The following is a 57,671-nucleotide window of genomic DNA, read 5'->3' as shown; positions in this document are numbered from 1 at the left end:
ATTCCCACTGCTCTAACTGCTCAGGGGTGGCATGGATGATGGCGTCGCAGGAGCGGCGCATGTCCTCTACGGGCACCTGTGCCCCACCGATTTTTTGGCTGTCGAAATATTCCAGTCCCAGGGCGTGGGCGGTAACCGCAGTGATAGTGCCAGCCAGTCCCACCAGGGAGTGGGCAGCGCTGAAATCTACCTGCTCGGCAGCCGTATCCAGCATGGAACGCACAAACTCACGGGCGGCTGCTTCAGAGGCAGGGGTGACGCCTTCACTTAGGAAACGCTCGGTGACGCGCCCCGAACCCATGTTGGTAGAGATATAGGCGTCAGGGTATTGGGTGCCAAGGCTGAACTCGGTGGAACCGCCACCCAAATCCACTACCAGGCGCGGGTGGGTCATATCCACATTGCTGCCCACCTTAGAGCCCAGGAAGGCCAGGGCAGCTTCTTCTTCACCGCTGATTACTTCAGGTTCAAAACCCAAAATTGCCCAAACACCATTGACGAAAACGTCACGGTTGGCAGCGTCACGCGAGGCGGAGGTGGCCACAAACCGGGCCTGTTGCACCCCGTAATGCTCAAAACGCTCAGCGCAGGCACGGGTGAAGTCTAAGGTGCGCTCAATGGCCTCCTCATTTAGGCGCCCAGTGCGGTCTACCCCCACGCCTAGGCGCACAATCTCACCTGAGCGCTCCAGCTCGTTGATGATAATGCCCTGATCGGTAAGCTCATAGTCGCCGATCAGCAAACGGATAGTGTTGGTACCGCAGTCAATAGCAGCCAGGCGCATTATTTACCGTCCTTACAGTTGCAAACCTGCTTATCCCACAGGCCGCGTTCACGCATGGTTTCAATGGCAATGTCGCCGATGGGGTTTACCCCCGCACCGGCGGCTAGTGAGTGGCCCACTAGGGCGTGTAGGCATTTAACGCGGGTGGGCATACCACCTGCGGAAATACCGGCAATTTCGTCCACGTGACCAAGCTTTTCGCGCTCTGCCAGGTAGGCCTGGTGAGCTTGGGCGTAGGCGGCGGCCAGTTGCTCATCTTCAGCTAGACGCTGGTTTAGCTCATCCATGTAGTGGGTGGCTTCCAGGGCTGAGCAGCCATATACCGCCCCTGGCAGGGTCAGGTAGAAGGTGGTGGGGAAGGGAGAGCCATCGTCTAGACGCGGAGCGGTTTGCACCACCGCCGGGCGACCACACACGCAGCGCGCGGCAATGGCTACCACCCCGCGCGGGACGCGCCCCAGCTGTTGGCCTAGGGCTTCAATATCGGCCTGGGTAACTTCTGAACTCATTTGCTCTCGCTTTATGGGGTGGTGGTTACGGTAGGCGTGGGGCTAGTGGTTGGATCTAGCCAGCCGCGTTGGGAGGGTTCACGTTTCGCAGCCTTGGGGACTTTACCGGCTTCACGAGTGCTCTGGCGCAGGCGGTCATACCAGGGCTGGCTATTTTGGGGGGTGGAGCTGGTGGCGGTAGTTTCGCTAACTGAATCGGCGCCCACCACAATGTAGGTGGTCTCCCCCGGCATTACGTAGCCAAGGCGCCCACGTGCCTGGCTTTTTAGATAGTTGTTGTCTCGCCAGGCCTGCAGTTTGGCCTCCAGCTGGGCGTTTTCTTGCTTGGTGGCGCGCAGTTGGGAGCTAACTTCCTGATAGCGCTGATGCTGCACAAAGTAGGTGTGCAGGCTTTCAGCAATAAAGAATGTAGGCACTAGCAGGGCCATTAGCACTAATAGCATCCGCAGCGAAACTGGGGTGCGCCCGTCGTCGCGTTGCTGGGGTACCTGCGGGATTTCGCCAGTGCGGGGCGTTTGTAAACGGACCCTGGGCAGGCCTTCAGGGTGGGTGCGTGGGGCTGCCTCGCTGCCGGTAGCGTTTGACGTTCGCCTCTGGCGACGACGACGTGGGTCAGCTTGGGTAGGGCGACGGGGCTTCACACCTTTGATACTACCTGAGGGCTAGATACAAAGCGGGCGGGGTGCTTAAATGCACCCCGCCCGCTTAAGTCAGAGCTAGTTTAGCTCAGGACCTGCTTTATCAGGCCTTGAAGCGCGGGAAGGCGCTGGCGCCGGCGTATACGGCGTCCTCACCCAGGGACTCCTCGATACGCAGCAGCTGGTTGTACTTGTTGACACGCTCGCCACGGGCGGGAGCACCGGTCTTGATCTGGCCGGAGTTGGTGGCAACAGCCAGGTCGGCGATGGTGGTGTCCTCGGTCTCGCCGGAACGGTGAGAGGTCATGGTCTTGTAACCGTTGCGGTGGGCCATCTCCACGGCCTCCAGGGTCTCGGTTAGAGAACCGATCTGGTTTACCTTAACCAGCAGGGCGTTGGCGGCCTTGAGCTCGATGCCCTTGGCTAGACGCTCGGGGTTGGTTACGAAGAAGTCGTCACCAACGATCTGTACCTTGTCACCGATCTCGGCGGTCAGGGCCTTCCAGTCTTCCCACTCGTCTTCGCTTAGCGGGTCCTCGATGGAGACGATCGGGAAGTCCTTGATGAGCTGCTCGTAGTACTTGACCATGTAGTCGTTGTCGCGCTGCTCGCCCTCGAACTTGTAGGTCTTGGTCTCGTTGTCGAAGAACTCGGAGGAGGCAACGTCCATAGCCAGGGCAACGTCGGCGCCGGGCTTGTAGCCAGCCTTCTCGATGGCCTCAACGATCAGCTCTAGAGCCTCACGGTTGGAGTCTAGGTTGGGGGCGAAACCACCCTCGTCGCCTAGACCGGTGGACAGGCCACGCTCCTTGACGACCTTCTTCAGGGAGTGGTAGACCTCGGCACCCCAGCGCAGAGCCTCACGGAAGGAGGGAGCGCCGATGGGGGCAATCATGAACTCCTGGATGTCAACGTTGGAGTCAGCGTGAGAGCCACCGTTGAGGATGTTCATCATGGGGACGGGTAGGACGTGAGCGTTGGGGCCACCAATGTACTGGAACAGCTCCAGGCCAGCAGACTCGGCGGAGGCCTGAGCGGCAGCCAGGGACACACCCAGGATGGCGTTGGCGCCCAGCTTGCCCTTGTTGCGGGTGCCGTCTAGCTCAATCATTAGACGGTCTAGGCCGCGCTGGTCAGCGGCGTCGAAGCCGATAACCTCGGGGGCGATGATGTCGTTTACGTTAGCAACGGCCTTCTCTACACCCTTACCCTCGTAACGGCTCTTGTCGCCGTCGCGCAGTTCCACAGCCTCAAAAGCACCAGTGGAAGCGCCGGAGGGGACAGCCGCGCGGGCGAAGGAACCATCCTCAAGTAGGATTTCAACCTCTAGAGTGGGGTTGCCGCGGGAGTCTAGAATCTCGCGTGCATGTACGTTCTCGATGAGGGCCACGTGGTGCTCCTAAGTAATCGAAACAGGAATATTACGTGACCAAGTCTAGCTTGCCTAAGCTACCTGCGCGAGGGTATTAGTCCTGCAAAATGACCTTTAGGCTAGCCTCGCGAACAGTTCAAGCCAGTTATCGGTTACCGCAGCGGTACTAAAACGCTGCGCATAGGTCTGCGCCCGCAGCCCCACCGCCTCACGTTCGTCGTCGCACATAGCTTGACGCAAAGCCTGCGCAATGTCGTCTACCGTAAAGCCGCCAGCCAAGTAACCACCGTGCTCAGCCAACTCAATCGCGCCAGGTGAGCAGGGGGTAACTACTGAGGGCACCCCAGCCATGGCCGCCTCAACCACATTCAACCCCTGACCTTCATTGCCAGAAACTAAAGCGGATAGGCTAGCGCCACTAAAAGCTTTAGTTAAGTCATAGCAACTGCCAGGTAGGCTAACGCTGTCACTAAGGTGCAGATCAGCAACCAGAGCTTCGAGACTTTCGCGCGATGGACCTTCACCGTAAATAACCAGCTGCCAGCTTTCCTTTACCTGCCCCTGTACCTGCGCAAAAGCCTGAATTAACCGATCTAGGTGTTTAGCCTCATCCAGCCTGGACAAAACCACGATTTTATTGGTTTTTGGCGCCGTAGGCAGTTCAAAAGACCTAATCGAGTTAGGCATTGTCACCACCTGGCGCCCCAGGATCTGGGCGGTTTCACGCGTGTAAGGGTCAGCTAAACAGGTGAAAACATCTGCCGGCGCGGCCACCTGCGGATAGTCGGGAAAATGACGCATCCACTGCATTGAGGCATGGTTTTGATAAACCAGCAGCGGCCGCTTGGCGCCATTGGCTGCCCACACACCCCGACCAATAGCCTCAGTTAAGCATTTTTGGGTGTTGTACTTTAACGCGATTATGGCGGTATCCGGGCCGATTTTAGCCAGGTGGCGATCTAAACGCTTTAAACAGTATTTACGCCACGCCGGCGTGTATAGGCTCAGGGCTTTTAGCTTTATGCCCCCCGGCCCCGGAAAACGCTTCACCAGAGGGTTGTCGGTGGTGTACGCCTGGCCCGGGAACACCCGAAACACCTCGCCGGGCACGGGTAGCTGGCCCACCTCACGCCCTAAGGTCATATAGCTAACTGAAAGGCCGCGCCCGTTAAAGCCACGTGCCATTTCGTTTAGCGCAGAGGTAGTACCCCCTAGACCGCCCAGGTCAGAGGTAAATAAAACGACTTTATCAAGGCTCATGGTTAACTCCAGGAGCACTGCTCTAGTTAACGGCTGCGTCGGCGGCAATCTGATCTAGCCGCGAGCGCCAATCTAGATGTTCACGTGCCCAGGTGCGAATAGCGGTGAACTTTTCTTCGTCATACTGGGTTAGGGCGGCTTTGAGCTGCTCTAGGCCCTGCGCCACATCAGTGTCGCTGAGCTGCACTAATGCGAAAGATGGCAGAATTTCGCGGGCGGTAGGGGTGTCGGGAACCTGGCCGGCTACTAGGCAACCGTAGGCCAGTGAGTCAGTCCAGCGCGCAGTTACGTAATCCTTGGTGGGGTGGTTGTATTTGGCACGGGCGGTGCGGGTGCCGAAAGCTAGTACCGCTTTGGCTTGGCGGTAGGCGGTTTCCACAAAAGCCTGGTTGGCTTCATCGGTGTCGCCAAATGGGGGGCGACCAGCAAAGCTAACCCCAGCGTTGGCGGCGGCGCCGGCTACGGCGTCGTCGTCATCCCACACCTGGGGCTGACGGCCTACACGCTGCAATTCCACCTGCTTATCAGCCCAGCTCGCCTGGGCTCCGGCAACATCAGCACCCCAGGGAAGTACCCCGACCGGGCAGGGCACTGCCGCCGCCCACATGTCTAGATCCTGCTGGTCAGTGACGTAGAGGTGGTCGTACCAGCCACGTGAGCGGGCCACGCGGGGGATGCGCGCCTCCCAGAAGCTGTCGATCACCCAGCCGGCCACATAGCTGTAGTGGCGGCGCACTCCGGAGCGTAAAACTGCGTTGAGGTGATCACCAATAGAGGCGATAACCAGCAGTTTTTGTTCTCCACGTGGGCGTGGCGGCGGCAGCAGGGTGGCTAGTTTGCCTAACCGCCCAGCGGGCAGGGATTCGGCTGGGATTTTGATTAGGCGGCCGCCAAGGTGCTCGGCAGCGATCTCAGCGAGTTTTAAAACCGGGCCCCAGCCACGTCCGCCAGGCAGAATTACCGCAACATCCATAACCTGTAATTTACCTGCAAACTTCCTGGGTGTACACGCAAGAGCGCGGCCGTTTTGCATCCGCGCAGTGCGGGCGGGTCAGCTGCGTGGGTGCGGGCAAGGCGCCGGCGCGTTTGGCGCGCGATGGGCGCTGGCGCACTTAGCGGCTGCGGTATTTGGTGGCTTCGGTTTCGTATTCAGCCTCGCCGGCTACAACCGCATGCAAGAACACCTGCGCCCAGCGCAGCAGCTCGGTGGCACTTAAAGTTTCACGGCGCAAACCGCGCGTGCCCGGGGCGGGCACCACCAGGGTGCGAGTGGCTGGCTTAATGACTGTGCCCGGGTAGAGGCGCTTGACGCGCATCGCCCCCGACTCAGGCAGGGCCACCGGCGCGAAACGGATAGATTTACCCTGCGCCACAATCTCATACACCCCCAAGCTGGCTGCATATACGCGCAGGCGGGCCAGCTGCGCCAGGTTTTGGGTGGGCTCAGGCACCGGGCCGTAACGGTCAGCTAGTTCCGCCAGGACGTCGTCGACGTCGCTATCAGACTTAGCCGCCGCCATCTTTGCGTAAGCCTCCAAACGCAAGCGCTCATGGGGCAGGTAGTCCTCAGGAATATTGGCGTCAATGGGCAGCTCCACCTTCAAGTCAGGCTCAGCTGCCTCCTCATCTTCACCTAGGCCCACGCCGCGCTTATAGGCTTCCACCGCGTCACCCACCATGCGCAGATACAGGTCAAAGCCAACCCCGGCGATATGCCCGGACTGCTCCCCGCCCAGCAGGTTACCGGCGCCGCGAATTTCTAGATCCTTCATGGCCACCTGCATACCCGCACCCAAATCAGTGTTGTTAGCAATGGTGCGCAGACGCTGGTGGGCAGTTTCGGTAAGGGGCTTGTCACCCGGGTATAGGAAGTAGGCGTAAGCCCGTTCCCGGCCACGCCCCACCCGGCCACGCAGCTGATGCAGCTGGCTTAGCCCCATACGGTCGGCGCGGTCCACAATCAAAGTGTTGGCGTTAGACACGTCCAGGCCGGTTTCCACAATGGTGGTGCACACCAGCACATCAATTTCACGCTTCCAGAAGGCGTCAATTACCTTCTCTAGGCGGTGCTCACTCATCTGCCCGTGGGCGGTGGCGATATTGGCTTCAGGTACCAGTTCAGTTAGACGCGCAGCCACCGCATCAATGTCTTCAACCTTGTTGTGCACATAGAACACCTGCCCCTCACGCAGCAGCTCACGCCTGATGGCGGCGCCCACCTGCTTAGTCTCATAGGGGCCCACATAGGTCAAAATCGGGTGGCGATCCTCCGGCGGGGTGGCCAGGGTGGACATTTCCCGCAGCCCGCTAACCGCCATTTCCAGCGTGCGCGGGATGGGGGTGGCGGACATGGACAGCACATCCACATCTGTGCGCATAGCTTTGAGGGCTTCTTTATGCTCCACCCCGAAGCGCTGCTCCTCATCGATAATTACCAGCCCCAGGTCTTTAAATTTAACTGAGCCGGTCAGTAAGCGGTGGGTGCCTACGACGACGTCGATACGCCCCTGCTCAAGGTCACGCAGCACCTGCTGGCTTTCTTTAGCGCTTTGGAAACGCGACAGCTGCGCCACGGTCACCGGGAAACCAGCAAAACGCTCCGTGAAAGTTTCTGCGTGCTGAGACACCAGCAGCGTGGTGGGCACCAGCACCGCCACCTGCTTACCATCCTGGACAGCTTTAAAGGCTGCCCGCACCGCGATCTCAGTTTTGCCGTAACCCACATCCCCACAGATCAGGCGATCCATAGGGGCGCTCTTTTCCATATCAGCTTTAACCTCATCAATGGTGACCAGCTGATCAGGGGTTTCAGTGTAGGCAAAAGACTGCTCTAGCTCCGCCTGCCAAGGGGTGTCAGGGCTAAAAGCGTGGCCCTTAGCGGCCTGGCGGGCCGCATACAGGCGCACCAGCTCCCCGGCGATTTCACGCACCGCCTTGCGAGCTTTAGCCTTAGTTTTTTGCCAGTCGGCGCCACCCATCTTGCTCAGCGCCGGGGCGTCACCACCCACATATTTACTAACCGCATCAAGCGAGTCAGTAGGCACCATGAGCCGGTCAGCAGGCTGGCCACGCTTAGAAGGCGCATACTCAATCACCAAATATTCGCGGCTAGAGTTACGGTTTCCGGGCACCGGGCGGCGCGTTAGCTCTACAAAACGCCCCACCCCATGGTGCGAGTGCACCACCAAATCACCCGGATGCAGCGATAGGGGGTCAACGCTACGCTTTGAACGCCGCGCCGGCACCGCCTTAGGTGCGCGCGGAGAAGCACTAGCTCGCCCCGTGATCTGCGACTGGCCAATAAAAGCAAATTTTTGGGAAGGAATCAGGAAAGACTGATAGGCCGAAGCAGGCAAAATCCGCACCACGCCGTCGCCACTACCGTCACTAGCACCCAGATCCGCAGCCTCATCCAAATCAGCCACAATGCGGGCAGGAATATCTCCCTCACCCAAAACCTCAGCCAAACGGCGCGCCGGGCCCGGACCATCAGCGCTAATAACTACCCGCCAACCAGCCTTAGCCTGCTGACCCACCTGCCGGGCAGCCGCCTCAAAACCGCCGCCATAGCCGGGCACCTCAGTAATAGGCAAACTAGGCATATCCGGGGCGCTAGCAAAGGCATTAAACGACCACCATCCCAGGCCATTAGCCAAGCTCAACTGGCGCACATCCGCCAAATGCGCAAAAGCCGCCGCCGACAAATCCACCGGCACCTGCCCACCCGAAGCCGCACTAGTCCAGGCCGCCGCTAAAAACTCCTGGGTGGTAGCCACCAAATCCTCAGCGCGACGACGCACCCGCTCAGGCTCACTAATCACAGTCAGGCGCTGGCCAGTCAACTCCAGCAGCGGCACCATCTTGTCCACCAGCACCGGCGCCAGGGACTCCATACCCTCAACGTAAATACCCTCAGCTAGTTTTTCCAGCAAATCTGCCGCACCCGGGATCTTAGTGACCAGGGCGGCGGCGCGCTCGCGGACGACGTCGTTAAGCAGCAGCTCCCGGCAGGCGGTAACCACCACGGGGGCTTTTAAAACCTCAATTGAGCGCTGATCTGAAACCGCGAAGGAGGAAATTTCATCAATCTCATCCCCGAAATAGTCCACACGCACCGGGCGCGGGCAGGTGGGTGGGAAAACATCCAAAATACCGCCGCGCACCGCAAACTCGCCGCGATTTTCCACCATATCCACGCGGGTGTAAGCCATTTTCACCAGGCGCTCGGTGGCCGCCTCCAAGGGTAGCTCCGCGCCAGCGCTCAAGGTGAGCGGCTCAATTTCACCCAGCCCCGCGATTACCGGCGCCAGCAGCGCCCGCACCGGCACCACCAGCACGCCGATAGCGCCCTCTTCACTGTGGGCTAGGCGGCGTAGCACGGCCAGGCGCGCGGCCACAGTGTCAGCCCTGGGCGACAAGCGCTCATGGGGCAGGGTTTCCCAAGCCGGCAGCATCTCTACTGCCTCATCGGGCAGGTAGCAGCGTAGCGCCGCCACCATTTCTTCAGCTTCACGGGTGGTTGCGCACACCACCAGCAGCGGGTGATTTACTTGCGGCCTGACGGCGTCTAAACCCGCCTTACCCATAGCCATTGCAGCCAGTAGGGCCGGGCGCACCCCGGGCACAACCGCCGCCGTGTAGTCGGTACGTACACGTGAACTGGCCAGGTCAATGACCTGTGAAACCGCAGAATTTTGAGCTAAAACATCGAGCAGGGCCTTCAGACGCACGCTCAGGATTCTAGTCGACCCGGATAGTTTTGCCAGCCGCCGTCAATTTCATGAATAAAGTTCCAGCGCGGATCACGCCACAGCTCACTAGCGGTGGGCACGTCCCCCTGGTGGAAGGCGGGGGCCACAATGTTTTCCAGCTGCGCGCCCAGCACCTGAGCAATAAAGGCGCCCCAGTAGGAGAAAGTGGAGTTAGCCAGGATCAGCCGCTTAGCGCAGGCCAGCACCGCCAGGTCATCAAACATGTCGCGGCGGTTCTCATTAACCACAAACTCTAGCTGCGGGGCCAGGTGGGTAAGGTTGTCAACACACCAGGGCACATTGTCACTAACTAGCACCACGCGCCCCACCGGCCCTAAAGCTAATTGTTTAGCTAGTGCCTGGCGCACATATTCCACAATGTTAATGCCAAATTCTGGTTCAAAACGACTGTTGTAATAGTCGCCGCGACGCACGTTAATAACTAAGTCATCATCACGCACAAAAGCCTGGGCGCGCTCTAGGCTCTGTTTAAAACCGTCAGAGGTTAGCAGCACGTCTTTAATAAAGCGGGCGCGCTCTTGCGGAGTGTAGTCCACCCCCTGAGCTGCCCCCATATAGGTGGCGCGGCGGTCAGTAAAGCGTATCTGGTCTGAGGTGATTGACAGCTTACGCAACCCCGGGAACATCTCCAACCAAGCGTCCTGGTTAGGGAAATAAAGCACCTTAGAAATTAAACCCTTATCTAAAGTACGCGAATATGCCAGCTGCCACTTGAACAGGTTATTGCCACCATTAAAACCGATGGCAGTTAATATGACTTCGCGCTTGCCGCGTCGCACCAAAGACAAAGCCTTAGCTTTAAATGTCATAATCTTTTAGCTCCTAAACCGCGCTTTATTAATGCAGCTCACAGCGACACACTGCACACCATATATTTAACTTACCTAGCAACCATCATATATATCCCACAGGCTTACAAGCTAGACTGGGGTAACCAACGAGTAAAAGGACCCAGCCATGCCCGCTTGCGCGCTCAGTGTGGTAATCCCCTTCTACGGGGACCCAGCTGCCACCCTTCCCTTGCTAGAGCAGCTAAAAGCACAAGTAGACGCCCCTGATTTCGAGGTAATCGTTAGTGACGATTGCTCTCCCGAGCCTTTCCCGGATGCGCCCGGGGTTAAAGTAATTCGTCGTCAGACAAATGGCGGCTTCGGTAGCGCCGTGAGCACCGGTATTGCCGCCGCCACCGGCACTTACGTGCTAATCCTTAACTCCGACGTCGAGCTAGAACCCAACTTCTTAGGCAACTATTACCGCGCCGCCCTGCCCTGGATGCCGGCCATCGTGACCCCTGCCGTGATTAATGAGGTAGGTGCCACGCACTGGAATGGCCGCCACTTCCCCAATGCCCTACACCAGGGTATTGAATGGCTCACTCCCCTGGCCCGGGTGCGTCACCTGCCAGTGCTCCATGAGCTGGTAGGACACGACACTCTGGCCGACAATACCCACACTGAAGTGGCCGATTGGGTGGTGGGCGCAGCCATGCTGCTGCCGCGTCAGGCCTTTGCAGCAGTAGGCGGTTTTGACTCACGCTTCCACATGAATAGTGAAGAAGTTGACCTGCAGTTGCGCCTGCGTCAGCTAGGGTTACCTTCGGTAGTGCTCAGCCAGCCCACCTTGGTGCATGCTGGCGGCGGTTCCTCAGCTTCCGATAAGCGCCGGCAGTGGCTGGTTGACTCGCGTTTCATTTACGCCGACAAGTGGCATGGCCCCAGCGGTGTAAAGCGCCTGCGCGCCACCCTAAAAACTGCCTCGTATATCAATTTTGCTTGGAACCTGACCCGTCAGATGCGCGGCGTAGATGTGGCTGCCCGCGAGCGCCTAGCTACCGAATTGGCGTTTTTGCCAGCCTAAAACCACCCCAAACTCCCTTACAAGCTAGTAACTTAACTAGTACCCAAATGAATTACCCAACGCATGCCGATCGGTCCCAAGCATGAGTAAAAAACTGTTATTGGTTAGCCCTGTGTTCCACGGCTACTGGCAGGGCATAGCCCAGGCTTTTAAGCAGCGCGGTTACACCGTGTTGCCCTACTGCTATGACCGTTTAGAGAATGCGGTGCACCGCGTGGAGCATAAGCTCAAAATTGAATTGGCTGACCGGCGCGATCCACATGGTTTGCCCGGTTCGCGTTTGCACGCCCAGCAGGTTACTGCCCGCTGTGCACAGTTGGTGCGTTCGTCTCGCCCTGACGTGGTGGTCACCATTAAGGGCGACATTTTGCAGGCTGATTACTGGCAGTCTATTGAGGAAGTTGGGGCCAAGCGCATTACTTGGTTCTACGATGAGCTGCGACGCATGAATGTGGATGAAGCGGGTTTGCAGATGCGTGGTCCGATCGCCACGTATTCTGCGATCGACGCCGCCGCTATGGCTGAGCGCGGTTTGGATGCGTTCTATTTGCCACTGGCTTTTGATTCCAGCTTGCCCTTTAGCCCGGTAGCTAGCGACGCCGTCGTTTTTGTGGGGGCCCGTTACGGCCAGCGTGAGCCGATGCTGCGGGCTTTATACCAGGCGGGCGTGGACGTTAAGGCTTATGGACGAGCTTGGTCTAAGCACTGGTGGGATCGGGCCCGCACCTGGTCTTGGCACCGCCCGGCGATCCCTAGCGGGCGCGACTTGGACCGTTCGCATGCCTATGGGGTGATGGCCGGGGCGCGCGCCTCGCTAAACCTGCATGGGGATCAAGACGGTTTCACTATGCGCACGTTTGAGGCTTGCGGTGTGGGCGGTTTGCAGATCATTGATCGCGACGACGTCGACAGCCTCTATGATCCGGGCAGTGAGCTGCTGGTTTTCCACTCCACCCAAGAGCTGGTGGAACTGGCTGAGCGCGCCGGGGCTGAGCCGCAGTGGGCGCAGGCCATTGCCCAGGCGGGCCGTAAACGTACTTTGGCTGAGCATACTTTTGCTCACCGCGTGCAGGCTTTGGAGGCGCGCTGGCAATGATTATTCCTGAAGATGGCCTAGTTTTCGCCACTGATCTGGAGGCTTGGCAGGCTTGGTTGGCTAGCCGCAACCGGGTGCGGCAGCTGAAAACTGCTGTGCGCGAGCGGGTTTCAACGCCGGCGCCGGTGGATATTGTGGTGGCTTTGCGCAGCCAGCCGCGTGCCCTGGCGGTGTTGGAGGCGGCTTCTCCTTCTCACCTAGATGCCTATGAGCGCCCGGCGCTGATGCTAGACGAGGTGGCGATTGCTTTTCCGCGCGCCTTGTCCGAGCGCTATGAGGGCGGTAACTGGCAGCTGGTGGATTGGGCGCAGGCTGCTGATTCACAGCTGCTAGCTAAGGTGGAGCGGGTACTGGCTCCCGGGCATTATTTGGGGGTTAGTGCCGAGGTTTATGCTTGGGCCCGCGCACGCGACATTGAGTTTTTGGTTGAGCAGCACGGCCTGCTTACTCCGTTTATGGCGCCGCTAGCTGCGGGGGCGCGGGCTTTGGTGTGGTCCCAGGCCGACGGCGAATTTTGGGCTAGTTCTCGCGCTGACGTCAGCTGGCAGGTGGTGGGCAGCCAGCTGCTATTTAACGCCGCTTTGCAGCCGCGCATTAAGGTTTGCGCCACGGAGCGGCCACTGTTTTTAGGCCAGCTGCATGGGGCTGAGATTGGCCGCAGCTATATGGCTCAGGTAAGCGAGCGTTTTTGCCGCGACACCGGGGCAATTTACCGGCCGCACCCTTCTGAAAAAGATAAAGCTTCACGTTTAATTCACGCCTATTGGCGTAGGCGCGGAATTGAATTTGATCCGGGCACTAGCCCACTGTTTGAAACCAACCGTCCGGTAGTTTCGGTGTTTTCCACCGGCACCTTGGAGGCGGCCGCGCGCGGCATTCCTGCCTGGGTGTATGCACCTAACGCCCCCAGCTGGGTGCACGCTTTCCATAGCCGCTATGGCCTGTCGCGTTGGTCTGATATTCCTACGGTTGCTCCCCAGGCGCCAGCCCTTGAACCGGCCACGGCAATCGCCCAGATTCTGGCGGCTTAAGCCAGTACGTGAATCCTCGCACGCCCGGTGACTGGCTGGCGTGCCCCAAGCTACAATTGTTAGCAAATGTCATGCTTTTTGCGTGGCTACGTTCCCGTTATTACACATTGAATAGGACTAATTCAGTCACATGAGCACCCTGTGTGTTATTCCCGTGCGCGGCGGCTCTAAAGGAATCCCGCGTAAGAACCTGCGTGATGTAGGTGGCAAGCCCCTGGTGGTATGGACCATCGAGCAGGCCCTGGAAGCCAAAGACGTCCGCGTAGTGGTTTCCACTGAAGATGAAGAAATCGCGAGCGTAGCGCGCGCAGCCGGCGCCGAGGTGATTGACCGCCCCGCCGAGTTAGCCCAGGACACCACCGCCACCGAGCCGGTGATTGTGCACGCCATGGACTATCTGCGTGACAAGGAAGGCTATGAGCCCGAGTTTGTGATGCTGCTGCAGGCCACCAGCCCGGTGCGCCGCCCGGGCACCATTGACCGCGCTATCGCCCAGGCCCGCGAAACCGGTGTGGACTCGCTAGTTGGCACCGTGCCGCAGACCCCCTTCCTGTGGTGGACTGCCCGCGATGGTCACGGCCCCACCGCCGACTTTGAGGTGGACCACCGTCCGCGCCGTCAGGAACTAACCCCCGACCAGTTCCGCTACCGCGAGACTGGCTCCCTTTATGTAACCAAGCCGTGGGTTTACCGCGAACGCAATAACCGTATCGGCGGCAACATTGGTCTATTTGTCATGGATGAGGTTGAAGGCATCGACATTGACGGTCCCCTTGACCTAGCCCTAGCCGGCAAAACCCTTATCGAAATGCGTCAGCAGGAAGGTCTAGCATGAGCATCGAGCGTTCCATTACCCCTTATGTAGCTTTCGCTGACGACTCTTTGCTCAGCGCCCTAGCTAAGATCAACGCCAACAAGGCCCGCACTATCTTCCTGGTAGATGAGCACGGCGTGCTGCAGGGTTCGCTTACCGACGGCGACGTGCGTCGCTGGCTTACCGCCGGTAACTCCAACATGGAGACCAGCGCTATTAAGGTAGCTAACCGCTCCCCGCGTACCGTCACCGAGGGCACCTTGGTTGACGAGCTGGACTGGAAATTCCGCGACGGCGTCAGCCTAGTGCCGGTGCTAGACGCCCGTGGACGCATGGTAGCTATTGCCTCCCCCACCAATGACTCCTTCACCGTTGGTAGCCACCGCGTTGGTAAAGACCAGCCCACCTTCGTAATTGCTGAAATTGGTAACAACCACCAGGGCAATGTTGATCTAGCCAAGCAGCTGGTAGACCTGGCTGTGGAAGCCAAGGCTGACTGCGTTAAGTTCCAGCTGCGCGACATGGACGCCCTCTACCGTGGCGCTTCAGGCAAGATCACCGCCGGTGAAGACCTGGGCGCCCAGTACACCCTGGACCTACTCACCCGCTTCTCCCTGCCGGCCCCCAAGATGATCGAAGTTTTCGATCACTGCCGTGACAAGGGCATTGACATCATGTGCACCCCTTGGGATCTGCCCTCGCTAGAGGTGCTGCTCGAGTATGGCATTGATGGTCTAAAGATCGCCTCGGCTGACCTAACCAACCACGCGCTGCTAACTGCTGCCGCTAAAGAAAACCTACCCATGATCGTCTCCACCGGTATGAGCACCGAGGATGAGATCAAGGAGTCGGTGGCCCTGCTGCGTCGCTACGGCGCCCCCTACGCCCTACTCCAGGTGCAGTCCACCTACCCGGCCCCCTTCAAGGACCTAAACCTGCGCTACATGCAGCGTCTAGCTGAGATCGGTGACTGCCCGGTGGGCTACTCCGGTCACGAGCGCGGCTACCACATCCCCATGGCTGCGGTAGCCCTGGGCGCGTCGGTGATCGAAAAGCACTTCACCATTGACCGCAACCTTGAAGGTAACGACCACAAGGTTTCGCTGCTACCTGACGAGTTTGCCGCCATGGTGCGTCAGATCCGTGACGTGGAGGCCGCCCTGGGTACCGCCGAGGCCCGCGTAGTGGCCCCCGGTGAGTTCATGAACCGCGCCAACCTGGCTAAGTCTTTGGTGGCCGCCCGCGACATCAAGTCCGGTGAGCGCATCACCGCCGACGCCGTCGACATTAAGAGCCCCGGCCGTGGCCTGCAGCCCAACTCGCTAGACAAGCTGGTGGGCCGTATTGCTCGCCGTGACGTGGCCGCCGGTGACTTCTTCTACGAGGGCGACATCTCCGACAACCCCGCCCGCCCGCGCGACTACCACTTCCGTCGTCCGTGGGGTGTGCCGGTGCGCTACCACGACTTCCAGGCCATTTTGGACGCCGGCGCCAAGCCCGACTTCCTGGAGTTCCACTACTCCTACAAGGACCTGGACATGGACGTGGACGAGGTGTTCGCGGCCTACAAGGACAACCCGCTGCCCATGGGTTACACCTGCCACCTGCCTGACCTGTTCAGCGGGGACTTCATTTTGGACCTGGCCTCGTTCGACGACGCCGTGTGGGAGCGCTCCATCCGCGAGCTACAGCGCACTATCGACATCACCAAGTCGCTGCGCCCCTACTTCACTCAGGAACAGGACCCGGTCTTTATTGCCACCCTGGGTGGTTTCACCAAGGAAGGCCCGGTTGAGCCTGAGCGTATCCCGGCCATGTACGACCGCATCATTGAGGGTCTAAAGCATGTGGACTACTCCGGCGTGCGCCTAGCCCCCCAGACCCTGCCGCCTTACCCGTGGCTACTGGGTGGTCAGCAGTACCACAACCTGTTTATGAGCCCTGAGGCGCTGCGTGACTTTGCCCAGCGTAGCGGCCTACAGATCACCTACGACATCTCCCACTCGATGCTGTCGGCTAACCACGAGCACCGCCCGCTGCGTGAATACACCGAGATTCTCGCCCCGCTAGCCGCCCACCTGCACATTGTTGACGGTAAGGGCGTTGACGGCGAGGGTGTGCAGATCGACGAGGGTGACGTTAACTGGCCTGAGCTAGCTGAGCAGCTTGACCGCCTGGCCCCCGGCGTGTCCTTCATTCCGGAAATCTGGATGGGTCACGTTAACAACGGTGAGGGCTTCTGGACCGGTCTAGACCGCCTGGAGAAGTACCTGTGACAGTGGCTTATAAGGGCGTAGCGGGTAACGCACCAATCGCGCTATGGGTAGTTCCGGTTGCTGAGATCGGTGGGGTGGCACGTCACGTTCTCGACGTCGCCCGCACCGGCCTGCCCCGTACCCGCATGGTGGTGCTGTGCCCACCGGGAGCGCTAGCCGAGGAGCTAACCCAGCTGGGGGTACCAGTACTGGCTGAAAGCTTTGGCCCTAACTATGGGCTGGCCTCTTCAGTGCGGGTACTGCGCCACGCGGTAGCCAAGCTACGCCCGGCCATTGTGCACACGCACCTAGCCTATGCAGATATTGTGGGCGCCTTGGCAGTGCCGTTAACCGGCCCCACCAAGCTGGTGTCAACTGAGCACGGTATCGCCTACGATGACAGCGTCTACCACGGCAGTAGCTTCAAATCGGCTCTAATGAGCCGCGCCCACCAGGCGCGCTGTGAGCGTTTCGATGCGCTTATGGCCTGCTCGGTGGCCACCGCTGACGCCATGGAAGCCAAGTGGCACCCGCGCCGGGTGATTGACGTGCTACACAACGGCGTCGACGCCCCCACCGCGCCCAGCCAGCGTAAGGAGGGCCTGCGGATTTTATCCCTGGCCCGCCTGGCGCCAGAAAAGCGCATTTTGGAGCTACTTAAGGGGTTCTCACTGCTTAAGCGCGATTACCCCCAGGCCACACTGACTATTGCTGGTACCGGTGAGGAAGAGGCAGCCCTGCGCGGCGCGGTTGAGTCGCTGGGGCTAACTGACTGCGTTGACTTCCCTGGCTTTGTTGACGCCTGCCAGGCGCTAGCTAGCCACGACGTGCTCGCGCAGCTGTCGGTGTGGGAAAACTGCTCTTACTCGCTGCTAGATGCAGTAGTTAGCGGCATGGGCGTGGTGGCCACGCCGGTTGGCGGTAACCCCGAGATTCTGCCTAGCCAGTGTCTAGTGGACGCCTATGACGTCACCGCCATCGCCCAGGCACTAGCCAGCCAGGGTCTAGAGCTGGAGCAGCGCCCGCAGCTTAACCCCTACTGGCCTAGCGTGTCTGACATGTGCCACTCCATCGTCAAGGTCTATCAGGGATGTTTCAAGTGACTCGCTTTACCCTAGCTGCTAATAACGGCGAAATTGGTGGCGGCGAGGTCATGCTGCTGCGCACCGCTAAGGTGCTGCGTCAGCTTGGCCATGAGGTCACCGTGGTAGCCCCGGCCATTGCCGACGGCGTAGGTGCGGCGGCCGCTAAAGCTGGTTTCGCTACCGTGGCCATTAAAGGCCAGGGGCGCAAAGCCTATATGCGTAACCTGCGCGCCTGGGATGCCAGCCAGCGTCAAGGCGTGCTGTGGTGCCACGGGCATGTGCCCGCACTGGCTACCGTGGGCCACCCCCAGCGCATTGTGCACCTACACCAGGCCCCCAGCTTTAAGCATGTGGTTTCTGGCAGGTTAGCGGCGTGTGGCGCCCTAGCTTTGGCTGTGCCCAGCGCCTCCATGGCTAAGCACTTCCCCACCGCCCAGATTGTTTACAACTGGTGTGAGGAGGTTAAAACCGAGCCTAAAGGTGACCTTAAGGCCCCCATCACGGTGGGTTTCCTCGGGCGCCCCAGCCCCGATAAGGGCATTGAGGTTTTAGCTGAGGCTATGGCCCAGCTAAACGCCACTCGCGGGAATGCTTTCGAGCTGGTGGTTGCGGGTGAACCGCATTTTGTCGACGCCGCCGAGCGCAAGCGGGTAACCGCCGCCCTGGCCCCTATCGCCAGCTTCACCAAGCAGCTGGGGTGGACCAAGCGTGAAGACTTCTTCAACCTGGTTGATGTGGCAGTCTTCCCCTCGATTTGCCCCGAGTCCTTTGGGCTTATGGTCGCTGAGGCGATGAGCGCCAAGGTCCCCTTCGTGACTTCTATCGCGGGGGCGCTACCTGAGGTTGCCGGCCGGGACTACTCCTACCAGATAGTCCCCGATGACGTCGACGAGCTAGCCGACGCCGTCGCCGCCATAGTGGACACCACCCCCGCCAAACGTGCCAAGCAAGTCGACAAAGAATGGCACCGTTGGCAGCGTAAGTTCTCCCCTGAAGCCGCCACCAAGCGCATCGCCGCTTTCCTTACCGACGTGCTACCCCAGGAGGTTAAATGAGCCGCGCGGTTAAGCCCGGCGCTATCGACTGGGATGTGTTTTTCCGTAAGGATGACTCTTCGCTGCAGGCATTGCTGCGTAAGTCCCCATCCTTGCTGGAAATGATCCTGTTCATCCCACTGTGTTTGCGCCTGGAAGGCTTTGTTCCGGGCGTACCGGTAGCCGATATCAGCGCCATACTGCTGTCCATCATGGCCTTTGGGCGCAAACCCAAGGTGGGTTGGCAGCCAGCCTTTGGCTACCGCATGCTGCTGTTCGCCATCCCCGCCTGGATGGCAGTTTCGGGTGTCTATAACGACCAGTTGCCCTTTACCCGTATGGGACACATTGTGGCTTGGGCGTTGGTAATTGCCGCCTCCACCTCGGGGCGTCTAAACATGCGTGCCCTAGTGGGGTCCATTGGGGTTTCGCAGGTTATCGCCACCGCTTACGGCATTATCACCCTGCCTCAATCAACCTACCCCGGCCGTATGATCGGTATGTTTGGTGACCCCAACACCGCCGGTTTGCACCTGCTGGCACTGGGCTTGGTTTACGCCGGTATTGCCCAGCGTAACCGCAAGTACTTCATTGTGCTGGCTATCTCCCTAGTGGGTATTTTCCTAACCTTCTCGCGCACCACCTGGCTGGGTCTGGGCCTAGCCTTGGCCTGGGTGTTCATCCCTAAAAACTTTAATGTTTGGATTAAAGCCACGCTGCTGTTTGGCGTATACAAGTCGGTAATTGGCTACGCCAACGACGTTAAGAACGAGGGTTCATTCTCTGACCGTGCCGGTTCTGACCACCTGCGTTCACTGATCGTGCCACTGGAAGAAAAACTGGTAGCCGAAAACCCCTTCACCGGTCACGGCCCTGGTACCCTTACCGTCAAACTGGGTGAAAACGAGTTCTTCTTCCACTCCAGTTACCTGCTGCTGCGCGCTGAGGGTGGCTGGATCATGTTCTACCTGATGTTGACGCTACTAGTGCTCACCATCATTAAGGTCAGCCACCCGCTATCTGGTCTACCTAACCGCTATCTGGAGGCCACCCCGATCGCAATTTTGGTGTGTGCGGCCAACCTGGGCAACGTGTTCTTGTCTTACCCCGCCTGTTTGGCTCTGGCTGCCTGTACCTGGTGGGCGCACGCCCCCGGCGCTGACGAAGACCAGCTAGCCAAGCTTGATACACCGGTTGAAGAGGATCTACGCGCCAGCCAAAACAAGCTGGTTAACTACCTGGCTGGGCACGAAAATGTCATGGCCAAATACGACAAGTTGGAAAAGATGGAAGAAGAGGCCAGTAAGGCATGAACCAACCGCGCACTTCCATCATCATCCCCTCCTATCGGGGAGAGGCCAAGCTACCCACCCTGCTTAACGCCTTAAGCCAGCAAAGTGACACCAACTTTGAGGCGGTAGTGGTAATCGATGGCTTGCTTGATAACAGCCTAGAGATTATCGACTCCTTCGCTAGCCAAGGTGTGCCGGTACGAGCTGTGGTACTGGAGCAAAATCAAGGCCGCGTAGCCGCTCTAAACGCTGGTTTTAGCGCCGCTAAAGGCCAGGTTTTAGTGCGTTGCGACGACGATCTTGAGCCTGGTGCAGACTTTGTGGCTGGGCACTGGGCGCGCCACCAGGGCCAGCCCTGCGGCGTCGTCGGGCTAACCATAGACATCCTGCCGCCCTCAAAGTACACCCGCGTATACGGCGCCACCCGCACCCGTGCGGCCCTGGCCGCCTCCTACCGGGGCGCTATCCCGGCTTGGCGTCACTGGGCTGCTAACTGCTCTATTACCCGTGAAACCTGGGAAAAAATCGGCCCCTATGACACCGCCTACCAGCACTACGGCTGGGAGGATGTGGACTACGGCTACCGTCTACATGAGGCTGGTATCCCGGTAATTTTGGCCCCAGAGCTGGAAACTTTGCACCACGGCGCGGCCACAGACACCGTCAAGCGAGCTATGCGTGCCTACCATTCAGGCGCGGCACGGCGCACTTTTGACCAGCTACACCCCGGCGCTATCGCCCCGGTGGCAGCCGGCGGCGGCTGGTGGGGCAAACTAGTTGGGGCGGTAGCTAGCCGCACCAACGAAGAGCGCACCGCGCAACTGGCCAATTTCACAGATAACACTATTGGCATGTTGCCCGGACCATTTGCTACTAAATTAGTGGCATTAAATGTTGAGGCCGCCTCCCTTAGCGGCTACTGCCACAGTGAGGTCACCACCCACTTCTAGGGCACAAAATTTCATAAACACCACTTCCTCGCCTTACTTCCCTTACATTCTTGCCATAGGCAGAAGAGAGACTTTGATGAGTGAGCACTTTAAAGTTGCCATCGCCCACGATTACTTAACTCAGCGTGGCGGTGCGGAACGAGTGGCCTTAGCCATGCACCAGGCTTTTCCCCAGGCCCCCATTTTCACCACCCTGTACGATCCAGAAGGCACCTTCCCTGAGTTCAAGGACGCCGATATTCGCGTAACCGGCCTAAACCGGGTAGCCGCCTTCCGCCACGATCACCGCATCGCCCTGCCGCTGCTGGCCCCGGCGACGTCGAAAATCAAGATCAATGCGGGCGTAACCCTAGTGTCTTCCACTGGCTTTGCCCACGGGGTTAAAACTACCGGCGCCAAGCTGGTCTACTGCCACTCCCCAGCCCGTTTCCTGTACCTGCGCGAGCAGTACCTGGGCCAGTCCTCACGCTTCTCCCCCAAGGTGCTGGGATTAAACGCGGTGTATGCGCCGCTGCTGCGTTGGGATAAGCGCGCTGCTCACAGCGCCACCCGTTACCTGGCCAACTCCTCCATCGTTAAAGAACGCATTGAGCGTGTCTACGGTATTGAGGCTGAGCTGCTATTCCCGCCTGGTGGGATTGACGCCAGTGCCAGCCAGGAAACTGTGGACGAGATTGCTAGCTGGGCTGGCCAGTTCTACCTGGTGGTTTCGCGCCTGATGCCCTATAAGAATGTTGATCGCGCCATAGCGGCTTTTGCTGACATGCCCCAGCGCAAGCTGGCAATTGTGGGCAAGGGCCCTGAATCTGAGCGTCTAGCAGCTATGTGCCCAGACAATGTGCGCATGTTCCAGGGTCTAAGCGACGGCCAAATGCGCTGGCTATACGCCAACTGCCAGGCCCTGATTGCGCCTTCCTTCGAAGACTTTGGGCTCACCCCGCTGGAGGCTTACAGCTTCGGCAAACCGGTGCTGGCCCTGCGTGGAGGTGGCTACCTCGACACTGTTGTAGAAGGCCAAACTGGTCTATTCTTTTCTAAGCCCACCAGCGCTGATATCGCAGCCACAGTGGAAAAGAACGAGCAAATCACCTGGGATCACCCCGCGATTCGCGCCCACGGTGACAAGTTCTCCCTGGATCGTTTCATCCAAGCCCTGCACCAGCAGGTAGAAGCACTGTCTTAAGTTCCCGACTGCTCCAAGTAGGTTTCGTCTTGAAGATGAGTAAACGTACCTTCAATCACCTAGTGCGTCTAGGCGCTATTGTGATTGACTTCCTCGCTATCTGGGTGTCGTTCACCATTGCGTGGCATTTGCGCGAGCAGTCAGGTCTGTTCTCTAATGACGTCTCAGCCCTCACTAAGGCCCTTATGCACTGGAAGCCGCTGGCTTCAGCGGCCTGGCTGGTGGTAATCGCTTGCTTTGGCGGCTATGCGGTGCGTGAATTCGGCTCGGGCACGGTCAGTATCCGCCGCGCCCTTAACGCTGGTCTGTTTAATATCGGCTTTTTCTCGCTGGTGTTGTACCTGACCAACACGGAGTTCTCACGCTCTTACTTCCTGCTGCTGTTCATCATTGCGATGCCGCTAATCACCTTGGGGCGTCTGTTTGGTCGCCGCATCTTGCACTGGCTGCACTGGCATGGCTACGGCATTTCGCGCGTGATTATTGTGGGCCGCCCCCAGCAGGCTGAGCAGTTCTCCCGGATGCTTAAGCGTTCGGCTTGGGTGGGACTAGAGCCCTACCTGGTTTTTGACCCTGATGAGGCGTTAGAAACCTATAAGGGTGACCACCGTTCTATCAGCGACAACCTGCTTAAGCTGGCTGAATCCAACCAGGCTGAGCTGGTGCTTTTCGCCCCCGGTTCGGTGCCTGACTCGGTTGATTTCCGCCGCTATGTGTGGCGTTTTGAGGGGCACCGCACCCAGCTGGCTGTAGTGCCTTCTTTGGTCGACGTCGCCGCTGACCGTATTCGTACCCGCCCAGTAGGTGGTCTGCCACTGGTCTACGTAGAAGACCCCAACTCTGCTGGCGCGCTGTCACACTCCAAGCGAATTTTCGATATTGTCATGGCTTCCCTGGCGCTGATTATGGTCAGCCCGGTCATGATTATTACCGCCCTGGCGGTGTACTTTACCGACCGTGGCCCAGTGTTCTTCCGGCAAGAGCGGGTGGGGCGCGATGGTAAGACCTTTAAGATGATCAAGTTCCGCTCTATGGTGGTTGATGCCGAGGCGCGCCTGGCTCAGCTGCAGGGCGGCAACAAGACCAATGAGGTCATGTTTAAACTCAAGAAGGATCCGCGTATCACCCCGGTGGGTGGCTTTATTCGTCGCTTCTCTATCGATGAGCTACCCCAGCTGTTTAACGTGATCCAGGGCGATATGAGCCTGATTGGCCCGCGCCCGCCGCTGCCGCGTGAGGTAGCTAAATACACTCCCGATGAGATGCGCCGTCTACGTGTGCGTCCGGGTATTACCGGCCTATGGCAGATTTCAGGGCGCTCAGACCTGTCCTGGGATGAAACCATTCGCCTGGACCTGTACTACATTGACAACTGGTCTCCGTTACAAGACCTATCGATCCTGACCAAAACGGTGCAGGCGGTGCTTTCTTCACGCGGGGCCTATTAAAAGAAGTAATTAACCATTTGAAACGTTTCCTCCCCGCTTCCCTCGCACTACTTACCTTCCTGGCCACCTGGGCTTACCGCAACCTTTTTGAGGCCACCCAGCAGGGTGCCTACCTGGCTGGTTTGGGCCTGCATACGTTTGTGGGTCCCCTTCAGCCCTATGTGCAGGTATTTACCAAGCTGGGCACGGCCCCGGTGGCCGGGGCCAGCTTGGCTCTGGCCGTGGTGGTATCCCTGTGCGCCAAGCGCTGGTTGTTGCCAGTGCAGCTAGTGGCTTTTGCGGCCGGCCTGCTAGGCACTATCCAAGTGCTTAAAACTCGCTTGCCTTACCTGCCTCAAGGCGGCATCAATGGCACCGGCTATTTCCCGCATTACAACACCATGCCCTCAGGACACGCCGGCATGATTTTGGTGGCCACCGTGCCGCTTATGGCTGCGCTTAGCGCCACTAAACTGCCGCGTATTTTCAAGCGAATCGCCTTTGTTGGGGCACTGAGCGCCTTTATTTTGGGCACCACTGCGGTGCTGGTCAGCTCCGCGCACTTGTGGACTGACGTGTTTGCTTCCACAGATTTGGCACTGTTTTGGGCTTATTTATTACTACCTTTACAACAAGTGCAATACAACAAATTATCACAGCCCTATTTGCGGCTAACGCTGATTACCTTTGCAATTGCTTGGGTTTTGCTGCACGTGGACCAAGCTTTGCAAACAAACAATAAATTTGGGTTGGCATTTTGTGCGTTTAGTCTATGCGCCGGCGCTTTTATTGCACTATTATCGCAAGTGAGCCCAGGAAACTCCCAGGAAACTATAAACTAGTTACCAGACAGTGACTAGTACCTGACTGCTCATGCCCCTAGTCCCCGATTCTCAGGTACGCCATGACCCCCCAACCGCAAGCCTCGGTTATCATCCCGACTCTAAACAGTGCCCCAGCTTTGGCTATCCAACTGGATTCACTGCTGCGTCAAGACTATGAGGGTGCTTTTGAGATTCTGGTAATCGACAACGGCTCCACCGATGAGACGCGCGAGCTGCTTGAGGACTACTATCCTCGCTTTGCTTTCCGCCAGGTCAACCTACGTTACTTCATCTCTGACCGGGAGCGTAACGTCTGCTATGCCCGCAACGTGGGTATCCGCTATGCAAACAGTGAAAAGCTACTGTTTTGTGACGCCGACGATATGCTTTCCAACAACTGGGTCAGCCAGGGCATTGAATCCCTAAAGGAACGTCAAGTAGTTTCCGGTTCAGGCATCTACTTCCTAGAAGGTACCTTCAAAAACTTCTGGGCCCTGGGCAAGGCTTATGAAACTATCCACCCGGCCACAGAAACTGAAACCTACACCCCGGTTAATGCAGACCGGGCTATCCCAATCCTGATGGGTTGCTCCTTTGCCGCCCGCCGCTCAGCGCTGATCTCGCGTGGCTTTGATGTTAACGCCCCCTGGGGTTCAGAAGACAATGAGTTAGCCCTGTACCTGCGTGAGCACGGCATTGAAACTGAAAACTTCTCAGGCATGCGTATCGCTTACCGGGGACGCGACCCCAAGACTAAGTCGCGGCACAAAGCAGAGTTTAAGAGTGCCCGCGCTCATGTCTGGCTGGCCCGCAAATACCACCTGACCTCCCAGGTGCCGGCCACTCGCCGGGGCGCCTGGCTGCTTAACCCGCTGCGTTTACCGCTGGTGGCCGCCAAGATGGCACTGGTACCCTCCAGCCGTGACTGGAACTCACTGCGTTCGCGTTTTAACGCCACTGCTGGGGCTTTTGTGGGCGTGCTTAGCTTCTACCACCCAGCCCCTAATCGTGAGGGCCTAATTGGTACGGGTAAAGAGATCAACTTGGATACAGGCAAGCCTTTGCGCCTGGAAACCACTGGTAACACCCACAGCCCCAGCCGCGACATGATTACGCCCGCCTCAGGTCTAAGCCCGGTGCTGGTGCGTGAGCCTGAGCTGCAAACCACCGCCGGTTAGATCTTTTTCTCGACGACGACGCTCTAGCTGCGCCGCTCTGGCCGCCGCCGCCGCCGCGCCGCTCTGGCCGCCGCCCTAGCTACGTCACGCTAGCCACACCGGCCCAGTTACGGCGCTTTGGAACGCTTGGCTTATAGCTGTGGCTTGACCAGCTCGTTAAAGCCTATAAAAACAGGTGGGGGGCCAGTTCGTAAGAACTGGCCCCCCACTTAGCTATGCGTCTTATTAGCTATGTGCCTTAGTGGTCGCCCGCGTCAAACAGGTCAGCCACTGAGCCGTCGTCGAAAACAGCCTTAATAGCGGCTGCCAGCAGCGGCGCGATAGAGAGGATAGTCAGCTGCTCAAAGCGCTTTTCCTCGCTAATGGGCAGGGTGTCAGTGACGATAACCTCCTTGGCGCCACAGGTGCTTAGACGCTCAGCGGCGGGGCCGGAGAGCACACCGTGGGTGGCGGCAATGATGACATCCTCAGCGCCGGCGTCGAGCAGTACCTTAACCGCCTTAGCGATAGTGCCACCGGTGTCGATCATGTCATCAACCAGCACGCAGGTGCGGCCCTTAACGTCACCAACCACGCGGTTAGCCACGGACTGGTTGGGGCGAGTAACGTCACGGGTCTTGTGAACGAATGCCAGCGGGGTGCCACCAAGCTTGTCCGCCCAACGCTCGGCCACACGAATACGGCCAGCGTCAGGAGAAACCACCGTGGTGTTAGCCGGGTCAATGTGCTTAGAGACGTAGTCAACCAGCACCGGCTGGGCCCACAGGTGGTCCCAGGGGCCGTCAAAGAAGCCCTGCTCCTGGGCAGAGTGCAGGTCCACGCTCATGAGGCGCTCAGCGCCAGCAGTGGCATACAGATCTGCAATCAAGCGGGCAGAGATAGGCTCGCGCCCCAGGTGCTTCTTGTCCTGGCGGGCGTAGGGGAAGAAGGGAGCCACCACAGAGATGCGCTTGGCAGAGGCACGCTTAAGCGCATCCACCATAATTAGCTGCTCCATAACCCAGTCGTTAACGCGGTCGCCGTGAGACTGGATGCAGAACACGTCACAGCCACGCACCGACTCGTTGAAACGTACATAGGTCTCGCCATTAGCAAAGTCGTAAGCGCTAGAGGACAGCACCTCGGTGCCCAGCTCCTTGGCCACGGCCTGCGCAAGCTCAGGGTGAGCCCGGCCTGATACGATCACCAGGCGCTTAGAGCCCTCACTGATAATGCCAGTCATGGATTATTTGCCTCCTTGTAGCCGTTTGGCCATGTGGGTGGGTAGGTAGGAGATCATGCTGGTTGCTTTAGGCTTCCAGCAGGCTTAGTGGGGCGACGACGGCGCCGTCGGGAACTTCCACATTGTCTAGGACGCTGTGGGCCCCAACATAGGCCTCGTCACCAATCACGGTGGCACCGTGAACAATAACCCCGGGCTCTAGGTAGGCATCCTGGCCGATCTTGGCATCCACATCGACCCAGGTGGAGGAGGGGTCCACGATGGTTACGCCAGTGCGCATCCAGTGCTCGAGAATACGACGGTTAAGCTCAGCCCCTAGCTGGGCCAGCTGTACGCGGTCGTTGCAGCCCTCAACTAGCCAGGTGTCGGTGACCACCAGCGCGCTGGTGGACTTACCGGCCTGGTAGGCGGCGGCTACGACGTCGGTCAGGTAAACCTCGCCCTGATCGTTGTCAGTGCCCAGGCCACCTAGTGCCTCACGCAGGTGAGCGGCGTCGAAAACATACACGCCCGCGTTAATTTCCTTGATTAGCAGCTGTGACTCAGAAGCGTCACGGTGCTCCACAATGCCGGCTACTGCACCTTCCTCGGTACGTACCACACGGCCATAGCCACTGGGGTCAGCCAGTTCGGTGGTAAGAATAGTGACCGCGTCTCCACGGCTGACGTGCTGCTCTAGCAGCGCTTCTAGGGTGGCAGTATCCAGTAGCGGCACGTCACCGCTGGTAACCACCACCGGGCCGGTTAGGTCGGCAGGTAGCGCAGCCAAACCGCAGGCCACAGCCCGGCCAGTACCGGGAATTTCGTCTTGGTCAGCAATCACCACATCCGGAGCCACCCGCTCCAAGTGAGCGACGACGTCGTCGCGCTGGTGACGCACTACCGCAACCAAATACTGCGGCTGAAGTCCACGGGCGGCAACCACAGCGTGATTCAACAAGCTGCGCCCCCCGATCTGGTGTAGAACTTTGGGGGTCGCCGAACGCATACGCGTTCCTTTACCGGCGGCCATGATGATGACGGCGGCAGGGCTTGTGGCCACGAGGAAAGCTCCTAAACGGGTCGAAGCATAAATACTGTCTACAGCATAGCGCACAAAAAGCTCCGCCCCCAGGATTCGAACCCGGACCACAAGGCACCAAAGGCCTGCGTGCTGCCATTACACTAGGGCGGAAGGGTACGTCAGGCGTACCGGGATCTATTCTTACACACTTTGTGCGGTGGCTATGACTTCAAAACGGATTCGCATGAGTGCGGGGGAACGACGTGAGCAGCTGATCGACGTCGCCCGCACGCTTTTTGCTGAGCGCGGTTATGACGCCACCTCAATCGAAGAAATAGCTGCTAGCGCCCAGGTTTCCAAGCCGGTGGTGTATGAGCATTTCGGGGGTAAAGAGGGGCTTTACGCGGTCATCATTGACCGGGAACTGACCTTGATCTACTCCACTATAGTCAACGCCCTAGAGTCAGATCCCTCACCTTCTGCGGTGGTGGAACACGCCGCCTTGGCGCTGCTGACATATATCGAAGATAACACTGATGGTTTCCGCATCATTTCCTCAGAAAATGACCGCTCAAGGGGAACCTACTCAACTTTGTTAGCGGATGTGGCGGTGCAAGTCTCCGGCATCTTGGCCAGACAATTTACAGAACATGGTATTGATGCGCGTTTTGCTCCCCTGTACGCTCAAATGTTAGTGGGTATTGTTGCTATGCCCGCCCAATGGTGGCTACTCGACCGCACCATGACCAAGGAGGAGGTTGCTGCGCACATGGTTAACCTGGCGTGGAACGGCCTTCGCGGCATGGAGCCTGACCCTGTATTGCGTAACCAAGGAGACATTGCATGACCCCACCTGCCGCCCTAGCTAGGCGCGGCACCGGGCGTATTGCCTGGATCGACGTCTCTCGCGGATGGTGCATGTTGGCCATTGTGGCCGGCCACTTCTATCTCCCCTGGAATCAGCACCCCGCGCTGTTCGACCTGCTTTACGCCTTCCACGTTCCCGCCTTCTTCTTCCTTTCTGGACTGGTTTTCAACCCTGGAAAACGGTCCTTTCCCCGCTTCCTTTACACCCGCGTCCGCGCCATCATGCTCCCCTACGCGCTGTGGGCTTTTATCTCTGTATGCATTTTCGCAGTGCTGGGTTCAGTGGCAGCTGGTTCATTGGGTCGTAAAAATCCCGCAAGTTTTACCACCATGCTTAAAGACATCATGTGGGCCACCCCCTCGGCGCACCACATGGACTGGAATAAGCCGCTGTGGTTTTTACCCGCAATTATGATCGCTTACCTGATAGCTTGGGGCACCGCCAAGCTAATTGAGGGTAATCGTATCGCTTTAGCCATAATTATTGTAATTTCCCTACTTCCCAGTTGGTTTTTAGCCTCCCACCAAGAGGTCTGGTACCCCTGGAGTTTTGAGCGAGTGGGGGTGCTGATGCCGTTCTTCTTCCTAGGCATGTATATGCGCCCCATCGTCAACCATTTGCCTATTAAATACCCTTTAATTGAGGGCCTAGACGGCATTGGTTTGCTGGCGATTGCCGCCGCCATCAGCCACTACAACACCACCACGGTGGATTATGTGGCCCGCACCTACGGCAACTACGCCAACTTTGTGGCGGCCGCGCTGGTTGGTATTGCCGGTATCTGCATGATTTCGCGCGCCTGGAATATAGATGATTTGACCCGCATTGGGAAAATGACCCTGGGTATTTTGTGTACTCACAAATTCATCGTGTTGGCTGTGCAGATTGTAATTAACTCTCTGGGTATGGAAGAACTCATTACAGCTATGGGTCCTATCCCCCAGTTTGTTTTAGATAACTCCCTGTCGGTGGGTTTTGCCTGGATTATTACGGCGGCCTGTTTCGCGGTTTGTATTGCGCTTAAATACTTGGCGCCCTGGTCAATTGGCTTGCCTGGTAAGGGTATCGACCTACGCCACCTGGTTCCTAAGGAGAAGCTACTGCAGTTGGCTGGGCATGTGCGTATGCCCAGCTTGCCTAGCTTGCCCCGACGCCGCAAGCGTCCGCAGGGCCGCCGGGTGCAGCAAGGTCCGCCCTCGCGTCCTACCCGACCGCGTCGTCGTAGTGGCGGCGGTAAGCACGCAGCCTAGCTACTGCTCCAGCTCGCCGGCAGCTTCAAGCCATTCCAGCTCAATGTCTGCCTGGCGTTCCTGCGCCTGGCTGAGCTGTTTGCCCAGCTCAATTAGGTCATTGACGCGCCCAGGATCAGCTGAAGCCACTTCCATTTCCGCGTGTAGCTTGGCGATCTGGGCGCTGACCTTATCCAGTTGGCGCTCTAGCCGGGCCAGGTTCTTGGCAGCCGCGTGGCGCTGAGCCCCGCTTAAGGCACCCTGCTCCCCCTGGGACGGGGCGTTTTTAGCCTCCGCAGTTGGCGACGTCGTCCCTGCAGCCCCAGAGGCGGCCGTAAGTTGCTGGCGACGCAGCTCCAGATACTGCTCCACCCCACCGGGAAGATCACGCAGATGCCCGTCACCAAGCAAAGCCAGCTGGTGGTCAGTGACGCGTTCAAGCAGGTAGCGGTCGTGGGAGACCACCACTAGCGTGCCCGGGAAGGTGTCGAGGATATCCTCAATTGAAGCCAGGGTGTCAGTGTCTAGATCGTTAGTGGGCTCGTCCAGCAGCAGCACATTGGGCTGAGCCATCAACAGTCGCAGCAGTTGCAGGCGACGGCGTTCACCACCGCTGATTTCCCCCACCCGGGTCCAGGCGCGTTGGCGGGTAAAGCCCAGGCGTTCAACCAGCTGGCTGGCACTTAGCTCCTTGCCACCCACGGTGACGTGCTCGGCCACTGCAGCCACTGCCTCAACCACCCGCAGCTCGCTGATTTGATCCAGCTCATGGGTGGTTTGCGACAGGGTCACCACATCCACGGTCTGGCCGGTACGTACCCGCCCACTGGTGGGTTTTTGGGTGCCTTGCAACAGGCGCAGCAGGGTGGTTTTACCGGCGCCGTTTATGCCCACAATGCCTACTCGCTCACCGGGGGCTAGGCGCCAGGTTACCTCGCGCAGCACCTGGTTTTCGCCGCCGCCGGGGGCGGGGTAGCTGACGCTGACGTTTTCCAGGTCAATAACGCGCTTGCCTAGGCGGGCGGTGGCCATGCGGGTGATTTCCACGCTGTCACGCGGCGGGGGCACGTCGGCGATTAGGGCTTCGGCGGCGTCGATACGGAAACGTGGCTTGGAGGTGCGCGCCGGGGCGCCGCGTCGCAGCCAGGCCAGTTCTTTACGCAGTAGGTTTTCGCGTTTGGCGGCAGCCACTTCGGCCTGGCGGGCCCGCTCGGCGCGCGCCAAAATGTAGGCCGCATAGCCGCCGTCGTAAAGCTCAATACGGCCGGGGATTTGGGGGCGGCCATTGCCGGGGTCGACGCCGGGAACTACTTCCCACACTCGGTTGCAGATGGCGTCTAGGAACCAGCGGTCGTGGGTGACCACCACTAGGGCGCCGTCGCCGCGCGCTGAATCGAAGCGTTTTTGCAGGTGGCGAGCCAGCCAGTCCACGCCTTCAACATCGAGGTGGTTGGTGGGCTCATCTAGCACCACCACCTGGGCGTCTTGGGTGAGCACGTGGGCTAGGGCAACGCGGCGGCGCTGACCGCCTGAGAGAGTGTCGACGTCGGCCGCCAGGTCCACGTCTGCCAGCAGCCCGGCGTGAATGTCGCGCACGGCAGGGTTGGAGGCCCACACATGCTCAGGCGTGTCACCGTGCACCGCTTGGCGCACGCTGATGCCCGGGGGGAAGTTGTCGCTCTGGTTGAGGATGGCCACGCGCGTGTCGGCGGCGCGGGTGATGCGTCCGCCATCGATTTCACGCTGACCTGATAGGGCCTGCAGGAAAGTGGATTTACCAGCGCCGTTGGGGCCCAGCACGCCCACCCGGGTGCCGTCTTCAATGCCTACCGTGACACCGTCTAGTAGCGTACGACTGCCTACAACAATGCGCAGGTTCTCGACCCCTAATAGGTGAGCCATTAAATCCTCATTCTGCAGATAAAACCAGCCCCCGCATTCTACCGCGTGAACGCTGGGGTGCGGGTGGCACGGCTTGCGGGCGCTTAACCGGTAACTACCTGGTCGCAGAAGGGGGTGAGGCTCCAGCATAGAGCTACCCGCTCAGCCGCCGCGCGGCTGGAACTAAGGGCGGCCACAGTAGGCCCGGAGCCAGAAACCATGGCTGCCAGAGCGCCGGCCTTCTTAGCCAGGTCAATTAGTTGACCTAGTTCTGGGCGTAGATCGATAGCCGTGGCCTGTAGATCGTTGCGGATATGGCGGCTAACCTCGGCCACATCACCGGCCTCTAGAGCTGCCAGTAGCTGCTCTGGCGGCATGTCAGCCACTGGTGGGGCCTGCACAGTGGCGTCAAAGTGTTTAAACACGGCCGCCGTCGATAAACCCTCATCCTGCAAGGCAAAAGTCCAGTAGTAGGGGCCGGGGGCGGCCTTAAGTGGCTCAATTAGATCCCCGCGTCCGGTGCCCAGAGCTACACCGCCGTAAAGCCCGAAGGGCACATCCGCACCCAACTGGGCGCCGAGTTGGGCTAGCTCTTCTAGGCTCAGGCCCACCTGCCAGAACTCGTTGCAGGCTTTGAGGGTGGCAGCTGCGTCCGCGCTGCCACCAGCCATGCCTCCGGCTACCGGCACGGCCTTGTCTAGCAAAATGTGCACGTCAGGGGTGGCTAGGCCACGCTGGGCGGCTTGCTGGGCCACCGCCTGGGCGGCGCGGTAGGCCAGGTTGGTGTGATCTAGGGGCACATTGCTATCGGGGCGGGTCAGGGCCAGCTCAATGCGCGGGCCGCCGGTTTGGGCCGCCGGGACTAAGCCCGGCTGGACCGGGACAGCCGTGGCTGATGGGGCCGGCTGAGCGGCCGCCGGGGCCAAGTCTGACTGGGCCGCTGGGGCTGCTAGGGCCGGGGCCGACGAGGCAGAGGAGACAGGGGCAGTTGAGGCCGGCTGAGCGGCCGCCGGGACCGAGCCTGCCGAGGCCGGCTGCGGCGCCGTCGTAGCCAGAGACTGTAACGGCGTGACCGTAACCGTCTCGCTTAAGCCGATCTGGGCAAAGACGGTGTTAAGCGGGTGGTAGCCATCGGGGCGGGCGGCACCCAAGGCTAGGAAAAGATTTACCTTGCCAGGGGCACTGACACTCACATCCGAGCCACCAACGCTCATGGCCGGGGTATTCACAGCCGGGGCGCTAACGCTCACAGCCGGGTCACTGGTGGCCGGGGCGGGCGCACTGGCAGCTGGAACGCACGCACCGGCGCTAGCAGCATTTAGTTGCTGGGCCACGGCGGCAAACTGGTCAATGTCTAGGGTTTCACCGCGAGCCGTGGGGCTAACCCCGGCGCGCTCCAGCGCCTCCTGGGCGGCGCCGGCGCTACCAGCCAAACCAGCCAGTGCCTGCCGTAAGGTCTTGCGACGCTGAGCAAAGGCGGCGTCGATAACAGCAAAAACCTGCTCGCGCGTAGCCGCAGTATCCGGATGGGGGCGGCGCTCAATTTTTACCAGCGCCGAGTCCACATTAGGCACCGGGTAAAACACGTTGCGGCCAATGGTTAGGGTACGCCGCGCGCTGGCATACCAGGCCACCTTGGCGCTGGGCACACCGTAAATCTTGTTGCCCGGCGTGGCCGCTAGGCGGTCGGCTACCTCCGCCTGCACCATCACCAGAACGGTCTGGATACTGGGTAGCTTTTCGAGCACGGTCAGCACAATCGGCACGGCCACGTTATACGGCAAATTAGCCACCAGGCGGACGGGGGTGGTGCCGCCGATGCTTTCTGGGCCGGTAATGGTCAAGGCGTCAGCAGTAAAAACTTGTAATTTAGCTTCCGGGAAGCGCGCTTGGGCGGTGGTCGGTAGCGCTTGAGCTAGGGGCGGATCAATCTCGACGGCGCTTACCTGCGCCCCAGCCTCCAGCAGCGCCAGGGTTAGTGAGCCCAAGCCGGGGCCGATTTCCAACACCTGCTCTCCCGCTTGTACGCCGGCGTTACGCACGATCTTGCGTACCGTGCCCGGATCATTAACGAAGTTTTGGCCCAGGGTTTTGGTAGGGCGAATGTTTAACTGGGCGCACAGCTCGCGAATATCGCTGCTGGTCAGTAGCTTGCCTGCCGCCACGTCACTCATACACGTCACCTACAAGTTTCCGGGCGCATTACTAGCGCGGTTTGGTACTGCCTTCATTACCTTCAAGCCTAGCTGAAAGCCGCTCAATTTTAGGATGCCGACGACGCCGCCCCGCCCCAGCCGCTGCAGCACCAGCCGACAGCTGAGCCTACCCTGGCAGCTACCCGCAGCGGCGACGTCGCGCGCAAAAAAGCAGCCGAGCGAGCCTGCAAGCGCACCTAAATACACATCTCCCCCACAATCAGCACAGATCGCAGGGGAGATGGTTAGCGTGCTCAAACGCCAGCTTGTGTAAGTGCGGTTTAGTACCAGCCCACCGACTCAGAGTGTGCCCAAGCGCCACAGGGGTTGGAGTAACGCTCGGAGATGTAGCCCAGACCCCACTTGATCTGGGTGGCCGGGTTGGTAGCCCAGTCGCTACCAGCGCTAGCCATCTTGGAGCCAGGCAGGGCCTGAGGAATACCGGTGGCGCCGGAGGAAGCGTTGTAAGCCTGGTAGTTCCAGCCAGACTCGCGGTTCCACAGCTTAACCAAGCAGCTGAACTGGGTGTCGTCCCAGCCGTAGGAGCTCATCATGGACTTAGCAATAGCCTGGGCGCTAGCAGCGTCGGTGCCGGCGGCAGCCAGGGTGGCGTTACCACCGCTGGAGCTGGAGGAAGAGTTGCTGGGGGTAGCGGGAGTGGTGGTGGCGGCAGGAGCGGTAGCTTCCTTGGTGCCCACCAGTACCACGGCGTTGGTGGCCGGCTTGACGACGGCGGTGGATACTACGGTGCGGGAAACTTCCTTACCGCCACGGGTAACCACGTTGTAAACGGTTCGGGAAATACCGTCTACACCCTCGGTTTCTACCTTCTTCTCACCCTTGGCCAGAGTCGGGTCCGGCTTCTCGGTGGTGCCAGCCTTGATGGCGGTGTCTACGTTGGTCTGGGTGACGCTAGCGTGGACAACGGTAACGACGGCGCCGTCAACAGGGGCGGCAGTCAGGTCCACGGAAGCGGTGTCGTTGTCATCAACCGAAACACCGGCGTCGGACAGGGCCTGACCCCAGGTGTCAGCCTGGGTGGAAGCGGAAATGGTCTTGCCGTCTACAACCAGCTTGTAGTTAACAGACTCTTCTGCGTTAGAGGTGGGCTGAGCGGACAGACCGAGTGCTGCGTGGGTCAGCGCGGCCTTGTTGGCGTCAGTGTTGACACCGTTGTTCATCTGTACAGCAGCGAATGCGCCACCGGAGACAGCCAGGGACAGAGCCATGGCCACACCGCCCGCGCGGTACACCACGTTACCGGTGCCTACCTGGGAAAAGAGAGCACTAACTGCTGAGGCCGGGGTGGCCTTCTGAGCGTGACGTCCCATGTCGAACCTCTTTCTTTATAAACTAGTACCCGACTGTAATCGAAACGTGACCTTTTGGCCAGTAAGTATCAGCCCTTTCACAACTTAACTCTGAGCACATTTGCCCTGGCCAGCACCCATTAGTTTAATGATCTGGCGCACAATAGGTAAATCGGGAGCCAGCCAATTTAGGTCAAGAGCTTGTACTGGAGTAACCCATTTGACCTGCATATGACTAGTGCCTGGGCTAATTTCGGGGCGCTCAGTGCTCACTAGCCACACCCGCATCTCTAGCCCCGGTTTTAGTGGCCATGCAGACAAGGGTGTATCAGGTATCACTTCCATCCCGATCTTGGCCACAATATCTAGTTCTTCACATAATTCGCGCGCCAAGGCTGCCTGCGGCGCCTCCCCCGGCTCCACCTTGCCGCCCGGAAACTCCCACTGGCCCCGCAGCTGCGCCGGGTAGGCACGCTGAGCGGCTAAAAACCGCGTGGGCTGACGCAAATCATCTACCACCACGGCCCCTACCACCAGTTGTGTCGCTTTTGGTTGTGTCCCCTTAGGTTGCGCCGCTTTTGATTGTGCCCCCTTAGGTTGCGCCTCCTGCGTCACCTTGGCGGCCTCTGAGTTTTCCACGATCTGACACACTTCCTGCTCACGTCACTAACCAGCTAAGGTTTACCTATGCCCAAGATTACTGGTAACACCCTAGCCGAACACCGCGAGCGCACTCGCCGCGCCCTTTTCGACTCCCTGGGTCAACTCTTGGCCGCTAAACCTTTTGACAAAATCACGCTTTCCGACGTCGCCACTAACGCCCATGTGGGGCGCACCGCCGTCTATAACCACTTTGCAGACAAAGAAGACCTGCTCCTGGCCTATATCGAGAACGAAACCCGCAGCTATGTGGCCCGCCTGAGCCAGGCTCTTGAAGATGTGCAAGATCCGCTTGACCGCCTGCGGGTTTATATCCGCGAGCAGGCCCTGCTAAAGCAGCACTATCACTTCCCTGGCGGCGCGCGCCTAACCGATACGCTTTCGCGCAGCAGTGTGGGGCGCCTGCACTCGCATGCCGACATTATGGAGCAGATGCTCAGCCAGATTTTGCATGAGGCTATCGACCAGGGGCAGCTACCTAGCCAGGATGTGCCCATGAGCGTGCAGCTAATCCACGCCTGCGTGCTGGGGGGCCGCCCCACGCCCGCTAACCCCATGCAGCGCGAGCGCTACCTGCACAGTTTGGATAGTTTCGTGTTGCAGGCGGTGGGTGCGCAGCAGGCGGCTCATCCGGTGCCGGTTTCGCTTGATCACGACGACGACGCCCCGGCTCCCTCCGTCTCGCGTTGCCCTATGGCTGGCTGAGCTAGCGAAGCTACCCGGCTTTGGCCGCCAGGCCACCCCTGACTACCGGGCCGCCCTTGACCGGCTGGCGCTCTACTGGCTGACCCTGGCTGACCTTAGCGGCCAAAAGCCCTCAGTAGGTTAGGGAGCCGGTGACGTTGAGGCTTTCTCCCGCGCTGTGAGCGGAGGCTGCGGCGTCGTCGTCAATGCCGGCACCAGGGGGAAGGAAACGCAGCACCACGCCGTCGCCCAAATCAAGCTCATCACCGTAACGCAGGGGAACCTGGGCGTCGGGAACCAGCTGCACATCCTCATAGCCCAGCCGGCGCAGCACGGTGCCATTGTGGGAATCCATGTCGATGGCGCTAACCTGCCACCCCACCACCTGTAGTAACACATGTGAGCGGGAAACTAGACGGCCCGGGGAGGGAACCGTGAGCAGCTCCGTGCCCTCGTTGTAGCTTAAATACTGTGGCGCTCGCCCCACTACCAGATCGCGGCGCAGGGCCAGGCGCGCCCCCGTGGAGGCCTCCACCACCATCCGTGGCGGGTTATCTAGCATGTGTGGAGCAGCCGCTAAAGCACCCGCACAAGTGGCGCAATCGTAGGCATCAGGCGGATTTGGGTGGCCGTTGACGCATTCCACGCCAAGTAATTCCTCAGCCATTGTGAGCCTCCTTAGCTGGTGTGACGGATCGAAAATGGTGCCAAGCACACACTGTTAAATTATGTCCCGTTTTTACTCTGAAGTAGTTAATTGTCGGACTTGGCCACTAGAGTAGTTGTATTGAGGTTGGTAACAGCGCTTGGCTAACACGGCTCAAGTGCATGGTACCTGGAAGGATCACGATGACGCTCTCGCTGGAACAGTTAGCCGCCCGGGCCGCCAGTCCCGCGACTTCGCAGGCTGACCTATATCAGCTGGTCAGCAACTATCCGCAGTTGCGCCCAGTGGTAGCCGCCAACCCGAACGCCTACCCGCAGTTACTTGAATGGCTGGCTAACCTTAACGATCCGCAGATCAACGCCGGTCTAGCCCGCAGCCCGCTACCGTTGGCGCGTCAGCTGCTAGCTAAGCACAATCCCCAGTTCCTGGCCCAGCTTGAAGGCCAAAAAGAGCAGGCAGCTAGCGCCGCTAGCACTGCCAGCGCCCAGGACGTGGCCCCCACGCAGGTGGCCGCCGGCCCGCTGGTTAACGACCATGCTCCCACCCGTCGCTCTGTGCTTAGCTCCAACCAGGAAACTAGCGCCCCCAGCGTTGCTGACTCCGTGTTTGCCATGAATGACAAGGAGCAGCCGGCCCCTGGCGGCGTGGAGGGCCCCGCCCAGAATATTGTGGCGGCTAACCCCTCGGTTATTCCGCTAGACCAGCCGCTAGGCGCGCAGGTGCCAGACCCGGCCACCACCGGTTCAGCCACCATGGTTATGTCCACCCCGGTGTATGCCCCGGACCCCACCTACGCTGAGCCCACCTACGACTATGCCACCGCTAATGAGTCCCCTGAGCAGGAGGCTGACAGCTCCGCTAAGAAGGGCGGCCTTCCACTCTTTGGTTGGATTTCGCTGGCGGTTTTGATTTTGGCTGTGGCCGTGGGTGCCTACATGCTTGGGCGCGACACCTCCCCGCACCCCACCAACGACGCCGGTCCAATCACCCCCACGGTGGTACAGACTGAAACTGCCGCACCGGTAGAGACTGAAACCCCCACGCCTAGTGCCACGCCTACCGCTACGGTTAAGGCTCCGGCTCCCGACGGCGCCCGGGAAATGACCAGCTTCACCTCACCTTCCGGCAACATCACCTGCACCCTTGGCGACGACCAGGTTTCTTGCACTATCAAGGAATACAGCTTCAACGCTAACGGTCCCAGCTGCTCTAACAACTCCACCCCGTTCACCGCTACGGTGACCACGCAGACCAGTGCCGGCGGCTCTTGCCAGACTGCCTTTAAGGCTTCAGGCACCACCTTGGCCTACAACTCTTCGGCTAAGCATGGCGTTTTCGCCTGCACCTCCACCGAAGAGGGCGTCACCTGCTGGAATACTCTTAACGGTCAGGGCTTCACGGTTAACCGTCACGCAGCCAACTCTGAGCAGCGCTGAGCTAACCCCAAGCAGCGCTGAGCTAACCCCGAGCAGCGCTAGGCGCAGACCTCCAGCTTGAGCGCAAGCCGCAAGCGCTTCTCAGGTCTGGTTTGGATTCTCACAGTTACATAGTTCAGTTTGCCACCGCTCCCCGTGTAATCATGGAGCGGTGGCATCTAACTATGTAAACATCCTACGTAAACCCGGTGCTTTTAAATTTTCTGCCACCGGACTGCTGGCGCGCATGCCCATGTCTATGGTGTCAATTTCTTCGCTGCTGGCTATTCAAAGCGAGTATCACAGCTACACCCTGGCCGGGCAGGTCAGCGCGGTAACGCTGATCGCTTTTGCCTGCACTGCGCCTTGGCTGGCTCGACGTGTAGATATTTACGGCCAGCGCTTCATGATTCCTTTCATCATGGCTTCCTGTCTGGCCATGGTGGGCGAGATTGTGTCTATTACTTTCCATGCCCACCCGGTGGCGCTGCTGGTTTGCGCCGCCATTGCCGGTGGTACCAGCGGTTCTATGGGCGCCCTGGTGCGTGCACGCTGGTCTAACCTGCTAGAAACCCCTGATGAAATCCACACGGCTTTCGCCCTTGAGGCAGCCATGGATGAGGTGGCTTTCATCATTGGCCCGATCTTGGCCACCATGCTGGTGACTAACCCGCCTCTGCCGGTTACTAGTGGTTTGATTGTGGCCGTAAGCGCCCAGGCAGTGGGTTCGCTATGGTTCCTATCCCAGCGCGCCACTGAGCCGCCGGCGAAGGGGCGCGCTGCCGTGCAGGAGCAAGCCGGCCAGTCCCATGTTTTGCGTAATGGGGCGTTGGTGGTTACTGCGCTTACCTGCCTAGTGTTGGGTGGCCTGTTTGGCGCCAACGATGTGGCGATTGTGGCTTCAGCTACTGAGCATGGTCACAAGAATCTTTCCGGCGCTATCTTGGCTTGCTTCTCTACCGGCTCGCTGGTGGCGGCGCTGATTCACGGTTCACGCCAGTGGCATTGGCCGCTGCAACGCCAGTTCGTGGTGGGCGTGACTGTTTTGGCATTGGGTGCCTCCACCCTGATTTTTGCCCCTAACCTGTGGTTTGTGGCGGTAGCTGCGGCCATCACCGGTATGGCTATTGCCCCTACTTTCACTACCGCCAACCAGATTGTGCAGCATTCGGTGGCCGACAACCAGATCACTGAGGGCCTGACTTGGCTTAGCACCACTATTAACGTGGGTGTTTCTGTGGGTACGTTCCTAGCTGGTTTAGCTATCGACGATTCTGGCGCGCACGGTGGTTTCTTGGCAGTTACGGTTATGGCGTGGCTAGCCGTGGTGATTGTGTGGGGTGGGGCGCGTACTTTGCGCCGCACCCTGGGAGTACGTCAGATACCCTAGGGCTGTTTGTATCTGCGCTTAGCTCCCCCCTGGCCAACCCAGAGGCCACAGATATCGAGGTATCATGAATCTTTCTTTTGCAGACTTACGCGCTAGCATTTACGCCACTATGCGCGCCCCGATTGTGCAGATACTGGGCTGGCTGTGTCTGCTGGTGTCCACCTATCCACAGTTGTACGACAAGGACTACAGGCTACCTCTGCATTTTGACGTATACGTGTACTGGTATGCGTTAAATAACTGGTTTAGCGGTAATTCTCTGTACGACTGGTACGCCTTGCCTGACAACAAGATGTACCCCTTCACCTACCCGCCTTTTGGGGCCTGGGCACTATCCCCACTGACCTGGTTTGATTATGAGATCGCCGCGCCCCTAATGATCATGGCCATTGCTCTGCAAACCGCTGTGATTGTGGCCTTGGTGGGGCGCAGCCTGGGCTGCTCTTGGGGCTCAGCTTTTGCTATTGCCCCGTGGGCAGCGATCCTGGTCCAACAGTGCCTAGAGCCGTTCAACCAGTCGGTTGGTTTTGCCCAGGTCAACACCGCCATGATGGCACTGGTGATGATTGATGTGGCCGCACCTCCCAGCTGGAAGGGACGCGGCGTGGCCTCTGGTTTAGCGGCTGCTATCAAGCTAACCCCAGCTATTGCCGTGCTTATTTTCCTGCTGCGCCGTCAGTGGCGTTCAGCTATCACCATGGTGGCTACCTCGCTCACCGTCACCTTGCTCAGCTGGATTATCAGCCCGAGCGAGTCTGCCCGTTTCTTCTTTGACGCCATGTGGGACCCCCAGCGCGCCGGGGATGCCTACTACGCCGGCAACCAGAACCTGAAGGGGTTCGTGGCCCGCGCCCTGCCGGAAAACGCCTGGAGTATTACTTGGGCGATCGCGGTGGTGCTGGCTTTGGTGGCCGCCGTCTGGCTGTGCCTGCGTATTCAGGCCGCCGCTACTAGCGTGGTCACCTCGCGCTCTGCCTCCGACGACGTCGCATCCGGCCTCCTTAATACGGCCGCGCCCGCCGCCCCTGCTGGCGACGCCACCGAGACAGCCGCCAGCGACGCCGTCGCCGCCCCGAGCGCCGTCGCCACTAGCCCAGCATCCCCGGCGCTACCCGAAAACCTGGCCACCTTACTGACAGCCGCAGTAATCATGACCCTAGGGCTGCTGGTCTCCCCCATCACCTGGTCGCACCACTGGGTGTGGGGGCTAGCCAGCGTGGTGGCGCTAATCGCGGTGGCGCTGCGGCTAAAGTCCGCGCCCCTGGCCGCTTTGGCCCTAGCGCAAGGGGCACTATTCATCATGGCCCCGCATTGGTGGTTCCCCTACGGGCAGGTTAACGAGTTGCACTGGAGCGTGGTAAAGCAGCTGGTGGGCTCCTCCTACACCCTGGCCGCTATCGCCTCTGGCGTAGCCCTGGCCTGGGCGTTACCGGTGCAGGCAACAGCTCGACTAGGCTGGAACTCCTTGAGGAGAACCGATGCCCCTATCTGACTTGGCACGACGCGGTGAAGAACACTTCCACCGCCACGTGATTCCGCGACTACGCCGCGCCGGCTGGCGCCCACGAGCAGTGGCCTATGATGGCTACGGCTCGGCCACCATGGTGCGCGTAATTGCGCGTGTAGTGATGCGCCCACCCGGCGCACCCGCCGAGGGCCCACTATTCCAGCACATCCCTGAGGATCTGCCTTCTATCACCCAGCTGCGTGAAGCCGCCATGGCTTCACTGCTAGACGCCCAACGCGGTTGGCGTTCCTTCATTGACATCCCGGTACCGTTCATCCCCTTCACCGTGAAGGTGGGTGGGCGCAAACTCTCCGCACAGGCAGACCGGGGCGGCTATATCGACGTCGTCATCCGTAACCACAACCTCAAACCCGGCTGGCATGAAGCCACCATCACCGGCCCCGCCATGGACACAATCAAAGCCCCCGTGCTGATCATCCCTGACGGGCCACAGCTGGGCGTGGTGTGCGACATCGACGACACCGTAATGGTCACTCACATGCCGCGTGCCCTGGTGGCCAGCTGGAACGCTTTCGTTAAGCAGTCTTTTGCGCGCCAAGCCGTGCCGGGCATGGCCGCACTGCTCAACCGGATACAAAAAACCAACCCGGGTGCGCCGGTAATCTACCTGTCTACAGGCGCCTGGAATGTGGTGCCCACTTTGCGTAATTTCTTTGAACGCAACCACTTCCCGCGCGGCCCCATGCTCATGACCGACTGGGGCCCCACCAACACCGGCTGGTTCCGCTCAGGCCTGGAACACAAACGCACCCAGCTGCGTCGCCTAATGATTGACCTGCCTGAGGTAAAGTGGCTACTAATTGGTGACGACGGCCAGTTTGACCGGATCATTTACGGCGACCTCGCCCACGACCACGGCGACAAGGTAGAGGCTATTGCCATCCGTAAACTGACCTCATCAGAGCATGTTTTAGCGGGTGGTAACCACGTGGCCCTGGCTGAGCCGCAGGTGCGCAGCCTCAAACAGTCCGGCGCCCTGGTGGTTAGTGGCCGCGACGGCTTCACTTTGGCTCGTAAACTGCCAGCCTCGCTGGTAGGCCCCCAACCGTAAGGAGAAATAAATGGCTAGCAAACTCCCGTTCCTGATTGGCCTGACCGGCGGCTACGTGCTGGGCACCCGCGCCGGGCGCGCCCAGTACGAAAAGATTAAGGCCGCTGCCGGGCGTGTGGTGGAGTCTCCCGCCGTGCGCACCCGCGTGGATTCAACTAAGGCTAAGGTTTCCGACGCCGTCAAGCGCCAGGGTGAAAAGGTCACCGACAAGGTGGTTGAGTCTGTTAAGGAGCGCCTATTTGGTGGGCCTGCGCAGTCCAACTCCACTCCCGTGGCCGTGCCCGAAGCCCAGGTGCGCCCGCTCAACTGAGCGTCCAACAGACACCCTGACAGCGTCTAAGCTTTCTTAGCTGCCCAGGTCTAATACTCCTCTAATACTCCCGTGCGCCGGGCCTGTTCATTCAGGCCCGGCGAGCACTTATTTAAAAGCCGTACACTTCACGGCTGTTGCGGTTAACCAGCTGACACATTTGCTCCAGGCTCAGCTGGCGCAGCTGCGCCAAGGCGGTTAACGTCACCGGCAACAGGTAAGAGCCATTAGGCATACCCCGGTAAGGGGTAGGCGGCAGGTAGGGGGCATCGGTTTCTATCAGCAGCAACTGCTGTGGCATCGCCGCAATTGCAGCGCGCAGCTCCCGGTTAGATTTGTAAGTCACCGGCCCCGACACTGAGGCATACCAGCCATGCTCAGCACACACCTGAGCCATAGCCTCATCCCCACTAAAGCAGTGGAAAACCGTACGCTCAGGGGCGCCGTCGGCAAGCAAAACCTCAATGCACTCACGGTGAGCCTGGCGGTCATGGATCTGCAACGGCAAACCCAGCTCCTTAGCCAGAGCGATATGGGCGCGGAAAGACTCCCGCTGCGCCACGCTCCCACGCGGGCCGGTACGGAACAAATCCATGCCGGTCTCCCCCACCGCCACCACAGTTTCGGGATTTTCGCGGCAGGTCTGCTCCACCTGGGCCAAGGCGGCGTCGAGATCATATGCGCCATGGTGGGCTTCAAAACGCGGCTGCAAACCATCAGGGCCCACCTCGCTGACGCCCGCATGCAGCACCGCCTCATTCGGGTGAATCGCCAGCGCCACCTTCACCCCCGGCAGCTGTCGGGCCAGCTCCAACGACGGCGCAAAAGCGGGCAGCTCACAGGCGCTAGTGATCATGCGGTCCACCCCCACCGCCTGGGCCCGCTCTACCAGCTGCGCGGCGCTAAGCGGGCCGGAAGCAGCCGCCGCCCCCGGGCCCTCAGTGGGCGAAATCGGCAAGTGGGTGTGGTTATCCATGACCGCCTGCGGCAGGCGGGCAATATTTTCCAGCGCCGGCCAATCGCTCGGCTTACGTTTAGACACTTTGTTCTCCCTGATAGATAAGGGTGGCCCCGGTTTAATAGATGAGGGTGACCCCGGTTAAGGGCGCAGAGCCCGGTTAAGGGCGCAAGTTACATGCACGTGTTACATGCGCGTGCCCTCGGCGCTACCAGTTGCGGCTAGCACCGAGGGCACAGTTAGTTTCTAAACAGCTCAGGCGCCGGTGACATCGTCGGGCACCTGCCCGGCGTAACGGGCCAACTCCTGCTCAATGATGGCTTCATCCAGCTTCACAAACACCGGGGTGGGCTTGCCTACGGGCGTGCCCGGGGTGACTGCGTGACGCTCCCAGGTGGGGGCGGTGGTGTAGTCACCGGTGATGATCGGGTAGGACTTGCGGCCAGCGAAGTCTGCCGGCAGCACCTGCGGGTCCAGCTCGGTTACTTCCTCAATCACCGGCATGGGGGCGATCTGGCCGTCCCCACCCATTACGCGGTCGACGTCGTTAGCGGCGTGCGGCAGGAAGGGGCTGAGCATCAGGTTCAAGTCGGCTACCACCTGGGCCAACACGAACAAGATGGTGCGTAGGCGCTCCTGCTGGTCTTCGCTCTTGAGCTTGAAAGGCTCGGTTTCGGCAATGTAGCGGTTGGCTTCACCCACCAGGCGCATAGCTTCGCTCAGGGCGGCCTTTTGGCGGTGGTGCATGATCAGGTCACCCACGGTCTTGAAGCCCCGCTCCACCTCAGCTAGCAGCGAGCGGTCTTCAAAAGTGAACTCGCCCGGCTCGGGGATCTGCCCGAAACGCTTGTGGATCATGGAGGCGGTGCGGTTGACCAGGTTACCCCAGGCGGCCACCAGCTCAGAGTTGGTGCGGCGCACGAACTCAGCCCAGGTGAAGTCAGCGTCAGCGGTTTCCGGGCCGGCAATAGAGATGAAGTAACGCAGCGCGTCAGCCTGGTAGCGGCTGAGCACGTCACGCACATAGATCACGATGCCGTGCGAGGAGGAGAACTTCTTGCCCTCCATGGTTAGGAACTCGCTGGAAACCACCTCGGTGGGCAGGTTTAGCTGACCGAAGGGGTTGTGGTCGCCGCCGCGTGAGCCCTTACCGTTTTGGGCCAGCATTTCAGCAGGCCAAATCTGGGAGTGGAAAACAATATTGTCTTTACCCATGAAGTAGTAGGTCAGGGCGTCGGGGTTGTTCCACCACTGGCGCCAGGCCTCGGGGTCGCCGCTGCGGCGCGCCCACTCAATGGAGGCAGACAGGTAGCCGATTACGGCGTCAAACCACACATACAGGCGCTTGCCAGGCTGGTCATCCCAGCCGGGGATCGGGATACCCCAGTCAATGTCGCGGCTCATGGCACGCGGACGGATTTCCTTGAGGATGTTCTGGGAGAACTTAATAACGTTGGGGCGCCATGTGCCCGAGGCTTCACGCTCATCTAGCCACTCGCCTAGGGCGTCGGCTAGCGCCGGCAGGTCCAGGAACCAGTGGTTGGATTCGATGAACTTGGGGGTTTCGCCGTTGATGCGGCTGCGGGGGTTAATCAGGTCAGTGGGGTCGAGCTGGTTACCGCAGTTGTCACACTGGTCGCCACGGGCGCCGTCGGCTCCACAGATAGGACAGGTGCCTTCAATGTAACGGTCGGGCAGGGTGCGGCCGGTGGAGGGTGAGATGGCTGAGCGGGTGGTGCGCTCAATCATGTAACCGTTGTCGCGCACGGCCTCGAACATTTCACGCACAACCCGGTAGTGGTTACCGGTGGTGGTGCGGGTAAATAGGTCATAGGACAGACCCAGGGCAACCAGGTCCTCAACAATGAGGCGATTGTTTTCGTCTGCTAGTTCGCGGGCGCTAACTCCAGCTTCGTCGGCGGCCACCAGGATGGGGGTGCCGTGCTCGTCAGTGCCGGAGACCATGAGCACGTCATAGCCAGCCATTCGCATGTAGCGGGAGAAAACGTCTGAGGGGACACCGAAACCGGCTACGTGGCCAATGTGGCGTGGCCCGTTCGCATAGGGCCAGGCAACAGCTGAAAGAATGTGCGTCATGGCCCCTAGTTTACTGGCTTTGGCCTGATTTGCCCGAACCGATATTTTGCTTGCGCCGCCTGGTAAGCACTGGCCTTGCCGGCGACGGCGCCCCGCATGGTGCCCTGGCGGCGACGGCGCCCAGCGGCTTTGCGTTTTGCTTGCGCCGCGTTCTTGTCTGCCCCGCTGTTTTGGCGACGGCGCCCAGCGGCTTTAAATGTGCACATGGGCTCAGGGTTTGGGTTAGACTCTGCCCAAGCACACAGTTTTAAGGATTCACTATGGCCAGTGACGAAAAAATTGATGCAAGCGCGAGCAACGCAGCTAGCAAGGCACCTAGAAGTGTGCCGGATAATATCGACGAACTATGGGATGCCCTAATGGACACAATCCCCGAGATTGAGCCAGAAGTAAATGAGCCAAAAACACTTTGGCGACGCATCTCAGATTGTTTCTGGTACTGCGACAGCTCAGTATTCATGATTATTTTCGGGTTATTCCCACTCATGTTGGGCACAGTAATAGCTGAACCGTACTTTGGTAGAACAGACATTCCTGCGTCCACTACTTTCGAGGGGAGCATAACTAAGAGTATCTATCTTGAGGCCAACAAAACCTATACCCTATATACTGGGAGTAAATACGATCACCCACATTGCTCTATCGTAGACTCAAAAGGAAATAATTTACCCGCAGAAACCTGGGAACCTAGCGAACATTATTCATTCATAGAATTTTATAATGACTTTGGACAAGTGCGCCCCACAAAGTCTGACACCTACAAGTTTTTCTGCACAGACCAACACGAATCAAAATATCAGTCATTTATTATAGCTGAAACTACCGCATTTCCTAAAGTCCACGATATGTCGTCAGAAATATGCTATAACCGGATCATAGTTTTTTATGCTTCAACCATTGCATTACCTGGACTACTGCTAATATCTGCGGGCACCATAAATCTTATTTTCAGGGGCCTTCGTAACGCAGCCCGTTCACGCGCACACAAGCGATCACTGCAAGGCACTGTTTAAGTTAGTTGTCAAGGGTACTAACCCCCTACCAGGCAGCTCTAGGCACACTGATTATTCCGCTAGGGTTGCATCAGCAACCGATTTAAGGATTAGTCATGCCCGCTAGCCAGCCTCAAGCTGCCGCCAACCTAGCTGCAGCAGACAGCGACCCATTCGCTCGCATCTATGCCAGCCCCAACGCTAAAAACATTCACGCCCCAGCCAGCTTCGGGCCAGCATATCTGCAACCCCAGAAAGAGCTACAAACCCCAGAAAAAGCTACGCCCCCACCCCGTCCATTATGGGCTGAAATAATTATCATATTTTTAAATCTAATAATGATCGCAAATTTCACTATCACCCTGACTTTACTTCTGCCAACTATAATCGCACCAAACCTAAACACTTTCTCTGCAGACAACCCCAAAAGCGTCTACCTAGATAACAACAAAGAATACTATTTCTACATTAAAACCAACATTCAGACTATAGCCGACAAGACCAGCTGTGTAATCTCAGGCCCCGGAGACTACCAGGCCTCTATCATGGAACAGCCAGTAGACAGCGAGCTTAACATTGATGGTTACTACAAACTTGGCAGAATCTCTGCAGGTAAGACCGGTACTTACAGTTTTTCTTGCGTTAACCCTAATTTAAGCGGTTCACACTCTTTTGCTGTAGCGGACACTACAGACAACTATTACGCTAAGACTCAAATAGAACTATTTCTTGGCTATTTAATGGTGACCATCAGCGCAGCCATAATTTTATTAGAGACAGCTTTCACAGTTGTGACTGTTCGTAACATTTGGCGCGTCTCTAAAGAGCGAGCCTCTAAAGAGCGTCGCCAGCTACAGGCCGAGTTTCCCACGCCTCTGCCCGCATACATGCCCGCGTCAGCATCAGCAGGCCCCACAGCCACCGCCTCACCCGAGTATCGGCCTACGCAACTTTGACGTGCCACGCCAGCTGCGCCGTCGTCGCCCCGCAGATAACGCAACCAGCATGGACGCCGTCGTCACCAGCCACGTAAAACGCTAAGCCTGGCAGCTATTCAGCTAGGCTTAGAACAGCAACCGATTTAAGGATTTAACATGCCGGACAACCAGTTCAATCCAGGACCGTACGGCTCCGCCAGCACCAGTTACAGCTCCGCTAGCGGCCCGAACCCGCAAAGCGCCCCCAGCGCGGCCACAACCTGGGCACCCCCGGGGCAAAACGCCGGAATTTTGCCACCCACGGACCAGAAAAGCCTTATCAGCAAGCCGGGCCTGGGGCTTTCAGTATTCTGGCTGGTTCTCGGGCTAATCACTTTGGCGGTGGGCGCGGGCCTGGCCTCACTGAACCTTACCGACGCCACGCTGCCGTCTTTGTCATCTTTTTCTCCGGGCACATCCAAGAGCGCCCAGCTTGAGGCCAACCGGACTTACGCTTTCTATGCTGCCTCAACGAAGTTGGATTCCGCTCGCAAAACCTCCTGCGTGGTGTCTGGCCCCGATGGCTATAGCCCCACGGTAACCAACGCAAACTCCAGCGAAGAGCTTCAGCTGAACAGGAGCTACTACAAGGTGGCGACTTTCAGCCCCAATAAGTCGGGCAGCTACTCTTTTGCTTGCTCTAACCCCAACCTTGACCGTGCCGATGTTTTTGCTATCGCCGACATCACCGACACCACCACGGTCACCTCTAGTAATGACTTGATTTACGCCCGCATCTTTGTGGGCGCTGGTGCTTTCCTTGGCTTGGTGGGCCTGGGGCTAGGCATTTTTGGGGTCATTGCGCTTATCCGCAAGCTTAAGGCCCGCCGCAACTTCACAGATGGCCTGCCCGCGCAGGATGGGGATAGCGCTTCGGCTAGCTCCAGGGCTTTTAACGGTTATGTGCCGACGACGCCGGGCCAGGCGCCTTTGGGCTTCCAGGCACAGGGGGTTGCGTCCCAGGGGCCGGACGCTGCTGCGGCGTCCCAGTGGGATGCTGCGGGCGCTGGCGCCGCAGGTACTGCTGCCGCCGCCGCACCTCAGTGGGGTGCACCCCAGGGGCAGTGGGCGGCCCAAGCACAGTCCTCCCAGACGCAGTCCTCCCCAGCCGCTCAAAGCCAGGCTTCTGCACAGAGTTCTAACTCCAGTGCGCAGGCCGCGAGCGCGCACTCTGCTCCGCAGGCGCCAAACCCTTACGTGACCGTGCAGCCTCAGACCAACCCTTACGTAACCGCGCAGGCTCAGCCTGGTCAGCCCATCGAGGTCTACGGTCAGCAGGCCACCCAGCCGCTAAACCCCTACCTCACCCAGCCACAGCCGCAGGCACAAGCACAGCCTGGTCAGCCCATCGAGGTCTACGGCCAGCAGGCCACCCAGCCGCTAAACCCCTACCTCACCCAACCGCAAGCACAGGCACAGGCTCCTCAAGTACCGCAAGGCTACGGCCAGGCACAGGCACAGGCTCCTCAAGTACCGCAAGGCTACGGCCAGGCACAGGCACAGGCACAGGCACAGACACAGACAAGTGTCGCACAAAGTGCCGCGCAGGCTGGCACCCCGGCTGGAACCCAGGTTGGTACTCCGGCCGGTGCTCAGGCTGGTTCTCCTGCTACCGCTCAGGGTAACGCCCAGGCTGGTTCTCCTGCTGGTGCGCAGGGCCAAAATGCTGCCGGCTACTGGCCGGTGCCTAACTTTGCTCCGTCCGACCAAGCCGCTCAGCCCGGCGCCGCTCAGCCCGGTCAACCCGGCCAGTTTGGCCAGTTTGGCCAGCCCGACCAATTTGGTCAGCCTGCCCAGGCGCCGCAGGGCTACGGACAAGTACCCCAGGGTTATGGCCAGCCGGTGCAAGGTTACGGCCAGATCCCCCAGGGTTACGGGCAGGCACAGTCGGCGCAGCAGCCGCAGAGCTACCCTCAGCCAGCACAGCAAGCGCAGGCTCCTCAAGTACCTCAAGGCTACGGCCAGGCACAGCCTGGCCAGAGTGCACAGCCTGGTCAGCCGGTTCACGGGTATGGACAGACAGTTCAGCCGGGTCAGCCCATTGAGGCTTACGGCCAGCAAGCCACCCAGCCGCTAACCCCCTACCTCACCCAACCGCAGGCACAGGCACAGCCGAGTGTCGCCCCAAGCGCCGCCCAGGCAGCGCAGGGTTACGGCCAGCCGGTGCAGGGATATGGTCAAGTACAGCAGGGTTATGGCCAGGTACCCCAGGGTTACGGCCAGCCCGCGCAGTCTGCACAGCCGGTGCAGCAGCCCGCTCAGGTGCCTGGGGTTAGCCAGTTGGAGCACCCGAACCAGCCGGGCAGGCCTACTCAGCCTTTGGAACCTACGAATGACACGCGGGTTATCGCTAGCCCAACTGACACCAACCAGGTGGTTTTCGAACCGGCCAACCCGGTTTCTAAGCCAGCTGCTTCTCAGCCAGCCGCCTCTCAGCAGGCTGGCGCAAATGAGGAGGTTGAGGAAACTGACCAGCGTCCTGTTGATGCCATGTACACGGATCCGACCCGAGTAATCAGCACCACCGAGGCCGCCAACCGCCACAACTAACCCTCACGCTCATACAGATACATACAAAATCGTCCGTTCCCTATTAAAAATCCATGGGGTTTTATAGGGAACGGACGATTTTTCAGTATTTGTGAGCAGTGGCCTGGGCTAGCAGCCTTACTCGGCCCTGTTCAGCCTCGCTTGGCCCGTAACTTGAGCCTTAACCTGCCCCTTAACCTGAGCCTTACTCGACCTCAGCCAGCTCCACGCCAGCCTCAACCAGCTTGGCCTTGGCGGCCTCGCCCAGCTCGGGGCTGACCGGCTCGGTCAGGTTGGTCAGCACTCGCACCTGGTAGCCCTTGGAAGCGGCGTCCAGCGCAGTGTCGCGTACGCAGTGCGATAGCGCCAGGCCCACAATGTCTAGGCTGTCCACCCCGGCGTCCTTAAGCAGCTGGTCCAAGCCCACACCGGCGTCGTCGACCCCCTCAAAACCAGAGTAGGCCGCCGCGTACTGGCCCTTCTTAACCGAGGCGTCCGCATTCAGGTCTGCCAGCGCCGGGTGCAGCTGCGCGTTGGCAGTGCCGGCCACGCCGTGCTTGGGCCAGGTGTCCACGAAGTCGGGCTGGTCGCTAAAGTGCGTGCCCGGGTCAATGTGCCAGTCCTGCGTGGTTACCACCAGCGCATATTCCTTGCGGTGTGCGGGCACGTAGGCGGCCACGCGCTCGGCGACGGCGTTGCCCCCCACGACGGGCAGCTCCCCGCCCTCGCAGAATGTGGGCTGCACATCTACCACGATTAGTGCTCGAGTCATTTTTTCTTCCCCTATTGGTTGCGGTTTTTCCCTTAGGTCTTTGGTGGCCGGGCTGGCCGGGTGCTTGGATTAGCAGGCATCTGGCCGGGCGCGGCGCCGGCAAGTGCTGGGCCCGGTGGCCAGTAGCTCAGCCGGGCTGTCCGGGCCGGCCGGCAAGCTGCGTCCTCGCCAGAAGCGTGGCGCCGCCCTCCCCAGCCAAAGTATTTAGTTTTCGCGGGCAGCCAGGGCCGCCTGGTACAGCTCATTCTTGCGCAGGCCGTGGGTTTGGGCCACCTGCGCGGCCGCCTGTTTGAGGCGTAGGCCCTGATCAGCCAGGGTCAGTACCTGGTCTACTACCTGTTCGACGCCGACGCTAGCCCCCGTGGAGCCGGCAACTACCAGCACAATTTCTCCCCGCGCCCCCTCGGCGGTGGCCGCCACCAGCTCGTCTAGACTGGCGCGCAGTACTTCTTCATGGGTTTTGGTCAGTTCCCGACACAGTGCCGCACGGCGCTGCCCACCGAAGGCTTTGGCCAGGTCAGTTAGGGTTTCGTGGACGCGGCGGGGGGATTCGAAGAAAATCAGGGTGTGGGCGTCGCTGGCCAGTGAGCTTAGTAGCCGGGCGCGCTCGCCGCTTTTGCGCGGTAGGAAGCCTTCAAAGCTGAAACGGTCGCTGGCCAGGCCCGATAGCGCCAGCGCGGTGAGTACTGCGGAAGGTCCGGGGGCCACGGTAACCGGCACATCGGCGTCGATAGCGGCGTTGACCAGGCGGAATCCCGGGTCAGAAACCGAGGGCATACCGGCGTCGGAAATCATCAGCACGCTGGAACCGCCGCGCGCGGCCTGCAGCAGCTGCCTGGAGCGTTCGCGCTCGTTGTGCTCATGGAAGGCCAACAGGCGGCCGCCAATTTTTACGCCTAGGCGCTGGGCCAGGTTCAGGGCGCGGCGGGTGTCTTCAGCGGCGACGACGTCGGCCAGGGCCAGGGCGGCCATCAGGCGCGGCGAAGCGTCGCCACGGTTGCCGATAGGGGTTGCGGCCAGGGTGATTGTGCCCCGAGCGGGGGCGTATTCGGCCAGGTCAAGGCTCTGCGCCGGGCCGGGTGCAGGCGTAGAGTCGGCAGGAAGCGCTTGCTCTGCCTCGCTGGCGTGGGCCGGTTGCTCCCCTTCGCCGGCAGGGGCCGACGACGCAGCCGCGTCCAGACACAGCAGCGCAGCCGCGTCCGGCGAGCCGGTGGCGGGAGCCTCCAACTCACTTGCAGCAGGGCTTGGCACTTCTTGATTGGGCGCCATATAACCTTCCCCTTTTAGATACAGGCAAAATCATCCTTCACCTATAAAAATATGCGTTTAAATCATAGGCGACGGACGATTTTGCCTGTATTTGTAGATGCCGGCTTAGATCCAGCTCCTAAACAGCATGTGCCAGAGCCAGAAGTCGTAGTCCACCACCTGTGCGGTCCATAGCGGCCACCACAGGAAGGCAAACACAACCGCCGCCAGCGCAATAATGCCGGTCAGTATCAGGCCCATGAACATCGAAGGATCATAGTCCTTGCCCAGCACCTGTCCCCAGCCAAGGTAGGCACCCAGTTCGTCTTTCAAGTCGCCCTGAGCGTTCGTCTCCTTGGTGGCGACGTCGTCGCTTGCGGACCCATCAGAGGCATCGGCCCCAGCGGCGTCGGCCTCCCCAGAACCAACCGTGACCACGCCGTCACCGTCGAGCAAGCCAATTCCCCAGCCCAGCGCCACAGTCAGCGCCAAAACCACGAACGGCACGAAAGCTACCGTGTAGAAAGTGAAAATAGTGCGGTCCCAGTACATGAACCAGGGCAGGTACAGGCCAATGTAACCAGCCAGCACCACCCAGCCGCGCCAGTCGCGCTTAAGCGCCACATAGGCAACCACCACAAACACCGCCACGAAAGCCGCCCACCAGATCGGGATGTTACCGATCGAGGTGATAGCCCGCACGCAGTTATGGGTGTCGCACTGGTAGGTGTTGGTGCCCAATGCCTTATCGGACTGCCACCAGTAGAAGGAGGTGGGCCGCATCTGCAGCAGCCAGCCGCTGGGCTTAGCCATGTAGCTGTGGGGGGTGGATAGGCCCACGTGGAATTCGTAGATAGCGCGGTGGTATTCGATAAAGTCCGCGATCGAATCGGGCAGCCAGGAGCCGCGCCCAGCTGCGCGCTCAGCCGCCGCCCAGCCGTGCTTGTAGGCGCTGGGGTTCATGAACCAGCCAAACCAGGTCAGCAGGTAGGTCACTCCCGCCACGGGCACAAGCCGCATAAAGTTACCCCAGCCGCGTGAAACCAGGGTCTCCAGCTTCCACACTTTGGCTTTAACAGCGCGCAGTGCGGTGCCGTCCCAGATCACGGTCATGATGCCGATAGTGGCCAGCAGATACAGACCCGACCATTTAACTGAGCAGGCACACCCCAGCAGCACGCCGGCGCTAATCATCCAGGGGCGCCATCCAGCCTTGGGCGCCAGGGCGCCTGCAGCGGTGCCTTCCAGTAGGCGGGCGATGCGTTCGCGTTGGCTTTGGCGGTCACGCACAATGCAGTAGACAGCGGCCAGGGCGAAGAAGCCAATAAACCCGTCCAGCAGGCCGATGCGCGACTCGGTGATGCCCACGCCGTCGATAGCCAGGAACAATCCCGCCAGCCCCACCAGCAGCGGTGAGGGGAACAGTCGCCACACCAGGCGGCACAGCAGGAACACGGTGGCAATACCCGCTAGGGCCACTGCCAGACGCCAACCCCAGCTGGAGGCCGGCCCGGTCAGCTCCATACCCGTGGCGATCAGCCATTTACCTAGCGGCGGGTGCACCACGAAGGATGCCTCGGGGCTGAGCGTGGAGAAATTACCGCGCACAAAACTGGCGTTGGCGTTTTGCGCCCAGGTGCCCTCATAGCCCAGGTGCCAGATCGAGTAGGCATCTTTGACGTAGTAGGTCTCGTCAAACATGATTTCGTGGGGGCTGCCCAGGTTCCACAGGCGCGTGAAGGCGGCGATCAGGGTGGTCACCACGGTGGCGATCCAGCCGTTGCGGGTCACTACTCGCGAAGGCAGGCGCGAGGGTAGGCCCAGCACGGCCCGTAGCTGCTCGCGGGTGCGCGGCTTGGGGCTTTCTAGTGCCGGTGCTGCCGTGCCTGCCGTAGCTGCGGTACCTGCCTGCGCTCCCGACGACGACGCCGAGCCTTGCGCTGTCCCGTCAGTTGCCGGGGCTGCGGCGCCTGCCGGGGACTGGCTACCTGCCTGCGACGACGCCAAGGCACCTGACGGAGCTGCCCCGCCCTGCTGAGCGGCGGCGTCGGGCTTAGCGCCAGGACCCGAGGACTTAGCGCCAGGACCCGAGGACTTAGCGCCAGAGCCTGAGGGCTTAGCAGCTGAATCCTGCCTACTCGGCTCTGACAAAGTAATTGGAAAACGCGTGCCACGCACGGGGGTGACGTCGTCTTCCGGGTCAGAATAGGCGTCAGCGTCCGGGCTTGGAGTAGTGGGCTGATCGTTCATTTGGCCAGTCTATTGCGTTTAGCGGCGTAATACCGACTCTCAGCTCACTTTCAGCAGCCACTATCACTTGATATTTTAGCTGTTAGCGTCGCTCGTCACACTTGCAGCACCGCCAGGCGTCCGAACCCACGAGGCCTCCCCGGCCCGCCCGGGGGCCGCCGCCCGCAGCCCGCCCAGGGGGACCCACGCGTCCCGCCCGGCCCGCCCAGGGGGACCCACGCGGCCCGCAGCACCGCCCTGGCCGGCGTCGTCGTTAGCACCTCCCGAACTAGCGCCCCCCGAAGCTGCCGCCGCCGTAGCTGCTGGAGCTGCTGAAACCGCCGGAGCTGGACGAGGAGGAGCTGTAGCTGACCGAGCTGCTGGTTTGCCACACCACCGCGCTGGTTACCGGCTGGAAGCCATAGTCTAGGTCGCGGGTCAAGTCCAGGTTGTATAGGCCCGGGCCGGAGTCGTCCCAGCTGTAAGCCACTTGCTGACTGGCCATCATTTGGGCGCCCAGCGGCACCAGGGCGTCTTGCACCTTGGCGGCCATACCGACGGCGGCCGCGTTAGCCAGGTCGCTGCGGTACTGCTGCGGGGTGGTGGGGGCGTACATGGCGCTGTTGGTTAGGTAGGCGCAGTAGGCCCGCATTTGTCCGCCAACTATCAGGCCGCGCTGGGTGTAGCAGGTGCTTACGTTGTAGGAGCGCATGAAGGCGGCAATGAAGCAGAAGCCGGGCACGGCCCACACCCAGGGGTTGTAGCGGGCCACGCTGTAGAGGCTGAAAGCAAATATGGTCATCCACAAAAGCATGCTGCAACCATTGGCTAGTCCCCCGCAGCTGGTACGCAAATTAGCTGAGCTATATTCTTTGTCGGCAGCTCTAGCGAATTTACGCATACCACTGCTTGTGGACTCATTGTTTTTAAGTACCGCGCGCATTTGCACTAAATCGAATTGGCTGGCTCGCAATTTATTCGAAATCATAAATAGCGCAGCCAGTAATGCCTGTTGGCTGGGGTAAAGCCTGCCGGGCTGTTTGCCGGTTAGCGCAATGGTCCACTGCCCGTGCTGTAGCGGCGGGCCGGAGCGGGCCGCCTGCGCCACCTGCTGTGCGTTTGCCACGCGAAGATCCAGGTAGCGGTATCTTTGGGCGTCTCCTGGACAGACGTTAACCAGTCCGGCGTTGGTCAGGGACAGCAGGGTGCTGGTTAACTGGCGGGTGCGCCGGTTCTTTTGTTTAGCTTTGCTGGGGAAGACATGGCTGGAAAATTCTGCGATTACTGCCGGCGACAGGTTAGGCATTTGGGTCACCAGCATGTTGGGCACAACAAACTGGGCTTGGGCGGCGCGGCGTGAGCTGAATGCGCCGTACAGCCCTACTGCGGCTATCAGCACACATACGCCAAAGCCGGCGGGAATTAGCCAGTCAAGCCACCAGGGGCGCTCTTGGGGTAGGCGGGCTTTTACGGCCTCGTCGATGGCTTGCTGACGCTGAGCTGGCGTGGCCGTGGGGGTGTAGCCGGAAATGGCGCTGGCATCCCACATGTAGGCCAGGGTTACGGATTTTCCGCCTTTAACAAAGTCGGCTTCGTAGTGGCGCCTGGAGCCGGCTTGGGGGTCACCGGGAATGGCGCCGTTGGTGGTGGGGGCGCCGCCTGGGGTGCCGGTAGCGACGCCGTCGTAGTGCAGCCACATCCAGGTGCGCTGGGCGGGGACTTGCTTGGGCATGGAGAAGTCGATGCTGAGGTGTTTAATGGGCACCATGTTTTTGTCGGAGATGGGACTCCACAGGACTTTGACGATGTCATTGGTCAGCTCCCCGCCGCCGATGAAGCTCATGGTGATGCGGTAGCGCAGGGCGGAGGCGGAGCTGGTGCGTTTAATATTCCAGCCGATCTCAACTTTGGTGGGGTAGTTGACGGCTTCCCCGTTGTAGTCGGTGGAGCTGTCGGCTATGCGCACATAGGTTTTGCCGGCGTACTGCTCGTCCCATTCTTTTGTGCTTGAGATGGTGGAGGGGTCTGTGAAGCTGCTTTTGGTCAGCTCCTGGTTGGTGTCTAGGTCCGTGACTGTTACGTCTTTTAGCTGCTGGCCTTGTTTTAGCTCGTAGAGCTGGAACATTTGCGAGTAGCTGCGGGTGTCTTTGATGCGGATGGTGACGTCTTCGGTGACGTTTAGGTTGCGCTCAGCGGTGGCGTAAGCGCTGTACTGTAAGTTTGTGTACAGGATGGGGGCGTTGTCGAATTTGGTTTTTTCGAGTTGTTTATAAAAATTGTTGCCCCAGGCGATGGCACTGACCACCGCGATCCCGAGTACTGCTGCCAGCGTCGCTTTAATTAGAGCTTTAAATAGCTCCCGGCTGATGCCTGCGCTTTGGTCCATGGCATAAGCGTATTAGGTAAGTGGGTTGCGGTATGGGCAAAAATGCCCAGGTGGTTTGTTCTTTGCCGACGACGACGCCGGGCCCAGGCTGGTAAAACAAAAGGGTGGTGGGGGCATCAACCCTGACCGATCAGGATCAACACCCCCACCACCATAAGGAAACGGTTGGCAGCGCCCTACTCTCCCACAACCCACCAGTTGCAGTACCATCAGCGCAGAAAGGCTTAACTTCCAGGTTCGGAAAGGATACTGGGTGTAACCCCCTCGCTAAAACCACCAACACAACCAAAACAAGCAACACCCCAAAAAAAGGGATAACCACTCACCAGTCAGTGAAACAATATATCCACTTAACAACCCAACCCACAAACCCATTAAGGATTCGAGGCCGTGTTGGTCGTGAACCGCACAGTGGACGCAAACACCATCAAACAAACACCAACCAAAGCTGATGCAACAAGTTATTGTTAGTAATCGGTCAATTAGTACTAGTAAGCTGGTCACCTTACAATGTCTACACTCCTAGCCTATCAACCCGGTAATCTACCGGGAACCTCCCCCCAAAAAACAGGGACGGAAACCTAATCTCGAAGCTAGTTTCCCGCTTAGATGCTTTCAGCGGTTACCCATCCCGAACGTAGCAAACCAGCCATACCCCTGGCAGGATAACTGGCACACCAGAGGTTCGTCCGTCCCGGTCCTCTCGTAC

At 59.6% G+C, this 57,671-nt stretch carries 45 protein-coding genes, 1 tRNA gene, 2 rRNA genes and 2 pseudogenes (1 of these 50 running past the window's edge); 24 read left to right on the top strand and 26 right to left on the bottom strand.

What is annotated here, in order from left to right:
- The 8 genes from HMPREF0045_RS09135 to HMPREF0045_RS09100 all read right to left on the bottom strand — a co-directional run.
- On the bottom strand, positions 1 to 784 hold the 5' portion of the coding sequence (locus tag HMPREF0045_RS09135) for a Ppx/GppA phosphatase family protein (protein WP_005987724.1). The gene continues 164 nt to the left of window position 1, outside the view; only the first 784 of its 948 coding nucleotides appear in the window; its start codon is at positions 782 to 784; the stop codon falls past the left edge of the window.
- Positions 784 to 1,293, bottom strand: coding sequence for a DUF501 domain-containing protein (locus tag HMPREF0045_RS09130; protein WP_005987722.1), 510 nt, complete (start codon positions 1,291 to 1,293; stop codon positions 784 to 786). Before HMPREF0045_RS09130 ends, HMPREF0045_RS09135 begins: the two co-directional genes overlap by 1 nt.
- A gap of 11 nt (positions 1,294 to 1,304) precedes the next feature.
- Entirely contained in the window at positions 1,305 to 1,934 is a 630-nt protein-coding gene (locus tag HMPREF0045_RS09125) for an FtsB family cell division protein (RefSeq protein ID WP_050807488.1), read from the bottom strand.
- 100 nt (positions 1,935 to 2,034) lie between these two features.
- Positions 2,035 to 3,321, bottom strand: a complete 1,287-nt coding sequence (gene eno, locus HMPREF0045_RS09120) for a phosphopyruvate hydratase (protein WP_005987719.1) — start codon at positions 3,319 to 3,321, stop codon at positions 2,035 to 2,037.
- A 96-nt stretch (positions 3,322 to 3,417) separates the two neighbouring features.
- Positions 3,418 to 4,563, bottom strand: coding sequence for a glycosyltransferase (locus tag HMPREF0045_RS09840; protein ID WP_005987717.1), 1,146 nt, complete (start codon positions 4,561 to 4,563; stop codon positions 3,418 to 3,420).
- Between the two features lie 22 nt (positions 4,564 to 4,585).
- Positions 4,586 to 5,536 (bottom strand): hypothetical protein, encoded by a 951-nt coding sequence (locus HMPREF0045_RS09110; protein WP_005987716.1) that lies wholly within the window; start codon positions 5,534 to 5,536, stop codon positions 4,586 to 4,588.
- A gap of 139 nt (positions 5,537 to 5,675) precedes the next feature.
- Positions 5,676 to 9,293 (bottom strand): transcription-repair coupling factor, encoded by a 3,618-nt coding sequence (mfd, locus tag HMPREF0045_RS09105; RefSeq protein ID WP_005987714.1) that lies wholly within the window; start codon positions 9,291 to 9,293, stop codon positions 5,676 to 5,678.
- Between the two features lie 2 nt (positions 9,294 to 9,295).
- The gene (locus HMPREF0045_RS09100) at positions 9,296 to 10,144 is read right to left on the bottom strand and encodes an alpha-1,2-fucosyltransferase (RefSeq protein WP_005987712.1); all 849 of its coding nucleotides are present in this window, start codon (positions 10,142 to 10,144) and stop codon (positions 9,296 to 9,298) included.
- 148 nt (positions 10,145 to 10,292) lie between these two features.
- Here HMPREF0045_RS09100 and HMPREF0045_RS09095 point away from each other — a divergent pair, with 148 nt between their 5' ends.
- The 13 genes from HMPREF0045_RS09095 to HMPREF0045_RS09835 all read left to right on the top strand — a co-directional run bounded on the left by HMPREF0045_RS09095 (position 10,293) and on the right by HMPREF0045_RS09835 (position 25,361).
- Positions 10,293 to 11,192: a glycosyltransferase family 2 protein gene (locus HMPREF0045_RS09095; protein WP_005987710.1), complete on the top strand. Its 900-nt coding sequence runs from the start codon at positions 10,293 to 10,295 to the stop codon at positions 11,190 to 11,192.
- An 82-nt stretch (positions 11,193 to 11,274) separates the two neighbouring features.
- Complete coding sequence (locus HMPREF0045_RS09090; protein WP_005987708.1) at positions 11,275 to 12,288, top strand: CgeB family protein; 1,014 nt, start codon at positions 11,275 to 11,277, stop codon at positions 12,286 to 12,288.
- Positions 12,285 to 13,319, top strand: a complete 1,035-nt coding sequence (locus HMPREF0045_RS09085) for a hypothetical protein (RefSeq protein ID WP_005987707.1) — start codon at positions 12,285 to 12,287, stop codon at positions 13,317 to 13,319. Before HMPREF0045_RS09090 ends, HMPREF0045_RS09085 begins: the two co-directional genes overlap by 4 nt.
- 130 nt (positions 13,320 to 13,449) lie before the next feature.
- Entirely contained in the window at positions 13,450 to 14,154 is a 705-nt protein-coding gene (locus tag HMPREF0045_RS09080) for an acylneuraminate cytidylyltransferase family protein (RefSeq protein ID WP_005987705.1), read from the top strand.
- Positions 14,151 to 16,409, top strand: a complete 2,259-nt coding sequence (locus tag HMPREF0045_RS09075; RefSeq protein ID WP_005987702.1) for an N-acetylneuraminate synthase family protein — start codon at positions 14,151 to 14,153, stop codon at positions 16,407 to 16,409. The genes HMPREF0045_RS09080 and HMPREF0045_RS09075 overlap by 4 nt, the downstream gene beginning before the upstream one ends.
- Entirely contained in the window at positions 16,406 to 17,491 is a 1,086-nt protein-coding gene (locus tag HMPREF0045_RS09070; RefSeq protein WP_005987700.1) for a glycosyltransferase, read from the top strand. Before HMPREF0045_RS09075 ends, HMPREF0045_RS09070 begins: the two co-directional genes overlap by 4 nt.
- A complete protein-coding gene (locus HMPREF0045_RS09065; protein ID WP_050807487.1) occupies positions 17,488 to 18,528 on the top strand; it encodes a glycosyltransferase family 4 protein in 1,041 nt (346 codons plus the stop codon). The genes HMPREF0045_RS09070 and HMPREF0045_RS09065 overlap by 4 nt, the downstream gene beginning before the upstream one ends.
- A complete protein-coding gene (locus tag HMPREF0045_RS09060; protein WP_005987696.1) occupies positions 18,525 to 19,820 on the top strand; it encodes an O-antigen ligase family protein in 1,296 nt (431 codons plus the stop codon). The genes HMPREF0045_RS09065 and HMPREF0045_RS09060 overlap by 4 nt, the downstream gene beginning before the upstream one ends.
- Positions 19,817 to 20,749, top strand: a complete 933-nt coding sequence (locus HMPREF0045_RS09055) for a glycosyltransferase family 2 protein (protein WP_005987694.1) — start codon at positions 19,817 to 19,819, stop codon at positions 20,747 to 20,749. Before HMPREF0045_RS09060 ends, HMPREF0045_RS09055 begins: the two co-directional genes overlap by 4 nt.
- A gap of 76 nt (positions 20,750 to 20,825) precedes the next feature.
- Complete coding sequence (locus HMPREF0045_RS09050) at positions 20,826 to 21,932, top strand: glycosyltransferase (RefSeq protein WP_005987692.1); 1,107 nt, start codon at positions 20,826 to 20,828, stop codon at positions 21,930 to 21,932.
- A gap of 35 nt (positions 21,933 to 21,967) precedes the next feature.
- Positions 21,968 to 23,380 (top strand): sugar transferase, encoded by a 1,413-nt coding sequence (locus HMPREF0045_RS09045; protein ID WP_005987690.1) that lies wholly within the window; start codon positions 21,968 to 21,970, stop codon positions 23,378 to 23,380.
- Positions 23,381 to 23,397: 17 nt separating this feature from the next.
- Positions 23,398 to 24,201 (top strand): phosphatase PAP2 family protein, encoded by an 804-nt coding sequence (locus tag HMPREF0045_RS09040; RefSeq protein ID WP_005987688.1) that lies wholly within the window; start codon positions 23,398 to 23,400, stop codon positions 24,199 to 24,201.
- A gap of 62 nt (positions 24,202 to 24,263) precedes the next feature.
- Entirely contained in the window at positions 24,264 to 25,361 is a 1,098-nt protein-coding gene (locus tag HMPREF0045_RS09835) for a glycosyltransferase family 2 protein (RefSeq protein WP_005987686.1), read from the top strand.
- A gap of 238 nt (positions 25,362 to 25,599) precedes the next feature.
- Here HMPREF0045_RS09835 and HMPREF0045_RS09030 read toward each other — a convergent pair whose 3' ends face one another.
- The 3 genes from HMPREF0045_RS09030 to HMPREF0045_RS09020 form a co-directional block, all read right to left on the bottom strand.
- A complete protein-coding gene (locus HMPREF0045_RS09030) occupies positions 25,600 to 26,583 on the bottom strand; it encodes a ribose-phosphate diphosphokinase (RefSeq protein ID WP_005987684.1) in 984 nt (327 codons plus the stop codon).
- A gap of 67 nt (positions 26,584 to 26,650) precedes the next feature.
- Positions 26,651 to 27,595 (bottom strand): bifunctional UDP-N-acetylglucosamine diphosphorylase/glucosamine-1-phosphate N-acetyltransferase GlmU, encoded by a 945-nt coding sequence (locus HMPREF0045_RS09025; RefSeq protein WP_040316370.1) that lies wholly within the window; start codon positions 27,593 to 27,595, stop codon positions 26,651 to 26,653.
- Positions 27,596 to 27,685: 90 nt separating this feature from the next.
- Positions 27,686 to 27,757: transfer RNA gene (locus HMPREF0045_RS09020), tRNA-Gln, on the bottom strand.
- 52 nt (positions 27,758 to 27,809) lie between these two features.
- On the opposite strand from HMPREF0045_RS09020, the gene HMPREF0045_RS09015 reads away from it, so the two are divergent.
- Together HMPREF0045_RS09015 and HMPREF0045_RS09010 are read left to right on the top strand one after the other, a co-directional pair.
- Positions 27,810 to 28,433: a TetR/AcrR family transcriptional regulator gene (locus HMPREF0045_RS09015; RefSeq protein WP_040316368.1), complete on the top strand. Its 624-nt coding sequence runs from the start codon at positions 27,810 to 27,812 to the stop codon at positions 28,431 to 28,433.
- The gene (locus HMPREF0045_RS09010; RefSeq protein ID WP_005987679.1) at positions 28,430 to 29,704 is read left to right on the top strand and encodes an acyltransferase family protein; all 1,275 of its coding nucleotides are present in this window, start codon (positions 28,430 to 28,432) and stop codon (positions 29,702 to 29,704) included. Before HMPREF0045_RS09015 ends, HMPREF0045_RS09010 begins: the two co-directional genes overlap by 4 nt.
- On the opposite strand, the gene HMPREF0045_RS09005 is transcribed toward HMPREF0045_RS09010, so the two are convergent.
- The 5 genes and pseudogenes from HMPREF0045_RS09005 to HMPREF0045_RS08990 form a co-directional block, all read right to left on the bottom strand.
- Positions 29,705 to 31,585, bottom strand: coding sequence for an ABC-F family ATP-binding cassette domain-containing protein (locus tag HMPREF0045_RS09005; protein ID WP_005987677.1), 1,881 nt, complete (start codon positions 31,583 to 31,585; stop codon positions 29,705 to 29,707). It lies immediately after the preceding gene.
- Between the two features lie 83 nt (positions 31,586 to 31,668).
- Positions 31,669 to 32,751: pseudogene (locus HMPREF0045_RS10800) on the bottom strand (4-(cytidine 5'-diphospho)-2-C-methyl-D-erythritol kinase); the annotation flags it as partial.
- Positions 32,752 to 32,832: 81 nt separating this feature from the next.
- Positions 32,833 to 33,738, bottom strand: a pseudogene (gene rsmA / locus HMPREF0045_RS10795) (16S rRNA (adenine(1518)-N(6)/adenine(1519)-N(6))-dimethyltransferase RsmA); the annotation flags it as partial.
- A 302-nt stretch (positions 33,739 to 34,040) separates the two neighbouring features.
- Positions 34,041 to 35,090 carry an aggregation-promoting factor C-terminal-like domain-containing protein gene (locus tag HMPREF0045_RS08995; RefSeq protein ID WP_005987673.1) on the bottom strand — a complete coding sequence of 350 codons (1,050 nt, stop codon included), beginning with the start codon at positions 35,088 to 35,090 and terminating at the stop codon, positions 34,041 to 34,043.
- An 84-nt stretch (positions 35,091 to 35,174) separates the two neighbouring features.
- Positions 35,175 to 35,708, bottom strand: a complete 534-nt coding sequence (locus tag HMPREF0045_RS08990; RefSeq protein ID WP_196793428.1) for a (deoxy)nucleoside triphosphate pyrophosphohydrolase — start codon at positions 35,706 to 35,708, stop codon at positions 35,175 to 35,177.
- A gap of 48 nt (positions 35,709 to 35,756) precedes the next feature.
- On the opposite strand from HMPREF0045_RS08990, the gene HMPREF0045_RS08985 reads away from it, so the two are divergent.
- Positions 35,757 to 36,434 (top strand): TetR/AcrR family transcriptional regulator, encoded by a 678-nt coding sequence (locus tag HMPREF0045_RS08985; protein WP_005987669.1) that lies wholly within the window; start codon positions 35,757 to 35,759, stop codon positions 36,432 to 36,434.
- A 112-nt stretch (positions 36,435 to 36,546) separates the two neighbouring features.
- Here HMPREF0045_RS08985 and HMPREF0045_RS08980 read toward each other — a convergent pair whose 3' ends face one another.
- Positions 36,547 to 37,080, bottom strand: coding sequence for an FHA domain-containing protein (locus tag HMPREF0045_RS08980; protein ID WP_005987667.1), 534 nt, complete (start codon positions 37,078 to 37,080; stop codon positions 36,547 to 36,549).
- Between the two features lie 182 nt (positions 37,081 to 37,262).
- Between HMPREF0045_RS08980 and HMPREF0045_RS08975 the strand changes: the two genes are divergently transcribed.
- The 5 genes from HMPREF0045_RS08975 (at position 37,263) to HMPREF0045_RS08955 (ending at position 42,774) form a co-directional block, all read left to right on the top strand.
- Complete coding sequence (locus HMPREF0045_RS08975) at positions 37,263 to 38,516, top strand: variant leucine-rich repeat-containing protein (RefSeq protein ID WP_005987665.1); 1,254 nt, start codon at positions 37,263 to 37,265, stop codon at positions 38,514 to 38,516.
- A 151-nt stretch (positions 38,517 to 38,667) separates the two neighbouring features.
- Positions 38,668 to 39,885: an MFS transporter gene (locus HMPREF0045_RS08970; protein ID WP_005987664.1), complete on the top strand. Its 1,218-nt coding sequence runs from the start codon at positions 38,668 to 38,670 to the stop codon at positions 39,883 to 39,885.
- Positions 39,886 to 39,949: 64 nt separating this feature from the next.
- The gene (locus tag HMPREF0045_RS08965) at positions 39,950 to 41,377 is read left to right on the top strand and encodes a glycosyltransferase 87 family protein (protein ID WP_005987662.1); all 1,428 of its coding nucleotides are present in this window, start codon (positions 39,950 to 39,952) and stop codon (positions 41,375 to 41,377) included.
- The gene (locus HMPREF0045_RS08960) at positions 41,364 to 42,464 is read left to right on the top strand and encodes an App1 family protein (protein WP_005987661.1); all 1,101 of its coding nucleotides are present in this window, start codon (positions 41,364 to 41,366) and stop codon (positions 42,462 to 42,464) included. Before HMPREF0045_RS08965 ends, HMPREF0045_RS08960 begins: the two co-directional genes overlap by 14 nt.
- A 10-nt stretch (positions 42,465 to 42,474) precedes the next feature.
- Positions 42,475 to 42,774 carry a hypothetical protein gene (locus tag HMPREF0045_RS08955; RefSeq protein ID WP_005987658.1) on the top strand — a complete coding sequence of 100 codons (300 nt, stop codon included), beginning with the start codon at positions 42,475 to 42,477 and terminating at the stop codon, positions 42,772 to 42,774.
- A gap of 112 nt (positions 42,775 to 42,886) precedes the next feature.
- Here the strand turns inward: HMPREF0045_RS08955 and HMPREF0045_RS08950 are convergent, their stop codons facing one another.
- From HMPREF0045_RS08950 to HMPREF0045_RS10600, 3 genes are all read right to left on the bottom strand, one after another.
- Entirely contained in the window at positions 42,887 to 43,816 is a 930-nt protein-coding gene (locus tag HMPREF0045_RS08950) for a TatD family hydrolase (protein WP_005987656.1), read from the bottom strand.
- A 171-nt stretch (positions 43,817 to 43,987) separates the two neighbouring features.
- Positions 43,988 to 45,829, bottom strand: coding sequence for a methionine--tRNA ligase (metG, locus tag HMPREF0045_RS08945; protein ID WP_005987655.1), 1,842 nt, complete (start codon positions 45,827 to 45,829; stop codon positions 43,988 to 43,990).
- Between the two features lie 5 nt (positions 45,830 to 45,834).
- Positions 45,835 to 46,035: a hypothetical protein gene (locus HMPREF0045_RS10600; RefSeq protein WP_155813189.1), complete on the bottom strand. Its 201-nt coding sequence runs from the start codon at positions 46,033 to 46,035 to the stop codon at positions 45,835 to 45,837.
- A gap of 54 nt (positions 46,036 to 46,089) precedes the next feature.
- On the opposite strand from HMPREF0045_RS10600, the gene HMPREF0045_RS08940 reads away from it, so the two are divergent.
- From HMPREF0045_RS08940 to HMPREF0045_RS08930, 3 genes are all read left to right on the top strand, one after another.
- Positions 46,090 to 46,842, top strand: a complete 753-nt coding sequence (locus HMPREF0045_RS08940; RefSeq protein WP_005987653.1) for a hypothetical protein — start codon at positions 46,090 to 46,092, stop codon at positions 46,840 to 46,842.
- A 95-nt stretch (positions 46,843 to 46,937) separates the two neighbouring features.
- On the top strand, positions 46,938 to 47,777 hold the full coding sequence (locus HMPREF0045_RS08935) for a hypothetical protein (protein ID WP_005987651.1): 840 nt from the start codon (positions 46,938 to 46,940) through the stop codon (positions 47,775 to 47,777).
- Between the two features lie 138 nt (positions 47,778 to 47,915).
- A complete protein-coding gene (locus HMPREF0045_RS08930) occupies positions 47,916 to 50,348 on the top strand; it encodes a mediator complex subunit 15 domain-containing protein (protein WP_005987649.1) in 2,433 nt (810 codons plus the stop codon).
- Between the two features lie 184 nt (positions 50,349 to 50,532).
- Here the strand turns inward: HMPREF0045_RS08930 and HMPREF0045_RS08925 are convergent, their stop codons facing one another.
- The 6 genes from HMPREF0045_RS08925 to HMPREF0045_RS08900 form a co-directional block, all read right to left on the bottom strand.
- Positions 50,533 to 51,099 (bottom strand): isochorismatase family protein, encoded by a 567-nt coding sequence (locus HMPREF0045_RS08925; RefSeq protein ID WP_005987647.1) that lies wholly within the window; start codon positions 51,097 to 51,099, stop codon positions 50,533 to 50,535.
- A 204-nt stretch (positions 51,100 to 51,303) separates the two neighbouring features.
- A complete protein-coding gene (rsmI, locus tag HMPREF0045_RS08920) occupies positions 51,304 to 52,368 on the bottom strand; it encodes a 16S rRNA (cytidine(1402)-2'-O)-methyltransferase (protein ID WP_005987645.1) in 1,065 nt (354 codons plus the stop codon).
- Between the two features lie 105 nt (positions 52,369 to 52,473).
- Positions 52,474 to 54,597: a phospholipid carrier-dependent glycosyltransferase gene (locus HMPREF0045_RS08915; RefSeq protein WP_005987643.1), complete on the bottom strand. Its 2,124-nt coding sequence runs from the start codon at positions 54,595 to 54,597 to the stop codon at positions 52,474 to 52,476.
- 268 nt (positions 54,598 to 54,865) lie between these two features.
- The gene (locus HMPREF0045_RS08910; protein WP_005987641.1) at positions 54,866 to 56,962 is read right to left on the bottom strand and encodes a DUF2207 family protein; all 2,097 of its coding nucleotides are present in this window, start codon (positions 56,960 to 56,962) and stop codon (positions 54,866 to 54,868) included.
- A 163-nt stretch (positions 56,963 to 57,125) separates the two neighbouring features.
- Positions 57,126 to 57,243 (bottom strand): 5S ribosomal RNA (gene rrf / locus HMPREF0045_RS08905).
- 180 nt (positions 57,244 to 57,423) lie between these two features.
- A 23S ribosomal RNA gene (locus HMPREF0045_RS08900) occupies positions 57,424 to 57,671 on the bottom strand; the annotation flags it as partial.

Origin of the sequence: Actinomyces graevenitzii C83, assembly GCF_000239695.1 — a bacterium.
GTDB lineage: Bacteria > Actinomycetota > Actinomycetes > Actinomycetales > Actinomycetaceae > Actinomyces > Actinomyces graevenitzii.
Note: the sequence above shows the minus strand (reverse complement) of the source record. Positions and strands in the feature narration are given on the sequence as shown.

Excerpts from the sequence above, each read along its gene's own strand:
- HMPREF0045_RS09130 (WP_005987722.1), bottom strand. The coding sequence starts at position 1,293 with ATGAGTTCAGAAGTTACCCAGGCCGATATTGAAGCCCTAGGCCAACAG.
- HMPREF0045_RS09840 (WP_005987717.1), bottom strand. The coding sequence starts at position 4,563 with ATGAGCCTTGATAAAGTCGTTTTATTTACCTCTGACCTGGGCGGTCTA.
- HMPREF0045_RS09110 (WP_005987716.1), bottom strand. The coding sequence starts at position 5,536 with ATGGATGTTGCGGTAATTCTGCCTGGCGGACGTGGCTGGGGCCCGGTT.
- HMPREF0045_RS09100 (WP_005987712.1), bottom strand. The coding sequence starts at position 10,144 with ATGACATTTAAAGCTAAGGCTTTGTCTTTGGTGCGACGCGGCAAGCGC.
- HMPREF0045_RS09095 (WP_005987710.1), top strand. The coding sequence starts at position 10,293 with ATGCCCGCTTGCGCGCTCAGTGTGGTAATCCCCTTCTACGGGGACCCA.
- HMPREF0045_RS09090 (WP_005987708.1), top strand. The coding sequence starts at position 11,275 with ATGAGTAAAAAACTGTTATTGGTTAGCCCTGTGTTCCACGGCTACTGG.
- HMPREF0045_RS09085 (WP_005987707.1), top strand. The coding sequence starts at position 12,285 with ATGATTATTCCTGAAGATGGCCTAGTTTTCGCCACTGATCTGGAGGCT.
- HMPREF0045_RS09080 (WP_005987705.1), top strand. The coding sequence starts at position 13,450 with ATGAGCACCCTGTGTGTTATTCCCGTGCGCGGCGGCTCTAAAGGAATC.
- HMPREF0045_RS09075 (WP_005987702.1), top strand. The coding sequence starts at position 14,151 with ATGAGCATCGAGCGTTCCATTACCCCTTATGTAGCTTTCGCTGACGAC.
- HMPREF0045_RS09060 (WP_005987696.1), top strand. The coding sequence starts at position 18,525 with ATGAGCCGCGCGGTTAAGCCCGGCGCTATCGACTGGGATGTGTTTTTC.
- HMPREF0045_RS09055 (WP_005987694.1), top strand. The coding sequence starts at position 19,817 with ATGAACCAACCGCGCACTTCCATCATCATCCCCTCCTATCGGGGAGAG.
- HMPREF0045_RS09050 (WP_005987692.1), top strand. The coding sequence starts at position 20,826 with ATGAGTGAGCACTTTAAAGTTGCCATCGCCCACGATTACTTAACTCAG.
- HMPREF0045_RS09045 (WP_005987690.1), top strand. The coding sequence starts at position 21,968 with ATGAGTAAACGTACCTTCAATCACCTAGTGCGTCTAGGCGCTATTGTG.
- HMPREF0045_RS09835 (WP_005987686.1), top strand. The coding sequence starts at position 24,264 with ATGACCCCCCAACCGCAAGCCTCGGTTATCATCCCGACTCTAAACAGT.
- HMPREF0045_RS09030 (WP_005987684.1), bottom strand. The coding sequence starts at position 26,583 with ATGACTGGCATTATCAGTGAGGGCTCTAAGCGCCTGGTGATCGTATCA.
- HMPREF0045_RS09025 (WP_040316370.1), bottom strand. The coding sequence starts at position 27,595 with ATGGCCGCCGGTAAAGGAACGCGTATGCGTTCGGCGACCCCCAAAGTT.
- HMPREF0045_RS09015 (WP_040316368.1), top strand. The coding sequence starts at position 27,810 with ATGACTTCAAAACGGATTCGCATGAGTGCGGGGGAACGACGTGAGCAG.
- HMPREF0045_RS09010 (WP_005987679.1), top strand. The coding sequence starts at position 28,430 with ATGACCCCACCTGCCGCCCTAGCTAGGCGCGGCACCGGGCGTATTGCC.
- HMPREF0045_RS09005 (WP_005987677.1), bottom strand. The coding sequence starts at position 31,585 with ATGGCTCACCTATTAGGGGTCGAGAACCTGCGCATTGTTGTAGGCAGT.
- HMPREF0045_RS08995 (WP_005987673.1), bottom strand. The coding sequence starts at position 35,090 with ATGGGACGTCACGCTCAGAAGGCCACCCCGGCCTCAGCAGTTAGTGCT.
- HMPREF0045_RS08985 (WP_005987669.1), top strand. The coding sequence starts at position 35,757 with ATGCCCAAGATTACTGGTAACACCCTAGCCGAACACCGCGAGCGCACT.
- HMPREF0045_RS08980 (WP_005987667.1), bottom strand. The coding sequence starts at position 37,080 with ATGGCTGAGGAATTACTTGGCGTGGAATGCGTCAACGGCCACCCAAAT.
- HMPREF0045_RS08975 (WP_005987665.1), top strand. The coding sequence starts at position 37,263 with ATGACGCTCTCGCTGGAACAGTTAGCCGCCCGGGCCGCCAGTCCCGCG.
- HMPREF0045_RS08965 (WP_005987662.1), top strand. The coding sequence starts at position 39,950 with ATGAATCTTTCTTTTGCAGACTTACGCGCTAGCATTTACGCCACTATG.
- HMPREF0045_RS08960 (WP_005987661.1), top strand. The coding sequence starts at position 41,364 with ATGCCCCTATCTGACTTGGCACGACGCGGTGAAGAACACTTCCACCGC.
- HMPREF0045_RS08955 (WP_005987658.1), top strand. The coding sequence starts at position 42,475 with ATGGCTAGCAAACTCCCGTTCCTGATTGGCCTGACCGGCGGCTACGTG.
- metG (WP_005987655.1), bottom strand. The coding sequence starts at position 45,829 with ATGACGCACATTCTTTCAGCTGTTGCCTGGCCCTATGCGAACGGGCCA.
- HMPREF0045_RS10600 (WP_155813189.1), bottom strand. The coding sequence starts at position 46,035 with ATGTGCACATTTAAAGCCGCTGGGCGCCGTCGCCAAAACAGCGGGGCA.
- HMPREF0045_RS08940 (WP_005987653.1), top strand. The coding sequence starts at position 46,090 with ATGGCCAGTGACGAAAAAATTGATGCAAGCGCGAGCAACGCAGCTAGC.
- HMPREF0045_RS08935 (WP_005987651.1), top strand. The coding sequence starts at position 46,938 with ATGCCCGCTAGCCAGCCTCAAGCTGCCGCCAACCTAGCTGCAGCAGAC.
- HMPREF0045_RS08930 (WP_005987649.1), top strand. The coding sequence starts at position 47,916 with ATGCCGGACAACCAGTTCAATCCAGGACCGTACGGCTCCGCCAGCACC.
- HMPREF0045_RS08925 (WP_005987647.1), bottom strand. The coding sequence starts at position 51,099 with ATGACTCGAGCACTAATCGTGGTAGATGTGCAGCCCACATTCTGCGAG.
- rsmI (WP_005987645.1), bottom strand. The coding sequence starts at position 52,368 with ATGGCGCCCAATCAAGAAGTGCCAAGCCCTGCTGCAAGTGAGTTGGAG.
- HMPREF0045_RS08915 (WP_005987643.1), bottom strand. The coding sequence starts at position 54,597 with ATGAACGATCAGCCCACTACTCCAAGCCCGGACGCTGACGCCTATTCT.
- HMPREF0045_RS08910 (WP_005987641.1), bottom strand. The coding sequence starts at position 56,962 with ATGGACCAAAGCGCAGGCATCAGCCGGGAGCTATTTAAAGCTCTAATT.